A 57,671-nucleotide genomic window follows, 5' to 3' on the forward strand; every position below is an offset into this window, starting at 1 on the left:
TGTCAAATTACCCAGGGGATACTTATAAAGTGGCGAGCGGAAATGTCACCGTCTCCGAGTCCGGCGTGGTAACAACTACCACTACAACAAATGCAAGAGTTGAGATTTACGGTGGTAACGGTAAATTGAGAATGGTGTATACCGTTAAGGTAAACTAAGGTTGGAATAAGCGTTCCTGGGAATGCGGAGTCAACGATCATTATCAAAATGGTGATTTGATAGCGAGTTTCTTAGGCACTTTGTTAAGTGATTTCGAGAATATCAAAAGAAGCACTGTCCGTTTATTGGGGCAGTGCTTTTGTTTAATGCAATCGTAATTATTATTCGTACATACACCAGCAGTAGCTAGTTTAAATAATTTGTTTAAGTAAATTAGGCGTTTATCAGTATGAAATATTTTATTGTAAGGTGGTGGTTAATTTTAATGCAAGCTTTTTGGGTTTATTACTATCCTGTCGCTATGCAATTTGATGCCCGTCCCCCTCTATATCCAGAATTAATCAAACAACTTTACTTAGATAAAGAAGTAAATGTTTTTACAAACCAAGGAGTGTTGATTAAAGGAAAAATTACGATGTTTGGGATTCAACCGATGTTGCAATGGGGCGACCTTACGGATATGTATTTATAACAGATCATACGGACCCTTCAAAACCCAAATATTGCAACCTTAAATATACAGACATACAATGGATTGCATTCACCTAAATTTAGGAAGAAAAGCTACATGAACGTAATAGAAATCGAAGTATACAATATTTAACGGTTCCTAATGCCAAAAGTTTTGAGAAAAAAGGTAGATATGATATTGAGTAATGGGTTTATTTACAAAACCGCTTATATTGAAGAAGTTGATATTTCGTCTGGCGCTAATTTTGGATCTGTTAAGTTTTTCCCTCAGGGAGCACTACCAGATGCACCCCAATTTACAACAGCTGATGATATTATAGCGATTGCTGCGGCAGGGCAGCTTGTTATACCTGGCGGAAGTACATCTGGTAGTGGTATGCCTGTCGAGAGTACGCCTGGTAGTGGTATGCCCGGTACTGGTGTGCCTGGTGATGGCTATTACCCAAGAAATTGGTATCCTCAAATGTATCCTTAACAAAATTATAGTTTTTCTTCCCCTTCCCCGTTTTGGGTATGTTATTATCCCGTTGCCTTTCACCTATATTCCTAAAACTATAAATTCTGATTTGCTCCGAAATTGAATAAAACTTTGGAGATGCTTGTTCAGTCACGATATAGTTATTGTAATTATAAAATATGAACAACTACTCTACTATAGAAGAACATGGTGGCAAGACTTCGGTCCACAATAGGTATTCCTCTCAAAAAAAGAACTTTATAAATTTGTTGAGGTGGCAAAAAACAAATGACATAATAATCTTTCGATCCGATCTGTTCCCTATCCCTCGATACCAAAAACGCTGATTCTCATAATTCCCAATACCTTTAGCGACAGTATTCAAAGGCGGTCGGCTGAGAAAAAAAAGAGTATGTGCGACAGCTTTTGTTTTACAAGAGATAAAAAGAGCAGGAAAGGTACCTTCACTGCTCTCTTATTAAATTTATTTAAAACTTCAATCCTGACCAAGAACCAACTTTAGTTTTTCCTCCCGTAGTCTTAAGCCATTTACCCAATAAATTTTTGTGTTGAGATTCAACTTCGATCCATAATTCCTTGTTTACTACCCATATTGCAAATTTTATTCTTGTTACTATGCTTGTAGGGTAAGTACCTTCAACTCTATTTTTGTCTCTATTCAATACAAACTTTTGAACAGGTATTCCGGCAACTTTTGGCGTTACTTCGATTTGGCATTCATGTACCGTGTAACTTACCGACCCTATCGAGATACTAGCTTCTCCCGAATAAAGGAGATTACCTTTACCTCCAGTTATGGCACAATTTTGAGGTGTTGGTGTTGGTGTTGGTGTTGGTGTTGGTGTCCCACCGCCTAACACTTCTAAGCCACTCAATTCATCAGGAAGATAACTTAGATTTCCATAGTTTACTCCTGTTCTGTCACTAATAATATTAATCAACTGGACTCGGTTTGTATTCGAATCATAATCTCCTACTGTGGCGGTAATTGTCCCGGTTATATTTGGTACAGTCGTTCGGATTTTTTTGCCCTTTAGATTTTTTACTTCGGGTAAGGTAATAAGCTGAAGCGATCTGACAGATGAAATAAAATTTTGCTTTCCTTTTTTTCTTAATTGCTGAGCCGGACTTTTTCGGGAAGTTTTCAAACTTCCCACCTTGTTCTTCACAATCACCACTCCTTCGCTGATCAATATGATTGTTAACTACATGCTTAGCTTATAAAGTCATAGTTATAAATGTCCGGGCAATTTTTACTTTATTTATGTCATCAACTTAAAAATACTTCGACAAATGAATAAATAGGTATATAAGGACTTCTACTAATAAGATAGTATTCTTTGTGGAAACAGTGTCCCCCAAGTTATCCTTCCTTTGGAAAAAGGTTCTCATAGATGAATTATTCAATACCATTCTTCCTTTTTCAAAAAGTTTAATTAATTTAATTGATTAATAAGAGGGTCACTTTTAAGTTTCCATCTTGTAAATCACTTTCAGTAGTCCTGTGTCACTCTTTTCCTAATGCTTCTATAAACGACAAAAAAACCCTTGCTAAGCAAGGGTTTTTGAGGAAATGGGCCCTGAGGGACTCGAACCCCCGACCAATCGGTTATGAGCCGACCGCTCTAACCAACTGAGCTAAGGGCCCTCAAAAAAACATGTATATTCACGTCACATATTCATAACAGCAACGTTAATTAATATACAACATTTTCTTGTGTTTCGTCAATAGTCTTTCGAAAATTTTCTTTTTAAAAATTATTTTCGTGTACTTACGGAATAAATCGGACACCATAACGACCTTTGCGCGAGCGGTACACCTCCACTGCGCGGGGATCATTGTAGCCATACATCCAGCCGTCGTGCTCCAACCTTTTTGCCAGACATCCTGCCTGAAATTTAGTCGTGTACAGTCTGCCATAGTAAATCCAATACATCCGAGCTCCCTCTTTTCACATGATGGTAGGAGTTAGTGTAACCGGATCGAATTCGATTTACACGGTCTGGCCATAACAATCTACAATGGTTAGTAACGAGTACGAATCGCTTTAATCATTAGACCTATTGGCCCCTATAGCTCATCTTATTTCCCAAAGGAAGCGGGGTCCTGACGCCAGGAACGCAGCAATTCCATCTCTTCTTCCTGAATGGTTCCTTCTCGCAAGGCAACATTCATCAGGGCTGTATAATTGGACAGGCTTTGCAACTCCACACTTGCTTCTTCAAAGGCTTGAGTTGCTTTGTCTAGCTGGTAGCTGAAAATGGCCAGTACCGCTAGTGGCTGAGCGCCTGCTTGTGCTACGGCCTGTGCTGCTTTAATGGAGCTACCTCCTGTAGAAATAAGATCCTCGATAACCATAACCTTCTGACCTGCGCTAATACGGCCTTCGATTTGGTTCTCTTTCCCATGTCCTTTGGCTTTGTCCCTCACATAGGCCATTGGCAGATTTAGCTTTTGCGCCACCCAGGCTGCATGAGGAATCCCTGCTGTAGCTGTCCCTGCAATGACTTCAGTTTCGGGGTATTGCTCACGAATAAGGGCAGCAAATGAGTCTGCGATCAGCTCGCGCACCTCCGGGTAGGACATGGTCAGGCGATTGTCACAGTAGATTGGCGATTTAATGCCGGATGTCCATGTAAAAGGCTGTTGTGGGCGCAATGCCACCGCCTGAATACGTAACAGATGGGATGCAATTTGCTCAGGTATACTATTGAATGTGGTCATACTTGTATCATCTCCTCAATAATGTGTTCCGCTGCGGCGCGTGGGTCTGCTGCTGCGGTGATAGGACGTCCAACGACAATGTAGCTGCTGCCTTGTGCAATGGCTTGGCCAGGTGTAAGCACACGCGACTGATCTCCTGTAGCACTACCTGCCGGGCGTATGCCAGGAGTTATCGTCTTAAAGTCTGATCCACATACAGCACGAATGGCAGGCACTTCCAAAGGTGAAGCTACCACACCATCCAGTCCCGCCTCACGGGTCAGTTGTGCGTAACGAACCACTGCATCCTGTACCGTACCAGGAATACCTAATTCCTTATTCATGGTCGTCTGATCTGTGCTGGTCAGCTGTGTGACTGCAATAATAAGCGGCATGGAAAGCGAGCTGTCTGCGGAAATAGCTGCTTCTGCACCAGCTTTAGCGGCTGACATCATATTAACGCCCCCAGCAGCATGTACGTTGAACATATCTACACCTAAGCGGGTAATGCTCTCTGCCCCTCCCCGCACCGTGTTAGGGATATCATGCATTTTTACATCCAGAAATACGGAGTATCCTCTGGACTTTAGCTGTTCTACAAAAGCTGGCCCTGCACTATAAAACAGTTGCATACCTACTTTTATATAACAAGGAATCCCTTCTAGCTGCCGAATTAACTGCTCAGCCTGTTGTGCATTGGGATAATCTAACGCAACCATCAGCCGTCCTGCCATCTGCTGAAATGCTCCATTCACCGTTCTCCATCCCCTCTTTACGTCAATTCGGGTGCATTTGCCCGTGATAAAGGACATCCGTCAGCCGAAGCTGATGAATGTCCTTCCCTGTGCTACTTATTTCCTCACATCTATTCGTAACGCATTATTTGCTCAGGACCGGCATGGATTCGGATGTGAAATTGATTGTTTCCAGCATTCTTAGCAAAGCGCGTACTGTATCCAGTGAGGTCATGCAGACAATGCCATTCTCAACTGCTTCGCGGCGGATACGGAATCCATCACGCTCTGGCGTTTTGCCTTTGGTCAACGTATTGAAGACAAAGTTGGCTTCACCCGTACGGATCATATCCAGGATGTTCGGGTTCCCTTCGCTCAGCTTATTGATCGTGTTCACTGGAATGTTGGCTTGCTCCATAGCAGCCGCTGTTCCACCTGTTGCAATAATTTTATAGCCCAGTCTGTAAAAGCCCTGCATCAACTCGACAGCTTCTTCTTTGTCTTTATCTGCCACTGTGATGATTATTGCTCCAGTGGATGGAATTTTCATGCCAGCCCCCACAAGTCCTTTGTACAGTGCTTTGGCATACTGAATATCGCGTCCCATAACTTCACCTGTCGATTTCATTTCCGGGCCCAGCGTCGGCTCTACACGGCGCAGTTTGGCAAAGGAGAATACCGGAACCTTAACCGAGACATAATTACTTTCAGGCCATAGACCTTCTGAATAACCTGCATCTTTAAGCTTACCGCCCAAAATAGCCTGTGTCGCCAGATTTGCCATCGGAATATTTGTTACTTTACTCAAGAAAGGAACCGTCCGCGAGGAGCGAGGATTAACCTCGATTACGTACACCTCGTCTTGATGAATAACAAACTGGATATTTACCAGACCGATGGTCTTCAATTCCTTAGCGATGCTGATTGTAATTTCCACAATTTTTTGTTTCAACTCGGCAGACAAGTGCTGTGGTGGATACACCGCGATAGAGTCACCTGAGTGAACCCCGGCCCGTTCTACATGCTCCATAATGCCTGGTACCAATACTGTCTCGCCGTCGCAGATGGCGTCAACCTCAACTTCTTTACCCAACATATAACGGTCGATGAGCACCGGGTGCTCTGGATTGATTTTAACCGCTTCTTCCATGTACCGCAGCAATTCCGTATCTGAGTACACGATTTCCATAGCGCGTCCGCCCAGAACGTAGGATGGACGTACCAGAACCGGATAGCCCAGCGCCTGTGCGGTTCCTACTGCTTCATCAACTGATGTGACCGTGTTGCCTTTAGGCTGTGCGATAGCCAGACGAGACAAAAGTTGCTCAAACTTCTTCCGGTCTTCCGCTTCATCGATACTTTCCAGACTCGTACCCAAAATATTCACGCCTGCCGCACTCAGTGGAGCTGCGAGATTAATGGCCGTTTGACCCCCGAACTGGACGATAACCCCAATCGGTTTTTCCTGCTCGATAACATTCATTACATCTTCGAAGAAGAGCGGTTCAAAGTAGAGGCGGTCAGATGTGTTAAAGTCCGTAGATACCGTCTCCGGGTTGTTATTGATAATCACTGCTTCGTAGCCCGCTTTTTGAATAGCCCATACCGCATGTACGGTGGAGTAATCAAATTCAATCCCTTGCCCGATCCGAATCGGTCCGGAACCGAGTACGATAACTTTCTCTTTGCTAGATGGAATCACTTCATTTTCCACCTCGTAAGAGGAGTAGTAGTACGGAGTTGTGGCTTCAAACTCGGCTGCGCATGTGTCTACCATTTTGTAGACCGGACGCAGGTTTTGAGCTAGACGGAATTCACGTACCTCACGCTCGGTTGTCATACTGTCGTTTTGGCCCATACTGCGAATCTCGGCGATCGAGCGGTCGGTAAAGCCTTTACGTTTGGCCTGATAGAGTGTTTCGTTGGTCAGCTCAGATTCTCCAGCGATGATGGCTTCGAACTTGATGATTCCCTCTACCTTATCGAGGAACCACCAGTCAATTTTCGTCAAATCTTGAATCTCCTGCTGCTGCCAGCCGCGACGGAACGCCTCAGCTACCAAGAACAACCGCTCATCATCTGCTTTAATCAGACGATCCTTGAGCACGTCATCAGACAGCTGTTCGGCTCCCTTAAGATGCAGACGGTGTACACCGATTTCCAATGACCGTACCGCTTTCTGGATGGACTCTTCGAATGTGCGTCCGATGGCCATGACTTCACCCGTTGCTTTCATTTGCGTGCCCAGCTTGCGGTTGGCAGAAATGAATTTGTCAAATGGCCAGCGTGGTATTTTGCTTACGATGTAGTCCAATGTTGGCTCAAAGCAAGCATACGTCTGTCCCGTTACCGGATTCACAATTTCATCCAACGTGTAACCCAGTGCAATTTTGGCAGCCATTTTAGCAATCGGATATCCGGTTGCCTTGGAAGCGAGCGCCGAGGAGCGGCTTACGCGCGGGTTTACTTCAATGACATAGTATTGATAGCTGTGCGGATCAAGCGCAAACTGTACATTACAACCGCCTTCGATATTGAGGGCGCGGATAATTTTCAGAGAAGCAGAGCGCAGCATTTGGTATTCGCGATCTGACAGCGTCTGACTCGGAGCTACGACAATACTGTCGCCAGTATGCACGCCGACTGGATCAAAGTTCTCCATATTGCAGACAACGATACAGTTATCATTGCCGTCACGCATGACCTCATATTCGACTTCCTTCATACCTGCGATACTCTTTTCCACCAAACATTGTCCGATTGGACTGTATCTCAAGCCAGAGCTGACGGTTTCACGCAGTTCTTCTTCTGTGGAGCAGATACCACCGCCTGTTCCCCCTAGCGTATAAGCCGGGCGAACGATAATTGGATAACCGATTTCGTTAGCAAATTCTAACGATTCTTCCAAGGTTGTTACAATGACACTCTCCGGTACAGGCTGTTCCAACTCGCGCATCAAATCACGGAACAGATCACGATCTTCGGCTTTTTCTATTGAATTCAGTTGAGTTCCCAGCAGCTTGACGTTTTCACGCTCCAGCACTCCGGCGCGAGCCAGTTCCACTGCCATATTCAGACCTGTCTGTCCTCCCAGCGTAGGAAGCAGACCATCTGGACGCTCTTGACGGATAATCTGTGTTACAAAGTCAAGTGTAATCGGCTCGATGTATACTTTGTCTGCCATGTTAGTGTCTGTCATGATGGTTGCCGGATTACTGTTGATCAGTACTACCTCGACGCCTTCTTCTTTGAGCGCTTGACAAGCTTGTGTACCAGCGTAATCAAATTCTGCTGCCTGACCAATGACGATAGGACCGGAACCGATCACAAGTATTTTTTTAAGTTCTGTATTTTTCGGCATATTAGCGCTCTCCTCTCACTGCGGCGGCGATAGCAGCCTGACGCGGTTGCTTTGGATGATTTCTTTTGTGCTCACGGATCATGTCCAGAAAGCGGTCAAACAGGTAACCATTATCGTAAGGTCCTGGTGCAGCCTCTGGATGATATTGCACCGAAAACGCGGGATACTTGGTATGTTTAAGACCTTCAATCGTTTTATCGTTGTTATTAATATGCGTCACTTCAAGCTCAGTACCTTGGATCGAATCCTCATTCACCGTGTAGCCGTGATTTTGTGATGTGATAAAACAGCGTCCGCTCTCCAGTTCTTTCACCGGATGGTTACCACCGCGATGTCCGAATTTCAGCTTTTCCGTATCCGCTCCCGAAGCTAAAGCGAACAACTGGTGTCCCAAGCAAATTCCGAAAATCGGATATTCCCCTAACAATTCAGCTACCGTACGAACGGCATAGGGTACGTCTTTCGGATCCCCAGGGCCGTTAGACAGCTGAATACCGTCCGGGTCCAAGCGGCGAATTTCCTCAGCCGTCGTATCATGCGGAACGACAACCACATCGCAGTCCCGTTTGTTCAGTTCGCGCAAAATGCCGCTTTTTGCACCATAGTCAATTAATACGATCCGCTCTCCGTTGCCAGGACTGCTGTACGGATGAGGTGTAGAAGTCATAGGAACCTGATTGCGCAGTTCTTCAATGGTCAAGTCAGACATCATTTCTTTCAGTTCTTCCAGCGGCTGGGAACCAGTCGTCAAAATGCCCTTCATCGTGCCGTGATGGCGAATAATCCGGGTAAGCATGCGGGTGTCGATGTCGCTAATGCCAATGATGCCATATTCCTTCAGCAAATCGCCCACGCTGTATTGAGCACGCCAGTTACTTGGCGCTGGCTCGTAATGTCTAACAGCAAAGCCATGGACATAAGGCCGTACCGATTCAAAGTCATCACGAGTAATTCCATAGTTGCCAATCAGCGGGTAAGTCATCGTTACGATTTGTCCGCAGTAAGAGGGATCAGTAAGCACCTCTTGATAGCCTGTAATCCCTGTGTTGAAAACGACCTCACCTGTTTTATCACCTTCCGCACCAAATGATGTGCCTGTAAACAGCGTGCCGTCCTGAAGTAACAATCTTGCCTGCATCCCGTCTCACTCCTCTATATTGTTTCCTGCTATAAGGTTCTATTTTTTTAGTGGTTTCTATTTATTTTGCTTCGTCAGCAGACCATACCAGTTTGCCATCTACCCAAGTTTTCACAGGCCAGCCTTTGAGCTTCCAGCCTGTAAACGGAGTGTTGCGTCCTTTGCTGGCAAACGTTTGCGGATCAACTGCCTGCTCCTGCTCCAGATCAATCATGGTGAGGTCAGCTGGAGCCCCTTCTTCCAGGCGTCCCGTATCAAGGCGGAAGACACGCGCTGGATCAGCAGTCATACGACGCACCAGAAAGTCCAGCGTCCACTGTCCGGTAGCTACGAATTTCGTGTACAACAGCGGGAAGGCCGTCTCAAATCCAACGATCCCGAATGGCGCCAGCTCCATCCCCCTTGCCTTCTCTTCCTCACTGTGCGCTGCATGGTCGGTTACGACGATGTCAATCGTACCGTCTTCCAGTCCCTCGATGCATGCCTGCACATCACGTGGGGAGCGTAGCGGAGGATTCATTTTCCAGTTCGCATCCAGCCCAGGGATATCCTCATCTGACAATACCAAGTGGTGCGGGCATACCTCAGCCGTTACCTTGATGCCAAAAGATTTCGCATGGCGGATTAACCGCACTGACTGCTCCGTGCTGACATGGCATACATGATAGTGTGCCCCGGTTGCCTCGGATAGTAAAATGTCCCGTCCGACGTGAATCGCTTCAGATTCGTTCGGAATGCCTTTAAGCCCGTGGCGCTTGGCAAATTCGCCGTCCGTCACTGCCGCTCCTTCAACAAGTGTGTTATCCTCACAGTGTGCAATAACCGGCATATCCAGTGCTTTGGCCCGCGCCATGGCGTCCTTCATCATTTGCGCGCTTTGCACCCCGACACCATCGTCAGTAAAGCCGATGGCACCTGCTGCTTTGAGCGCTTCAAAATCTGTCAGCTCACGACCCAGTTCGTTTTTCGTAATGGCTGCGTAAGGAAGAACCTTGGCAAGCCCGGCTTCCTGTCCCTTTTTCAATACCAGCTGAACTGTGTCCACATTGTCCGTCACTGGACGGGTGTTTGGCATGCAGGCAATCGTCGTAAATCCGCCTTTCACCGCTGCGCGGCTGCCCGTTTCAATCGTTTCTTTATATTCAAAGCCGGGTTCTCTCAGATGCACATGCATGTCGATTAAACCGGGGATGACCAGCTTTCCCTGGGCGTCAACCTTCTCGACTTCGCGCTCCTGCCCAGATGCGCCTTCTTCCATAAGTAGGCTGATTCCAGCATCCGCACTTGCGATAGCCAAAATCTTTCCGTCGGCAATTAGGATAGATTTCAATTCAGCCTCGCCCTGCTCGTTCAATACGCTTGCATTCATAATTAATTGTTTCATCTGAAATATTCCTCCGCTCAGTTTTTTGCAACTTTTCCCTACGATCCTACTGACAGCTTCTACAGCTTCATTGCCCGTTCCATAACCGCCATGCGGATCGGAACCCCGTTTGCCATTTGCGGAAAAATTCGCGATTGTTCGCTTTCCACAACTGCACTATCAATTTCCACATTCCGATTCACTGGAGCTGGATGCATGATAATCGTTCCGGGCTTCAGGTTCGCTGCTCTTTTCTCTGTCAAACCGTACTGCTCTCGGTATTCATCCGCTGAGCGCAACATTCCTTCGGCATGCCGTTCCAGCTGTACCCGAAGCATCATGACCACGTCCGCCTGTAGTGCCTCTTGCATCGGAACATAAGGCGCGTAGGCCGCAAGATCAGGTGCTTGCATATTATCAGGAGCGCAGAAGCTAACCTTGGCTCCAAATTTTTGCAAGGCCCACAGATTTGAGCGGGCGACACGGCTGTGCAGAATGTCTCCTATGATGGATACTCTCAAGTCTTTAAGCTCACCGAAAGTTTTGCGCATGGTGTACAGGTCCAGCAGAGCCTGCGTTGGATGCTCATTGTTGCCGTCCCCCGCATTAACCAGTGGAACACTGACCTTCTCAGCGAGTTCTTGCAGCACTCCGGCTGGCTTTAACCGGATGACTCCTGCATCAATGCCCATGGATTCGAGCGTACGTACTGTATCGTAAATGGACTCCCCTTTTTCCACACTGGAAGCCGCAGCGGAAAAGTTCAAAACCTGAGCGCCCAGCCGCTTCTCTGCCATTTCAAAAGAAAAGCGGGTACGAGTGCTGTTTTCAAAAAACATGTTGGCCGCAAAGCGTGATTGCAGTACTGGAACCAGTTTTTCTGGTTGAGATTCCCAATAATGAGCGCGATCCAGAATGGACTCGATTTCATTTCGGCTAAGTTCCTTTAACCCGAGTAGGCTACGCTCTTTAAGTTGACTGGCTGTGGTGATCATAGCTGTTCCCCCCGGTTCTGAATGATTGTCACTTCGTCCTTACCGTCCGTCTCTTGAAGGGCTACTACGATTTCCTCAGATTTGGAGGTCGGGATGTTCTTGCCGATGTAATCCGGACGAATCGGAAGCTCACGGTGTCCGCGATCCGCTAGCACTGCCAGCTGAATCATTTGCGGTCGTCCGCAGTGCATCAATGCATCCATCGCCGCGCGGATGGTGCGGCCTGTGTACAGCACATCGTCAAAGAGAATGACTTTCTTATCATGAACCGATACGTCAGCAGGATTCATCAAAAGCTCTTTTCCATTTCCTTTAGCTTCGGCTACGCTGTTCCGGTCATCCCGGTAGGCTGTGACGTCCAGCTCTCCCCATGGAATTGGTGCGCCTTCAATCTCAGCAATTTTTTCAGCCAGGCGTTGCGCCAGATGAACTCCGCGTGTTCGAATACCTACTAGCACACAATCGTCAATACCTTTGTTTTTCTCCAAAATTTCATGTGCAATCCGTGTCAATGCCCGACGAATCGCAATTTCATCCATCAGTACATGTGTTTCATTACTCATGCTTCCAGCCTCCTCAGGTGATGTTCCCTTCAGACCTGGTCCCGTGTTCGGATACAAAAAAGACTCCTTGCCCAAGTTTGGCAAGGAGTCTCGTGTGAACAGTCTTCTACTGTTCTCCGATCTCTCGGACACACTGAAGACATACCGCCGCAGCGGATGCACTGATCAGTGATCCATTCACGTTACCTTGCCAGCCTCACGGGACTGATTTAAAGGTGCTATTCAGGATTTCCTTTGTCCTGCTTCTCATAGTGTGAGATGGTTAGCCATCTCTTGGACAAAGTTCATCGCAACTATAAGAAGTATGACAGATTGAAAATCGCGTGTCAACACCCGTTCAACCGGAACCACCGGAAGCACTCTAATAATTATACAACTTCATTGTATAATTATCCATAGTTGTTTTTACCCATACCTTGTCTCACAATAAAAAAACCGCCATTTAGGCGGTTTAACTTAATAATTTATTCAGGTTTGTGAATAGGAATGCAAATTATCATTGTTTTAACGACTACGCAAGGATGCTAACACATCCTCCATATCAGGAGGAATCGGTCTGCTGAATTCCATGTATTCTCCAGTGGATGGGTGCTTAAAGCCCAGTACCGCCGCATGCAGCGCCTGACCATCCATACGAACCCCTTTGCTGCGCCCATACATAGGGTCACCAACCAATGGGTGTCCAATAAATTTCATGTGAACACGAATTTGATGTGTTCGTCCTGTTTCCAATTGAAGTTCAAGGAGGGTATAATTCCCCAATCGTTCAATGACGAGAAAATGGGTGACGGCATGCTTGCTGTTACGTTCCGTCACTGTAAACAATTTGCGATCACCCGAATCACGGCCAATCGGAGCATCTACCGTTCCCTGATCGTGGCTCAAATGACCGTGAACTAAGGCTATATATTTCCGAGTCACACTATGATCCTTAAGCTGTGCTGCAAGTGATGCGTGAGCCTGATCATTTTTAGCCGCCATCAGCAGTCCTGATGTATCCTTATCAATACGGTGAACAATACCAGGACGTAATTCCCCGTTAATGCCCGAAAGATCGTGACAGTGGTACATCAGTGCGTTAACTAATGTTCCCGAAGAGTGTCCCGGTGCAGGATGCACGACCAGACCACGTTGCTTGTTAATAACAATAACGTCCGAGTCCTCGTAAACGACATCCAACGGAATATTCTCTGGAACAATATCTACAGTTTCTGCTTCCGGTACTGATAATACAATCCGGTCTCCTTCAGCCAGCTTGTAGTTCGCCTTAATCGTCGTACCGTTCACCAGCACACGACCATTTCCGATCCACAGCTGTATCTGAGAACGAGACACTTCCTTCATTTCTTCGGCGATATATTTGTCAATACGCGTTTTGGCATCCCCGGAAGCCGCTGTCCATTCCAGAGATTCACCCTCCAGTTCGTCCTCATAAGACAGACCTGCGGCTTCGCCATTTTCATTCACTTCGCTCATGCTATGACTTCCCTTCGATGCTATCATTGCCATTGCCATTTCCCTTTTCCCGACGCGATTCCAGCAATGTATCCAAAATAATCAATGCTACACCGATGACAATTGCCGAATCTGCCACATTAAAAATGGGGAACGTATAGCTTCCAAAATTAAATTGTGCAAAATCAACCACTTCCCCTGAAATAGCTCGATCCAGAAAGTTACCGACTGCTCCCCCCAGCACTAAACTTAGCGCAACAGGAAGTAGCTTTTGTCCAGCCTTAACTGTTTTTCGCAGATACCAGACGATACCAATCACCACTACAATTGTAATCACGATAAAAAGCCAACGTTGACCTTCCAAAATCCCAAAAGCAGCTCCACGATTACGATGGGAGGTGATTAAAAAGAAATTGCCGATGACTGGTATTTGTTCGTACAATTCCATTCGTGTAGCCACCAAATATTTGACTCCCTGATCAATCAAAAAAATTATTAGCGCAATACCAAAATAAATCACAGTCCTTCGTCACTCCGATCCGCTTATATCCGTTGTTGAACCCATTTATTGTAGCATAAGCGTTCTCAGATCGTCCACGAAACCCGCAAGCTATCAAGCACAGACCATCCATAAAATGAACTCCTTCGCATTTGATTAGAATTTCCTATGTAAAAGAGGTCTTCCCGGTGCAAACTACAAGGAGCATACTCGACACAACGCATGCGCATGAAACCTAGAACAAGGAGAGGATTCCATGTCCCCATTGACGGAGCAACAATTGCAGGGTCTGCGTAACGAACTGCTGGAACGCAAAAAGGAAATTGAGCACCGCTTGCAAAACAACGACCATTACGGACTCGGTGATTCACAGCGCGATCAAACCGGTGAGCTTTCTCCCATTGATAATCATCCAGGCGATCTGGCTACCGAAACCTACGAGCGAGCCAAAGATATTTCCTTACTGGAGCATGATGAGTTTCAATTGGAACGTATCAAATCAGCCTTGATGGCAATGGACAAGGGGACCTATGGCATTTGCGCCGCCAGCGGTAAACCTATTCCCTATGAACGCCTACTGGCTGTTCCCTATACCATTTACTGCAAAGAGTACAGTCCCGAAACAGAAGTGTCTAACCGCCGCCCAGTGGAGGAAGAATTTCTCGCTCCCTCGTTCGGCAGAACGAGTCTGGATGAGCGTGATGATCAAAACGGCTTCGACGGTGAAGATGCCTGGCAGATCGTCGAAAATTGGGGTACCTCTAACACCCCAGCCATGGCCGAAAGCGGAGAAATCCACAGTTATGATGATATGGAAATTGAAGCAGACGACGATAATATGGGCTTCGTAGAACCATACGAAAGCTTTGTTGCTACTGACATTTATGGACAAAATGTATCCGTTATTCGCAGTTCCATTTATCAGCGTTATATCGAAGATGGCGAGGGCGAAGGTCTACTGGAGCCGGATACGCACGAAGACGAATCGTGAACTTCAAAGTGGAGATCGCTGCCTAATAGGTAGTAAGCTCCAGCTGTCGTTGTACGATCCGTACAATATCAGCGATATAATCACCGATAATCGGTAAATTTAGCGCACCGAGCACTTGCAGCACATAAATAATGGTAGCGGCAAAAAAAGTAAAACCTAACGCGATGCCGATTCCCCGGGAAACACCTGATATTAGATTTAGCCAGAGTAATCGCCAAGGCTTATTTAGCAGCAAAGCGTAATCTGCAATACGTGTCCGTTCCATCTGCTCTGACACAGCACGTATCAGCTTTTCAACACGACTTAATCGCTCTGTCTGATTACCTATTTTGCTTTTATCTGTGGCTATGGCAGCTCCTTCTCCGTTCATCCCTCGGAGACTCCTCCTCTGTCTACGCCTTGATCGTGCCGTCATATGCACAATCCCCCTTTTCCCATGGCTGCCCTGAACGCAGCAAACGAGCCGAAGCACGTAACGGAGAATACCCGTTTCCGATGCTTAGGCTCGTTTTTATATGCTGCCTGTTATTGTATTATGGGACAGGGGGCTTGTAATTATTCCCCAATATGAACGCCGATGGTTTTACCGTTCACTTCCACATGTTCTGCCGGTTCGGCTTGACCAAATGTCACAGTCGTAACCAATACGTTCTCACGCAATACAGAGTCGAAGCTTTCGATGGCCTGACGCAGCTCTTTATCTACATTCAACGTCAACGCCACATACTTTTCAATCGGCAGATCCAGTTTTTTACGGTAATCCTGTACCGCACGAACCACTTCACGTACCCAGCCCTCTTGCTCCAGCTCCGGTGTAATGTCCGTGTTCAACGCTACCGTTAAGCCATAACCGGAAGCAGAAGCGAAGCCTTCTTTCGCTTTTTTCTCCACCAGCAATTCTTCGGCTGTAACTTGCAGCTCTTCACCTTCTGGAGAAGCGACATTTAACATTCCCTGTTCTACAACAGAACGGGTATCCTCAGCAGACATTCCTTTGAAAAAGTTTTGTAGGAAACCGACATTTTTGCCGTATTTCTTGCCTGCTACTTTCAAATTCAGTTTCAGTGTAAAATCTACAAAGCCACTATCGTCCGTCTCAACATGAATATGCTTCACGTTAATCTCATCTTTGATGATTTCCTCATAGCCACTCAGTTCAAAATCCTGATCCATGGATAGAATCAACTCGGACAACGGTTGACGCGTTTTCAAACCCGTTTCGTTGCGGACGTTACGCGCCAATTCAACGACACGACGTGCCGTTTCCATATCTCGTTCCAATTCCAGATCGATCAAGGATTCATTGGCAGTCGGATAATCATCCAGATGAACACTTTCCCCGTTGCTCAGGTTGAGGTAAATATCCTCTGCAAGCAGTGGTGTAAACGGCGCAAGTAGTTTGGCAGTCGTTAACAGCACTTCAGTCAGTGTACGGTATGCATCCAGCTTATCTTCTGTAAGACCATTGCCCCAGAATCGGTCGCGTGAACGACGGATATACCAGTTGCTCAGCTCATCCACAAACGACTCAATTGCTTTGGATGAGTTCAGGAAGTCATTTACAGCCAGCGCTTTGTCCACTACCAAAATCAGGCTGTTCAGACGGGACAAAATCCAGCGATCCAACTTATGAGCCGATGGTTTGAACGGGTGCTGTGCCGGATCAAATCCGTCGATATCCGCATATAAGGTCAGAAAAGCATGTGTATTCACAAGCGTATCTACCAGCTTCGATTTAGCCTCACCTACGATGCCTTTGGAAAAACGTTTGCTATTCCATGGTGCACTATCGGACAGCAATGCCCAGCGGAAAGCATCTGTACCGTACTCGTCAATCACTTCCCACGGATCAATAACATTACCCTTTGATTTGGACATTTTCTGCCCTTGCTCATCCAGTACATGGCCTGTCGCCATGACAGCTTTATAAGGAGCTTTGCCAGTCAGCATAGTCGAAACCGCAAGCAAGCTATAGAACCAGCCACGAGTCTGGTCAATCCCTTCACAGATCATATCTGCCGGAAATTGCTGTTCGAACGTTTCATTATTTTCAAAAGGATAATGATGCTGTGCAAACGGCATGGAGCCGCTATCAAACCATACGTCGATCACTTCCGGTGTACGAGTCATTTCGTATTTACCGCATTGGCTACGAACCTTAATATCATCTACATATGGTTTGTGCAGCTCGATGTCCGCTGGTACGTCGCCAATCGCACGTTCCCTCAATTCAGCAATACTATGCGGAGCAAACTGTTCTCCAGTTTCCTCACAAACCCAGATGTTTAGCGGTGTACCCCAATAGCGATCACGACTGATGTTCCAATCCACCAGTTCCTCCAAAAACTTGCCAAAACGTCCTTCACGTACATGACCCGGATACCATTCGACTTCGCTGTTGTTGGCAATCAGTTGATCCTTGATCGCAGTTGTTTTGATAAACCAACTGTCCATAGCATAGTACAATAATGGAGTATCGCAACGCCAGCAGAACGGATAGCTATGCTCGTATTTTTCCTTGCTGTACAGCAGGCCTTTTTCGGACAGCATTTTTACAATATCTACATCACAGTCTTTCACAAAACGACCTGCAAAATCAGTGATTTCCTCTACATAGTTACCTTGAAGATCCACCACGTTGATGAATTCAACACCATTTTCACGACATACCCGGTAATCATCCTCACCATGCGCCGGAGCCATATGAACGATACCTGTACCGCTGGAATCTGTTACGAACTTCGCACCCAAAATCTGATTACCCTTCTCAACCTGAAAATACGTAAATGGCGGGGTATACGTTTGGCCAACCAGTTCTGAACCAGATAGCGTGCCAATCACTTCATGCTCGCCTTTAATGACGTCTTCAACCAGATTTTTAGCAACGATGTATACACCATCTTCCTGCTTCACACGTGCGTATTCCAGGTCAGGGTTGACAGCGAGCGCCACGTGACTCGGCAAGGTCCAAGGTGTTGTCGTCCAAGCCAGTACATATTCACCACTGCTATGCAGCTTGAATTTGGCCGTGGCACTCAGATCCTTTACATCTTTGTAGCCCTGCGCTACTTCATGAGAACTTAGCGTTGTCTGACAATCCGGGCAATACGGACTCACACGATGACCACGATACAGCAGATCTTTTTCATGAATGGTCGCCAAAATGTTCCATACGCTCTCGATATAATTATTATCCAATGTAATGTACGGGTTATCGAGGTCTGTCCAGTATCCGATCGCTTCGGTTAGATCACGCCATTGTTGCTCGTACTCAAACACACTCGCCTTACATTTTTTAATAAACTTTTCAACGCCGTATTCTTCAATTTCAGGTTTATGGGAGATCCCCAGTTGCTTCTGTACACCTAGTTCTACCGGCAAGCCATGCGTGTCCCAGCCTGCCTTACGTACGACGCGGTATCCCTTCATTGTCTGATAGCGGCCCACAAAATCCTTAATTACACGGCCCAGCACGTGACCGATATGCGGTTTACCGTTAGCTGTTGGTGGGCCCTCATAAAACACAAAATTCGGCTTTCCTTCACGATTTGTGATAGATTTACGGAATGTGTCCTCCTGCTTCCATTTGCTCAGGATGCGCAGGTCACGGGACCGTGCTTTTTCTTTAACATCCACTCTGTTCATACTGTCATACTCCCTCTCTGCTCATCATTGATTTCCCTAGCATTTCCTAAAAAAAGCAACAAAAAAAGCCCCATCCCTGTAAAGGGACGAGACTGTGCTCGCGTTACCACCCTGATTCCGTAAAAACAGACCATTCTAAAAATACAGTCTCATCACGGCTCTCTGAGCCCCACTCAACTACAGCAGGGCGCCATTATAACGCATGGCAAACGGTGATTGCTTACACACGCCATACATCTTAAGCGCTTCAGCTCACTTCTCCGGGAGGATCTTCGGTCATGTTCTGAACGTTGGCTTGCACCGGAAGGCCAACTCTCTGAGGGACAAATCATGACGTACTCGTTCCCATCAACGAATTAAACATGTTAAATTCATCGAAATTAAATCAGCAACATCGTTGCTTGAATAACAACCATCAGCCGACGAACGGATAATCATTGAATTCAGTATAGTATTTACAGTTATAGCCTGTTTAAAGATAAAAGTCAACCCTAACAACGCCTAATAAAAGCTTGTCAGAAATGAAATTAGTAAATTTCTTTCATCTCACGCTCGCGCTCCAGTACTTCGCGTTCCCGGTTTTCAAGAGCTTCCCAGCCGTCTTGGCTTAACAAGTCAAGCTGTGCTTCCACCAGTGTACGAAACCGTGCTCGGTAAATCGATGCCTGCTTCTTCAGCTCTTCAACCTCCAACGCGATCTTGCGGGATTTGGACAATGCTTCGTTCACAATACGGTCCGCATTTTTTTCCGCTTCCTTCACGATCAGTTGGGATTCTTTCTTGGCGTTGTTACGAACTTCATCTGCGGCTTCCTGCGCTACGATAATCGTCTTACTCAGCGTATCCTCAATGGTCGCGAAATGATCGAGCTTCTCCTGTACGTTCAACAACTCGGTGCTCAGTTCTTTATTTTCACGAATAACGCCCTCGTAATCTTTGATCACCTGATCCAAAAATTCATTAACCTGATCCTCATCATAACCGCGAAGCCGGCGGGCAAATTCCTTGTTATGTATATCCAATGGCGTTAATGGCATGCCGTCCACCTCCTATAAGATTGACAAAAAATACATTTTCCGCGTCACGACGCTCACTATCATCTATCGGTCATCATACCCCGTTTTGTGAATACTGTACAGAGCAAAATCGTTCCAGTTCTTCGCTATAGCTTAATTCTTTCGACAGAAAGCTCGTGATTCCTGCCTACAGCTATACAAACTTACCAATTTTGACACGGAATCTTCCCTTTTTTGTCATCCCGTCTGTTTCAAGCACTTTGAAACGCCCAAAACCCTGCATGGAAATAACGTCTCCAGCTTTAAGTGGAGTGGATGGATTCTCCTCCACCTTCCAATTTACCCTGCACCGTCCCGCCCGAATCGGTGTTAATATTTTACTGCGGCTTAGCTTGTACACATCGCTGGCAATACCGTCCAGACGCAAAGAAGCGACCGTCAGGTCTAGCGTCTCTAATGCAACTTCCTTCGTTCGCAGACTCGCTACAGGTAACAGTTCTGTCCATACATGAACACGGTGTACCTGCTGCAAATGCATCGTCATAAAATCACCGATCTCTGAAGCTACCAATACATGACACCCATCATCCAGTACATGAATATCTCCAATTTTCCCACGTTTGATTCCAAGTCCCAGTAGGGCACCTAGATAATCACCGTGCTCAAGGGTACCTATTTTAAGATCGTCAGATGTGATGGAAAGGACCTGAATCCCCATCTCCTCACCGTCCAAATACGAATAATCGGGCGCAATCAGCGCCCGCTTTCGTTCCGAAGCCATGTATCCGCCATCTACCCTAATCGTGACCTTGTCTTCCTTCGAAGCAAGTGTCTCCAATATGTACTGTTGGCGCGGGTCCAAAAAATCAGTCAGCTTCTGCTCATGATAAGCCCCCGCATGACTGATCCATTCGGAAGCACGATCCACATAATCCCGTTCATCCGGGTGAAAATGCTCATAAATCTCAGTTCGCATAACTCCTCCTAGACGAGCTTACCAATTAAAGAAATCAAACCGTACGACGCAAAACGCAGAGCAATCAGCGCAACGATAGGTGAAATATCAATCATCCCGAAGATTGGCGGTATAAACCTGCGAAAAGGAGACAAATACGGCTCCACAAACTTGGCTAGTAAATCACCAATCACACTCTCTCTGGCATTAGGAAGCCATGACAGTAGAACATATGCAATGATCATGTACGAATAAATCTGAAATAGCCAGTAAATTACCTCGATCAAGAAAAGTTCACCTCATTCTGTTAAGTTCTTGTTCAGTGTCAGCCAGTATTTCCGTAATAGAGCCTTGAATCTCAACCGTATCTGGTGTACACAGAAAAATATTATTCCCGACCTTGGAAATACCACCACCCAGTGCATACACAGTACCACTCAAAAAATCAATAATGCGTAGCGCCTGATCCTTGCGAATTCGTTGCAAATTGACAACGACGGTGCGATGGGAACGGATATGGTCGGCAATTTCCTGTGCTTCATCATAAGAACGCGGCTCATACAGGACAACTTTCACATTTTTCTGTGAATGGATGCTGACAACATTAGTGCCCTTTTGGTTCTTACGTTTATCAAAGCTTGGGGTTTCAATTTCTTGATCTTCCTGCGTATTCATAACCTCTCGCTCTATAACTTCCTCTTCTTCCTGAAGCCCCAGAAAGTTCATGAACTTATTCATTACGCCCAATGGAAATCCTCCTCTCGTCCGACCAGTACGGAACCAAGCCGCAGCCAGGTCGCTCCTTCTTCAACCGCCACTTCAAAATCATTGGACATCCCCATAGACAAGTGAACGATGGGTTCCCTGGTCAAGGCTTGTCCATTTAACCTATCCCGTAATTCACGCAATCCCCGAAACACAGGCCGAGTTTTTTCCGGGTCTTCCTCATGAGGAGCCATCGTCATCAAGCCAATCACGTCCACATGTTCCAGCTCGCGAATTTGTTCCAAAAAGGGGACAACCGCCTCAGAGGACAAGCCATATTTGGACATTTCCCCAGAAATATTGACTTGCACAAAAGCTTTAACTCGCAGTCCCAGAGCAGCTGCCTTCTTATCCAATTCCTGAGCGAGCGATAAGCGGTCAAGCGAATGTATAAATTTAAATTTTCCAATCACATCTTTAACCTTATTCGTTTGGAGATGACCAATAAAATGCCACGTTCCCCGGTCACCAAACTTACTCCATTTATCCGCAGCATCCTGCCAGCGATTTTCGCCCACATGCTCTAAGTCGCTATCCAATACCGATGTCATTGTCGCCGCCGAAACATATTTCGTGACAGCGATCACATTAACTTCATCACGCGAACGTCCGCTTCGGGCACATGCCGCTTCTACACGGGCATTCACTTCTTTAATTCGTTCCTCCAAAGACACGGGAGGACTCACCTCTCTTCCAGACCAATCCAACTCGCCATTCTTCCTGTGACGCCGCCTTCTTTGCGATATGAAAAAAACAAATCGCTACGGCTACTCGTGCATAAGGTAGTACATTCGATATGGCTCGGCAATATTCCTGCTTTCATCATAATGTGTCGATTGCATTGTTTCAAGTCAAGTAGTGTTTTACCGTCGGCTAAGGGGAAGTAAACCGAACCTTCCCATTTATCATTACCCGGGCAATCATGCTCCAAAACCCGAATTTGGTTCATCACGTGCTCATCCACCTCATAGGATTCAGAACCAATGGAAGGACCAATAGCTGCTAGTATATCAGACGGCTGAGATCCATATTCGTTTTGCATGGTCTGTACCATTTTCAATGCGATTTCCGCAACGGTTCCCTTCCAGCCTGCATGCGCCAGCCCAATCACACGGCGCACTGGATCACAAAAATATAAGGGTACACAGTCTGCATAAAAAGACGTCAGCAAAATGCCAGGTACATTCGTCAACAGTCCATCTGTGTCCTGAAAAGCGGATGCACGATCTATAAAGCCCCGCCCGCGGTCAGTAGCCTTGACCACAGCAACATGATGACCATGAACCTGCTCACCGCACGTCCATGCTTCAGCAGCAAAACCAAGTTGCTCTGCAATGAGCCGCCGGTTACGAATGACTTTCTCGGGGTCATCTCCTACATGAAACGCACAGTTCAGACTAGCGTAGGGAACATCACTGACACCTCCATGACGACCTGTAAAACCCGCTGTTAATCCCTGAACCTGTCGTTCCCAGGATTGAATATATAACAACTCCGGTACGGGACGTCCGCCATCTTGCATTGGCATAGCCCCCGTAGCCTCGGTATTCACTACAAATGGTTCCATTCATTCTCACCTCTACTGCCCAGTGTACCAAAAAGCCGCCGCTGTGTCTTCACAACATACTAAATTACGTGTCCCTCTTGTTCAAAAGACCCGTCGATCATTCCGCTCCTGACGTTCGATATACGGCTTTTCCTCCCTTTCATCCGGTGGCTCATGCAATCCCTCCAATCGAACAAGCACAACATCCGAACCAATTTTCACAATGTTGCGCCACGGAATAACCAATTCGCTTCCCCCTCCAAACCAGCCCATGAATCGACTGCTGCCCGGAACCACAATAGCTTCAATTTTCCCTTGTCGTACGTCAATCTCCAGATCACTGATTTGTCCCAGACGTCGTCCATCTACAATGTTAATGACATCCTTGGTTTGAAACTCGGAAATTTTCATGGCTCTTACTGACGTTTCCGGTGCATTCACACGCATCACATCCTTTATTTCACTATATGAGTGGAAGAGCCAAAAAAATGTCCTACAAACGCAAAAACGATCCGCACGGGATCGTTTTTGTCACTGAATCATTCCAGCATTCATTTCATTAGGACTTTACATGTTTTTGCATTTGCTGTATAGCCGACTTCTCTAATCTTGAAACCTGGGCTTGAGAGATACCGATTTCGTCGGCAACCTCCATTTGCGTCTTTCCTTCATAAAAACGCATAGACAATATCATCTTTTCACGCTGGCCCAGGCGATGCATCGCTTCTCGCAGAGCGATTTCCTCAATCCATGAGACGTCTTTATTTCTGTCATCACTGATCTGATCCATCACATAGATTGGGTCGCCCCCGTCGTGATATATCGGCTCGAACAGCGAAACCGGATCCTGAATTGCATCCAACGCGAACACAACATCTTCTTTAGGCACATTCAGTGCCTCTGAAATTTCAAAAATCGTTGGTTCCCGCGAGTTCAGATTCGTCAGACTGTCCCGCACCTGAAGCGCCTTATATGCAATATCCCGTAACGAACGGGATACACGGATCGGATTGTTATCCCGCAAATAACGGCGGATCTCTCCGATAATCATCGGCACCGCGTAAGTGGAGAACTTTACGTTTTGCGAAAGGTCAAAATTATCAATCGCCTTCATTAGGCCGATACATCCTACCTGAAACAAATCGTCCACAAACTCTCCCCGATTGTTAAATCGTTGAATCACACTCAGGACGAGTCGGAGATTGCCGTTGACCAATTTTTCTCTGGCTGATCGTTCATTATTTTGCTGAAGTGATGTGAACAACTCGCGCATTTCTGCATTGGTTAATACCGGCAGTTTGGCGGTATCCACACCGCAAATTTCCACTTTGTTTCGGGTCATCGTGTCTTACCTCCCAAGGAGCAACATTAATGTACATTATCTCCTGAGGGCATTTTTTTATTCGCCGTTTCCATCGCTTCCGGATATACCCATGCATTATACCATTTTATTAAATTCTTTTCGTAAGCGCTTTATTATTCGTTTTTCCAGACGCGAAATATACGATTGCGAGATACCCAACAGGTCAGCAACATCCTTCTGTGTCTTCTCTTCTCCGTCTTGTAAGCCGAAGCGCAGCTCCATAATCAAACGCTCTCGATCCGTCAACTTATCCAGTGCTTTATGCAATAATTTACGGTCTACCTGCTCTTCAATATTACGGTAAATGGTATCATTTTCCGTCCCCATCACATCGGAAAGCAACAACTCGTTACCGTCCCAATCAATATTCAGAGGCTCATCAAAAGAAACTTCCGTTCTTGTTTTACTATTGCGACGCAAATACATCAAAATCTCATTCTCAATGCATCGGGACGCATAGGTGGCAAGTTTGATTTTCTTCTCCGGATCAAAAGTGTTAACCGCTTTGATTAGTCCAATAGCACCGATGGATACGAGATCCTCAATGTTGATTCCCGTATTCTCAAATTTACGGGCAATATATACGACTAACCGCAAATTTCTTTCGATTAGCATCGACCGTACTGCTGCATCTCCAGAAGAAAGCTTTCCCAGCAAATATTCTTCTTCGTCTCTCGTCAGCGGTGGGGGGAGCGCCTCGCTGCCACCAATATAATAAATTTCTTCACTTTTCAGCCCAAGTAAAAATAAAATACGATAATATTGCAGTTGCAACGCTAGCCTAATTTTCATCTTCAATTTCATCTGTTCCCGCATATCATTCTCCCCCTTTTGAAAATAGTGCAATTCCTGCTGTGCTCCGTGCATTTCACCATTGGATATTTCTTGTCGCCTTCAAACATCATTTTGTGTTATGCTCCATCATCCTGATTTTGTAAAATGTTCACTCAAATGTGCATCTCGTTTCTGGTTGGTATCAGCACTGCCCCCTTCTTGTGCCGTCACATCCGGGTGGATGATGGCGCGATACTTCCCCTCTGCCGACAATGTTCCCCCGTCCAAGCCAATCAACACTCGATGATGTACAAAATGTACCCCATTCATCACCACCTCTACCCGGTCTGGTTTAAGGGCAAGCATAAAGGAATGACTGCGGTTAATTCCACGATAGGGGACGAGACGAACACGATCCTGCCAGCTAAACGATTCGTCTCCCAGTTCCATCACCAGTTGGTCAGCATTACCCTCAGAACATTTTTGGAGCCAGGAAGCGGGCAAATACGACTCCCACAATGCTGCCTCCATGACCATCACCGGGGTTCGGGTCAAAGGATCATGGAGCTGATTACCTGTATCCAACAAGCCTGTACACTCAATATGATCCTGCCCAATCCACACCTGCACTTGTCCCAGAAACCCACTCATCCTTTCTGTGCGCTGCTTTGAGGACTGCACAATTCGAAAGAAAAGCATCACTCCGCCAAATGCGCATAAAATAAACCAGAATGCAATTTTCAGTTCAAAAGACATTCCTCCTGAAGCGGTGTACCAGATGCCATTAAACAATTCCCCCGTATTTTGGAGAAAATAATGCATCCCCAAAATGCCACCTGCAGCCACAAAATTAATCATGTAAAAGGCACCCATTGTACGAAGATACTTTTGCATGCTGCCAAATCCAAAAGCCACCAGCAGCATTATGACCGCTAATGCCAGTTTGATCAGGAACGTAAATAAAAAGGACAGTTCCGGCACAAACATCATGACCACGTACATTGCGCCGATTCCAGCTGAAGCCATCAACCTCCACCACACCGGACGGATTTTTCTCATCCAAGCGGTGACCATCAGCAGCACAGCATCAATGAACAAATTGGCCAAAAAAATCAAGTCGATATAAACAACCAAGGCTTCACCCGCCCAGCGTTTGCAGGATAGGCTTAAGTATAGTAGTCATGCTGTTCAAAGTCTGTCTAACGGTGGGGACGGTGACCGACTAATTTTGTCGGAAAGAGGAGAAGCACCTGAACTGCAGGATACGTAAAACAGAAAGAAGCCCGCATCTCCAGGGAGAATGCGGGCAGTCTGAATTGAAACTAGTTATCGTTATTATTATTGCGCGAACGGTTACGTAAAAATGTAGGAATGTCTAATTGATCACTGCTTTGAGTGTTACCAAATGGACGCAAGTTAGGAGAGCCTTTTTCCGCCGATTCGGAAGTAGCCGGGTTAGCTGCCGGTTTACGTCCCGGTGCCGGTTGACTTGGCTTGCCTTCAAAGCCAGTGGCAATGACGGTAACCTTGATCTCTTCTTTCAACTCTTCGTCAATGATAGCACCAAAAATCATGTTTACTTCCGGATCGGAAGCCGATGTTACAATTTCAGCTGCCTCATTAACCTCATACAGAGACAGGTTGTTGCCGCCAGTGATGTTCATAATCACACCACGAGCACCTTCAATGGATGTCTCCAACAACGGGCTCATGATCGCCTTGCGTGCTGCTTCAGCCGCACGATTTTCACCAGTTGCTTCGCCAATCCCCATCAAAGCGGAGCCACGCTCCGTCATGATCGTCTTAACGTCAGCAAAGTCAAGGTTGATTAGACCCGGTACAGCGATCAAATCTGAAATACCTTGTACCGCCTGACGCAGAACATTGTCCGCTTCACGGAATGCTTCCAACATCGGGGTTTTCTTGTCCACAATTTCAAGCAAGCGGTCATTCGGGATTACAATCAAAGTGTCTACTTTTTCTTTTAATCCCTCAATACCAAGTTCAGCTTGATTGGAGCGCTTACGCCCTTCAAACGTGAACGGTCGGGTTACCACGCCTACAGTCAGCGCGCCGCATTCCTTGGCAATTTCAGCAATGACAGGAGCCGCTCCGGTTCCTGTACCGCCACCCATTCCCGCCGTTACGAATACCATATCCGCACCTTTGAGCGTATTCATAATGAGCTCACGCGACTCTTCAGCCGCTTTTTTACCCACATCTGGGTTAGCGCCGGCACCCAGACCGCGGGTCAGCTTATCGCCAATTTGAAGCTTATGCTCAGACTTCGCTAAATGAAGTGCTTGGGCATCTGTATTGACTGTAATGAACTCCACACCCTGAACACCATTTTCGATCATTCGGTTAACCGCATTGCTGCCGCCGCCTCCGACGCCGATCACTTTAATTTGAGCCAAGCTCTCCATTTCAAAATCAAATTCCAACATACTATTCCATCTCCCCCTCAATGTGCATGGATGGCCCGTCCATGATTGGCATAATTAGCAATGAACGTTATATAAATTCACTGAACATATTTTTTAATCGTTCAATCAACCCCTGCTTTTGCTCGCCTTCCGCAACGGGACTACTGCTTTTGGTTCGGTTAGTCGGCTTCTTGGCACTTCCGCCACTGTTGCTAACGCTAGTCGATCTTCCGCGATAGTAACGAATAGCATTATGCAAGATTCCAACCCCGCTCGTGTAGCCCGGATCCCTTACACCGATAAAATCAGGTACGGCGATCCTTACGGAAGCGGCCAGTTCGCTTTGTGCCACCTGAAGTACACCAGGCATGGAGACGGTACCTCCGGTAAGTATATAACCTCCCGGAAGCTCTGTGTAACCCAAGCGCTTAACTTCCGCCTGAATGAGTTGAAAAATTTCCTGCACTCTCGGCTCAATAATAGCAGCCAAATCCTGCTGGTTAAACTCCTTATCCACATTACTGCCGATACGTGTCACTTTAAAGACGACATCGACTGCCGCATCATCATACCATGCGCAGCCGTATTTAAGCTTTACTTTTTCGGCTTGATCGGTAAGGGTTCTCAGTCCGTAGGCAATATCATTGGTTACAAACTCTCCACCAATCGGAAGTGTTGATGTGGCAACAATCGTTCCTTCCTGGAAAATGGCAACATTCGTAGAACCTGCACCAATATCCACCAGAACTGAACCCATCACCTTTTCATCCTTCGAAAGAGACAATTGTCCGGCTCCAAGAGGCAGCAAGACCAGATCTTTAATCCTCAAGCCAGCTTTCTCAACGCAGCGCAACAGATTATGTATCGGGGTCTTGCCTCCAGTAACAATCGTAGCCTCTACTTCGAGACGAACTCCGATCATACCGCGAGGGTCCTGAATGCCTTCAAGGCCATCTACGACGTACTGCTTGGCTACCACGTCAATAATTTCTCTCTCCGGTGGTACGGCAATAACTTCAGCTGCCTTCAGTACACGCTCAATGTCCTCCTCACCGATTTCACGGTCCTCGTTGGACACGGCTACTACGCCATGACTATTTTGCAGGCCAATATGATTGCCTGAAATCCCCACATACACTTCTGTTATTTGAATACCAACCATGCGTTCTGCGTGATCCACGGCGTTACGGATTGATTGCACGGTTTGATCAATGTCTACAATTGCACCTTTGCGAATCCCTTCCGAGTCGGCAGATCCAACTCCAATAATATTAAAGGTTCCATTATTCATTTCCCCAATAATAGCCCGAACTTTGGATGTACCGATGTCCAAACTAACAATGATGTCATTGTTGCTCAAGTCTGTGGCACCTCCTGACTCCAAAATGAATTTCGTTCTTTAAACACACTCTGTACATATTCAACAAACTCCATGCTTTCCCTCTTTTTTCTACAAATTTTTTAGAAGCCAATTTATGGTTGCAGTCACATAAAAATTTGAAGAAAAAAGAAGGAGGCAAGTCTATTACCCATAAAATCAATTCTAGCATTTTTTCACATCACTGAGTAGTATCTTTTTCTTGGCTCTCTTCACTCGTATCTGGTTTGAACGGAACGTAGGAATCCGCCTCCAACATGGTGATCAAACCTGGATCTTCTGTTTCTAGCACCTGATTCAAATAGCTGATTTTAGAATTCAGTAGAGAAACGGTTGTTATAACCTCAAACTGGGAACGTGTGTACATTTTGATGCGGTCCGGAAAAGAAGGAATCGGCGCAGGAATGATTTCCGAAATATCGGCAGTCCATTCCCCCGGAATGCGTGATAAAGCATCACACAGCTTTGCTTTGTACGGATCATCAGATTTCCATTTGGTCAAAATAGGCTTCTCAACGGCTATTCCGCTACTCCCCACGCCCACGCTTGTCCCATTCGCTAGAATAGCACGAAGGCTCCCGTCACTCTGCAACTCGTAAGCGACCGTAGCAAACTCTTTAATGTGAATAGCAATAATACCCGGAAACTGCTTGTCCACTGTGACTTGCTGTATCGATTGAATTTCCCGCAACTTCTCAGAGATGTCAGATGAACTGACTCCGAAATACTGATCTCCAACAGCCAGACCGCTTCGGTTAAGAAGCTGGTCTCGGGTCGAAAATACATTACCATCAAAACGAATTTCAGAAACCCGACTCAACGAAGAACGGAAAAAGAGAACAGCGAGCAATACGATAAACAACAAAATGAGAAGAATAGCAATCTTCCGGCTTGTTCTTTTTTTCGTTCTGTTCTTTTTAAGAACAGGTATTTGAGCATTTGGCATAGCTTCTCTCCACAAAAGCCTTTTGTCCCCCCGTTAATGGAGGGACATTACAGGCATTAATTTACGAAATCCAGTTGCTCCGGCACCGGAGACTGACGGCTCATTCGGGCACCCAGTCCCTGAAAAAGACGCTCGATCCGGTCATACCCCCTGTCAATATGATGAACCTGCTCGACAACGGTACGTCCTTGAGCCGCTAGACCCGCTATGACCAGCGCAGCCCCTGCCCGCAGATCGGTAGCCTCTACCGTAGCCCCGTACAGACGTGAAACTCCTCTTATAAAGGCAGCATTTGCATCAACCGTAATATCAGCACCCATTACATTTAGTTCATCCACATGTTTGAATCGGCTTTCGAAGACGGTCTCTTTCATGACACTGAATCCGTCCGCCAAAGAAAGCAGAACCATGACCTGAGATTGCAAATCCGTCGGAAAAGACGGGTAAGGGGAGGTAACGATCCTCTCCACTGCTTTGGGACGGCTCATACAACTTACGGTCATTATATCATTCAAGATGCCGACTTGAACACCAGCTCGCCTGAGGACATGAATCAGAGCAGACAAGTGGGATGGATTGCAGTGTGTCAACGACACACTTCCTCGTGTAGCTGCAGCTGCGATCATAACCGTTCCAGCAACTATGCGGTCAGGAATGACCTCATACGTACACGGATTGAGGCAACTGACCCCCGTAATTGTAATCGTGTCGGTTCCAGCACCGATAATGCGGGCTCCCATGGCATTCAAGAAGTTTTGTAAATCCTGAATCTCCGGTTCCCTCGCTGCATTGGTGATCGTTGTTCGTCCTTCAGCCAACGCAGCGGCCATCATAATATTTTCCGTTGCACCTACACTCGGGAAATCCATGTGGATGTCCGAGCCGATCAGCTTGTGGGCTCGAAACGTAATTTGCTCGTCTTTTTCCTCTATCTCTGCGCCAAGAGCTTTTAAGCCCTCTAGGTGAAGATCAATTTTGCGCTCGCCTATGGCACAGCCTCCGGGCTGGTAAATAGAAACTTCTCCATATCTGGCGAGCAGCGGTCCCATCAGAAAGATAGATGAGCGCATTTGCTTCATCAAATCTTCCGGAATTTGGAACGTTCGGACGGACGACGTATCCACGTATACCGTTTCCTCTTCATGTCGGCATGTACAGCCGAGTCTTTCAAGGATGTGCAGCATGACCTTAATGTCTAAAAGATGGGGCACATTCCGAATTTCTACCTTACCTTGTGCAAGTAAGCTCGCTGCAAGAATAGGTAGTGCCGCATTTTTTGCCCCATGGATACGTATGGTGCCTGACAGGGGACGGCCTCCCTCAATCACCAATTTGTCCAATGTATCACCTCCGAGTTTACCGCTCACCCACTACGAAAACCTCCGGAACTAGCTTGATGCCGGTTTGAGATGATATTGTACTTTGAATATGCTTCATTAGGGTAAGCACGTCCTCTGCTGTCGCTTGACCGGTATTTACAATGAAATTGGCATGCTGTACAGATACCTCTGCGCCTCCCGCCTTCAAGCCCTTGAGACCTGCGCTCTCAATAAGACGGGCAGCATAGTCTCCTGGAGGATTGCGGAACACGCTTCCTGCACAAGCTAACTGTAGCGGCTGAGTCAGCCGACGGCGGTCTTTAAAAGCCGCAAGCGCTGCTGAAATTTCCTCGCGGTCGCCCCGCTTCATCCGAAACACTGCCTCTGTCACCATTCCACGTTGCTCATGCAACACGGAGTGACGATAGCTGAAATGCATATTCTCGGCATCATACACAGCCAATTCCCCTGTATCCAGCACAATCTCAGCGGACTGGAATATTTGTGACACATCAGACCCATGGGCGCCGGCGTTCATGTAGACAGCCCCACCGACCGATCCTGGGATACCGCCAGCAAATTCAAGACCGGATAGGCCCTGTTTACTGGCCATAACGCACAGTTTGACCAGTGAAACGCCTCCTCCAGCAACGATCTGTTCATCTTCAAAATGAACATAATCAAATCCTGGTCCCAGCTTGATCACAAGTCCCCGTATCCCTTTGTCAGAGACGAGCATGTTGGAGCCCCGCCCCAACTGCATCCAGGGAATTCCGTGCTCGCTAGCCAGCTTCAAAACTCTTGCCAGCTGCTCTTTGGTATCCGGGATGACAAGTGCATCCGCAGGGCCTCCAATCTTCCATGTCGTATATTTGGACAGCGGCTCATGCTCCAGCACTTTTCCGATATCATGCTCCGCTAATAATGGCATCCATTGCTGCATTGTACTGAAACCTCCTTGTTGCTTGCCCCGCATGGTTATAAGGCTCTCACCTGACAACCGGCAGCCTGAGTGATGGTCACAATCTATAGGGTATCCTATGTAAATACCATCCGGTGTGTGACAACCGCCCAACTCTACGCTGCAAACTACCTTTTACGGGCAAGACGTTCCATTTCTTTTACTAAAATATCCGCTGAGTCAGGCTTGCCAAGCGCAGACGCCGACTCCGCCATGCGACTCCGCCATGCCGTATCCTTCATAATTCCCGCTATAGATTGAAACAGGGCCGGGCCACTCAGTTCCTTTTCTACAATCATGACGGATGCGCCTGCCTTTTCAAGGGTACGAGCATTAGCCTCCTGATGGTTATTCGTCACATTAGGTGATGGGATCAGAATGGACGGAATGCCGAGCGATGTAATCTCTGCCAAGAAGGACGCACCTGCGCGATTAACAATTAAAGAAGTACAGGCCAGCACCTCTGGCATATTGTGAATATAGGGAAGCACATGTAGATGATTGGGCAATGAGCCGATCTGATTCCGTATGCTATCCAGCGTTTGCTCATAATAAGATTCACCGGTTACATATACAAAATGGACGTCTTTCAGTTGCGAAAGTTGCGGAGCCATTGCAATCATGGCGTCATTAATGGCCTTCGCTCCCCTGCTGCCACCGACCACAAGGACAACTGAGCTGTCCATCGGAACCCCAATCGTAGCAAATCCCCGATCCCGGTTAGCCAAACGAACTGTTGTAGCACGCGGGTTCCCGGTGTAAAGTACATTTTTAGCTTTGGGAAAAGCTCCTTCTGAGCCTTCAAAGCTAACAGCCACTGTATCCACATAGCGACTCAGAAATGTATTAGTCAGCCCTGGAATTGCATTTTGCTCATGAATAATGCTGGGAATTCCCAACTTGGAAGCTGCATAAACGACGGGGCCACAAACATATCCCCCAGTTCCAATAACGACATCTGGCTTAAATTTCTTTAATAATGCTTTGGATCTGCGAACCCCTTTGAAAAAACGCATGATCGTTTTTATATTTTCCACAGACAAGCTGCGACGAAATCCTGTGATATCAATAGCCTCAAATGGAATTTTTTCCTGAGGGACCAACTTACTTTCGAGTCCTCGTTGACCGCCAATGTATAAAAATTCAGCGTCTGGATCACTCTCTTCGCACTGTCTGGCTACGGCCAACGCCGGATAAATATGCCCTCCGGTGCCGCCGCCGCTCAACACGACGCGCATAAACGTTCACCTCGCATAACGTGATAAATTTAGTAAAATGCCCAGAGCAGTTAGCATTAAGGTCAGAGAAGAACCTCCATAGCTGATTAAGGGCAGTGTTATTCCTGTCACCGGCATTAAACCGATAACGACACCAATATTAATGACGACCTGTACGGCGACCATTGCGACAATACCCACCGCAAGCAAACTACCATAGGTATCCGGAATGGTTATAGCGACACGCATTCCTCTCCACACGAGAACCAAAAAGAGCCCCAGCACCGTCATTCCACCGATAAAGCCAAGCTCCTCCGCCAAAATGGAAAAAATAAAATCAGTCTGCGGCTCAGGAACGTAGCTATATTTTTGTCGACTCATTCCGAGTCCCAAGCCCGCCAGCCCGCCAGGACCAATCGCATATAGCGATTGAATAATTTGATAGCCTGCGCCAAGCGGATCGGACCAAGGGTCCAGAAAAGCTGTGATGCGCTGGAGTCGATAAGGCGCAGCTGCAATCAGTGCAGCAAACCCCGCTGCTCCCGACAGAGCCAGCAGACCGAGATGCTTCATACGCGCGCCTGCCGTAAATACGATGAGCATGGACGCTCCCATCATTACCGTACCTGTGCCCAAATCGGGCTGGAGCATAATAAGCCCAAAAGCCAGTCCCATGAGTCCAAGCGGCGGCAACAGGCCGCGCGTAAAAGAGCTAATATCATAATCAGGACGACTGAGCCAACGAGCGAGAAAAAGAATCATACCCAGCTTCATAAACTCGGAAGGCTGAATGCCGAAAGAGCTAATACCGAGCCAGCTTCGTGCCCCGCCTCTTACTACACCAATGCCGGGAATTAATACGGCAACCAGCAGCGCTAGACAGATCAACAATACGACCTTGGCATATTTCTGCCAGACCCGGTAGTCCGTTCTGGCAGTAAAGTACATCGCTACTAGGCCGAGCCCCGCAAACAGCAATTGTCGCTTAACAAAATAGTAGGAGTCCCCGTACTCGTGAAAAGCGAGGACGGCGCCCGCACTATATACCATAACCATGCCGATGGCTAATAAGCTTACAATACAAACGAAAAGCCATAGATCCGGCGCTGGACGAGACTGCTTCATCAGGAGGCCACCCCTTGCATAAAAGTAGGGGCTTATCCAACCCCCCTACTTACAATTTATGCGCCGCCTCTTTAAAAATACGTCCACGCTCTTCATAGGATCGGAACATATCCCAGCTTGCACAAGCGGGTGAGAGTAATACCACATCTCCCGTCTCAGCAAATTCAGCTGCCTTGTTTACAGCCTCCACGAGCGTAGCGGCGGCATCCTCCCCATTATCGACGACCTTGACATGCTCTATTCCGGCCTGCTTGGCCCGCTCAGCCAGCTTATGCCGTGTCTCACCCAGGAGCACAACGGCTTTCACACCTTCCTGCAAGGAAGGTACGAGCTCTGTATAATCAGAGCCACGATCCAATCCTCCGGCAATGAGTACAATAGGCTGCTTAAAGGAAGATAAGGCCATCATTGTTGCTTTCGAATTGGTTGCTTTCGAATTATTGTAATAAGCTACACCAGCGTGTTCTAAAACATATTCAAGCCGATGTTCTACGCCGCGAAAAGTACTTAATGGTTCCGCCAAATTTGCTGGTTCTGCGCCTGCAGCAATGGCGATTGCGCAGGCAGCAAGAGCATTTTCTACGTTAAAACGACCCGGAAGTCCAATCTCAGCTATGCCTATAATGGGATGCAGCACACCATTTCCATCACGGTATACGATGCTACGTTCAATATCGTCCGTCACATCCGGTATGTATGGCGGATCAGCGAACAACCCTTCCTGCAAACGTTCTGTCATAGAGAACGGAAGCAGCTTCGCTTTTATATAGGGTACGAGCTCCCGGCAGACGGGGTCGTCCCAGTTCACCACCGCAGTATCCGCCGCCGTTTGATTGGCAAATAGACGCGCCTTGGATGCAACGTAGTCCTCCATGCCTCCGTGGTAGTCCAAATGGGTCTCTGCTACATTGAGCAGGCAGGCCACAGCGGGCTTGAAATCCTTTGTTCCTTTTAACTGAAAGCTGCTCAGCTCCACAACCATCCACTCATCCGACTTGGCGTCCACAGCCGCCTCACATAAGGGCGTACCGATATTACCAGCCACGATTGGATTCATGCCGGATGCCTCCAACAGCTTGCCTACCCAAGTGGTCGTGGTCGTCTTTCCGTTGGAGCCAGTAATTCCGATGATCGGAGCTTTACATAGATGGTAGGCGACCTCAACCTCGGTCACAACCTCAATGCCGAGCTCGACAGCTTTCTGTACGGGAGGGGCCGTATAAGGAATGCCTGGATTTTTGACAACCAGCTTCACTCCAGGATGAATCAACCCCTCTGGGTGACCCCCGCATAAAACGGAAATTCCCAAAGCCTCTAATTCAGAAGCTTCGGGACATTGTTCCCTATCTTTTTTATCATTGACTGTCAGCTTCGCTCCGGCCTGGTGCAGCACCTTGGCAACTTGCACGCCGCTTTTGGCCAGACCGATAATGACGACTTCCTGATCTCTATATGCGTCTGGATGGTTCATTGGTCTACAACCCCTTGTTGAGATAAAGTCCGAGTCCTGCCAACAGCAGTCCTACAGCCCAGAATGTAATAACTACGCGCCATTCGGACCAGCCGGACAGCTCGAAATGATGATGAATCGGGCTCATTTTGAAAATACGCTTGCCACGTGTTTTAAAGGAAGCTACCTGCAAGACCACGGACAGCATTTCAATTACGAATACACCGCCGATAATGAGAAACAAAATTTCGCTTTTCGTAACGATGGCAATGGCACCTATGGCGCCGCCGATTCCCAGCGAGCCTGTGTCACCCATAAACACCTTGGCAGGATGAGCATTATATACGAGAAATCCTAGTACAGCGCCAATCATAGCTGCTGAGCATACTGCTGCCGGAAGCGAGGTTGCCTGAATCGCGACAATGGCATAAGCAGCAAAGGCAATGGCACTTGTACCGGACAGCAGCCCGTCCAGCCCATCCGTGAAATTGACAGCGTTGCTAATTGCCAGCATCATGATAATAATGAACGGATAATAGAACCAGCCGCCCCAATCAAATGACCATGACGTTCCAGGGATGCCGATCGCAGTACTATGATCATTGCTAAGCAGAAGCCAGCACATGATCGCGCCAAACAATAATTGTCCAAACAGCTTTTGACGCGCCGTCAGGCCTAACGAGCGTTTGAATACAATTTTGATATAGTCGTCCAAAAAGCCGATCAGCCCAAAGCCGAGTGTAGCAACCAGCAGAACGTAAAAGTCCGTATTTTTGATAGCTGAAAACTTAAGAAAGGTCAGCGTAAAAGCCACCAGAATCACGATACCGCCCATTGTAGGCGTACCTATCTTTTTAAGATGGCTTTGTGGCCCGTCATCCCGGACCTGCTGGCCAAATTTCATTCGCCGCAGCAGCGGAATGAGCAGTGGAGCGGCAATGACCGCCAGTATAAACGATACGACGATCGTCAGCAGTAATAATTGAATATCCATGGGAGTCTCCCTCTCGTCAACATCAGTTCTGTAGCGGACCGTTTTTCAGCGCATCCACAATTTCTTCTAGTCGCATCCCCCTGGATGCCTTAACCAGCACAATATCATTGGCGTGGAGATGAACCCGCAAATGCTGGATCAACTCTTGCTTATCTGTATAAGCGTGCACGTTAACAGCTGGCATCAACCCTTGCGTGCCCTGTGCAATCGAAGTGCCTAACGCACCGTAGGTAAACAGTACCTCTACGTCGTGCTTTGCCGCGAAAATTCCAATTTCCTCATGGAATTGCTTTTCCTCAGGTCCCAGCTCCAGCATGTCACCAAGTACGGCGACTTTACGTCCGTCCGTTTTATACGCAGACAACGTCTGAATTGCAGCCTTCATTGAAGCCGGACTGGCATTATAAGCATCGTTTAGCACAGTAAGTCCATTAGGACAGTTCACGACCTCAATGCGCATGCCCGTCAGTTTTAAAGACGACAACCCTTTACGTATATGGTCTGCATCGACATTGAAATGACGCGCTACCGCCAGTGCTGCCAAACCATTTACAACATTGTGCTGTCCAAGCAAGGGAAGTCGGAAAGCCTCTTTGCCAGATTGGGCTGTTATGAATAAGCTACCTTCTCCATCCGAAGTGATTTCAGTTGGATAGTCATCGTTGCCTGCAGCTAGCCCGAACGTAAATAATTTTAAACCTTCAGGCTTGACCGTTTCAGACTCCGCCAACACTTGTGAAAGCAGTGGTTCATCCCCGTTGTAGATCAGCAAACCACCGGGCTTAAGGCCACTTGTGATTTCCAACTTTGCACGAGCGATTTCCGCACGAGAACCAAGCTGCAGCAAGTGCGATTCGCCTATGTTCGTTATGATAGCTACATCTGGTTGGGCAATATTAGCCAGCAGACGAATCTCTCCACGTCCACTCATGCCCATCTCCAGAATGAGAATATCTGTATCCCGCGGCATGGACAGTACCGTTAAAGGCAAACCGATATGATTGTTATAATTCCCTTCGGTTTTGTGTACTTTAAAAGTCGTGCCCAGCAGAGCGTTTACGATGTCTTTCGTTGTCGTCTTGCCGTTGCTTCCCGTGATCCCAACGACAGAAACGCCAGTTTCGCGTAAGTATGCAGCTGCTAGATGCTGAAGGGCTTCTAACGTATCCTCTACCTCAATAGCGTTCTCAGCCGGAGGTACGCCATGATCCTTTTGCCATAAAAATGCAGCTGCACCTGCCTCACTTACGATCTGCTGCACATAATTATGCCCATCAAATCGTTCGCCCACGAGTGGAACAAACAACCCTTGGCTCTGCGGCCTGCGAGAATCTGTAAAAACGCCTTCGACTATCTGTTCGGCGTCCGCTTCTCCGTGAAGTGTTCCTTCACACATAGATGCAATCTGACCGATTGTTCTTTTCATCACTTGGATAAACCCCTTATCGCTTCTTTGGCTACGATGCGGTCATCGAATTCATGCACCGTTTTTCCGATCAACTGGTAAGTCTCATGACCTTTTCCCGCAATCAATACTACATCGTCAGGGCTTGCCATTTCAACAGCTTTATGAATTGCAGTTCTGCGATCCACGATCAATTCGTATCGTTCTGCGGGTATACCTTCGTCAATCAGCCCTTGTTCGATGTCTTTCAAAATCACTTTCGGGTCCTCTGTTCGCGGATTGTCGGAAGTAATAAACGAATGATCACTGTAACGCGCAGCAATTTTCCCCATCAACGGACGTTTCGTACGATCCCGGTCACCGCCGCATCCAAATACACACCATACTTTACCGACCGCAAATTCCTTTACGGTGCGAAGGACATTTTCCAATCCGTCCGGTGTATGGGCATAGTCTACAATAACAGCAAAGGGCTGACCCGCATCTACAGGCTCTACCCGCCCATCTACGCCTGCGATAGACTCTAGACTCCTCTTGATATCCGCCAGCGAAATTCCCTCCAGCAGAGCTGCGGTAATGGCCGCCAGTGCGTTGTACACATTGAACTTGCCCACCATTCGAAGCTCAATATCGGTATCTCCTTTAAAAGTGGACACATGGAAGAAGGTTCCCTTGGCACCAATAGTGATACGAGATGCCTGCACATCAGATTCCTTTTCCACGCCGTATGTAATCACTTGGGCCGCAGTTTGAGCCTGCAAATAGGAAGAAGCCGGATCGTCTACATTCAGAACAGCATATTTGCTATCTGATGCATCGCGCGAGAAAGCATTTCCCAACCTAGAGAACAAAAGTCCTTTTGCAGCACGGTACTCCTCCATTGTGTTGTGGTAGTCCAGGTGGTCCTGCGTCAGGTTTGTAAATATAGCTGTGCGAAAATCAGTTCCCTTGACGCGACCCTGCTCCAACGCATGTGAGGATACTTCCATGACACAGCATTGAACCCCCTGCTCTGCCATATTTCCCAGATAACGTTGAAGTTCCACCGCTTCGGGCGTAGTGCCAGACATTGGATAAGACTGACCACCGTAACGCATTTGAATCGTACCAATCAGTCCGGTGTTCACCCCGGCGTCCTTCATGATCTTTTCAATCAGATAAGTTATCGTTGTTTTACCGTTGGTTCCGGTTATGCCGATCATGCGCATGCGTCGGCTCGGTGAATCAAACATATAATCCGCCAAAACCGCCATGGCATGTCGTGCATCCTTAACTACAAGCTGCGGAACAGGTACATCCAGTTCCCGTTCAACGACCAAAGCTGCCGCTCCGGACGCAATTGCCTGCTCAGCATAGTCATGTCCGTCCACTGTAAAACCTGGCAGACACAGAAATAAATCTCCCGGTTGCACTCGACGTGAATCCGCCCCGATTCCTCGGCAATCCACTGTACCGTCACCCACGACACGGGAGACGGCCAGCAGTGAAGCCAATTGTTGAAGCTGCATCTTTCATTCCTCCATTGCTCTCTCGTTATTCATAGTATGGTATAAAATGAACCTATCAATCCCCCATGTAAATACGGATCGTTGATCCCCGCTCCAATCTGGAGCCCGGCTTCGGCGCCTGACTCACGACCGTCTTGCCTGACCCAGATTTTACGAGCATAAAGTTCATATTCATATCTTCGTACAAATCAGCTGCAGTAGCACCTACCAGATCAGGTACCGTTTCGATCGGATTTTCTCCATACTTGTACTCTTTGGCAATTTGATTGGTGCGAGGTGGTATTTTTAAGGCAATCAGCGCGTCCTTTAAAATATTTTGCACGATTGGCGCAGCAACAACCCCGCCGAATTGAATGCCCTTCGGGTTATCGACAGCGGTATAGACGACGATTTGCGGATCATCTGCCGGTGCAAAACCAATAAAGGATACAATATGCTCCGAGGAAGAATAACGCCCGTTAATCACCTTTTGTGCTGTCCCCGTTTTACCTCCCACCCGGTAGCCTTCAATAAAAGCAGGACGACCTGTACCTTTAGCAACGACACTTTCCAGCGCTTCCCTTACCTGTCGGGAGGTGTCCTCTGAAATGACCCTACGTACCAGTTCTGGTTCTACTTTTTCCAGCACTTTTCCGGTTCCCGGCTGAACCCAACCTTTTGTAATGTGAGGCTTATAAAGATTACCGCCATTGATTGCCGCTGATACAGCCGTAACCTGCTGGATCGGGGTGACAGACACCCCTTGACCAAAAGCGGTCGTCGCCAGTTCTACAGGACCGACCTGAGGTAGCTTGAACAAAATGCCATTGCCCTCACCAATCATGTCGATCCCCGTTTTGCTGCCGAAGCCGAAATTGCGAATGTACTTGAACAGTGTTTCTTTGCCTAACCGCTGCCCCAATGTTACAAAACCAGGGTTGCAAGAATTCTCCACCACTTGAAGGAAAGTTTGGCTCCCATGTCCGCCTTTCTTCCAGCAACGCAGGCGTGCTCCACCGACTTCAATATATCCCGGATCAAAAAAACGGTCATTTTTGAGATTGACCTTCTTTTCTTCCAAGGCAGCCGCCAATGTAATAATTTTAAAAGTAGACCCAGGTTCATATGTCATCCAGATAGGCAGATTTCGATTGTAGATTTCAGGCGCATATTGCTTGTATAGCGCTGGCTCATAGCTTGGTCGTCCAGCCATGCCTAATATTTCACCCGTCTTGGGGTTCATAGCTATAGACAACGCGGACTTCGCCTGAAATTTGACCATGGCTTGGTCAAGCTCCCGCTCCATAATGGACTGCACAGACTTATCAATGGTTAATTGTAAATTCAGTCCATCCTTCGGTTCAATGTATTTTTCGGAAGAACCTGGCATCAGACGACCACCTGCATCTGATAAATATGCAATACTTCCGTCAATTCCCCGAAGCTTACTGTTTTGCTGCTTCTCTACGCCTGTCAGCCCTTGATTATCAATTCCTGTAAACCCAAGAATATGAGCGGCTAGATCACCATAAGGGTAATAACGTTTGTTGTCTTCAGCAACAACGATACCCGGCAGCTTCAAATCACGAATTTGCTGCGCTTTCTCCATCGTAATTTTTCGTCCGCCGGGCTGAAGTTTTTGGCTTGCTGTTCGTTTGGTAATCAGCTTGAGCACTTTATCCTCACTCATATCCAGCAAGGGCGCCAGCCTGCGTGCCGTTTCTTCCGGCTTCTTAATCTGTACTGGTATCGCCATGACTGTGGGCGAACTGACATTGTAGGTCAGTGCCGTACCCTGCCGATCCAAAATTTCGCCACGCTTGGCGGCAAATGGAATATTGCGGCGCCACGAATCCTCAGCCTTGGCCGAGAGCTCGCCTCCTTTACCCAATTGAACATAGGCGAGCCGGATCGACAAGGCCGCAAACAGTACAAATAATCCCATTAGCCCCCATACCAGCCTTCGCCGCATGGTCACGTTAGATTTTTTCAAACGCGCTCCCTCCGTTCCTCAAATACTCATGACATGTCTTACCTCATGAATATTCAAAAGAACGAACATTAGAACAAGCTATCAGTTATCCTCGCCTTTAATCTCAGCAGCACTTTTCTCATCTGCAACAGCCGATATTCCTCTCTTAGGAGCTCCCGCGTCTGTTCCAGCTTCGGCAGTAGTACCGGATTCGTTTTTATTATCGGCCTCCGTTTTTGTTGCGCTCCCAATCTGGTTAGCTGCAACTCCATTGGTCGAGTCCTGTGTTTCCTCCGGTTTCACTCCGGTCACCGTTTCTTTGGCCGGCTGAAGCATCACACTGACGATTCGCTTTCCATTTACCATTTGCGCCTTTTGAGAGACGACATAACCTTCGCCGCTTACCTGCACACCAACCCTCATAAGGGTTAGAACTTGAAGTGTGTCACGCAACGAAACACCTGTAAAATCAGGAATAGTCATGTTAGCACTATCCTCAGTCAGCAAGTAAATGCGTTGTCCGGGTTTCATTTTGACGCCTGCTTCAGGATACTGGCGAACAATTTTGGAGCCTTTGCCTACCGTTTCATAGGCAATCCCCTGTTTGAGCAATGCGTTTTGCGCATCCTTCTTCACCTGACCCGTTAATTGTGGTACCGTTGGTAAATTCACTGTTTTTACAACAGCGCCACCTGATTTATTCGTTTTAGTTCCCGTTTTTGGAACACCCATATATTGCAACGATTGGGATACGATTTTTTTAAATACAGGCGCTGCTGCTGTACCGCCGCCTACCGATTTGTTAGGTTCGTCCATAACAACCAAAACAGCCATTTTCGGATCATTTACCGGTGCAAAACCTATAAAGGACACGACATCCTTCGAATGGTCATATACTTTTCCAACGACCTTCGTCGCTGTACCTGTTTTACCAGCTACACGATATCCGTCGATATAAGCAAGGCGTCCCGTACCAATTTCCTGGTCAGACACAACCTGCTCCAGATAGCTACTTGTCTGAGCTGCAGATTCCTGAGTAATCACTTGGCGGATTTCCTTTGGCTGAATCGTCTGCACTTCGCCTGTATCTGGGTTTATAATTTCCTTTACCAGATGAGGCTGCATCAGCTTCCCCCCGTTAGCAATTGCCGAGATGGCAGCTACCTGCTGGATTGGCGTCACCTGGACACGTCCGTGTCCATATGAAGCCGTTGCGACCTCGGATTTGTACTGGGTATGGAATGTGATAGCTCCGGTAGACTCACTCGGAAGATCAATACCCGTTTTCACCCCGAAACCAAAGTTATTAATATATTTCTTCAGCCTTTCGCCACCCAACTTATCCAGCCCCAGATGGACAAAGCCGACGTTACTTGAACGCTTGACCCCCTGAAGATAAGTTAACGTTCCCCAGTTACGGCTTACGTCACGAATATCCCAACCTCCGACCCGAATCATACCAGATTGGTAGGATTCATTCGGATTGAATACCTTTTCTTGAACCGCGGCAGCCAAGGTCACAATCTTAAACGTGGAGCCCGGCTCGTAGATGGACTGAGTAGCATTATTACGGAAATATTCCAAAGGTGTACTCCCATATGTATTGGGATTAAAATTCGGGTAGGTCGCCATACCGAGGACATCCATCGTTTTGGGATCAGCCGCTACCACAGTCATCGTTTTCGGATTGTATTTTGCAATAGCTTCCTGCATGGCGTCCTCTATATAATACTGAATCGTATCGTCAATCGTCAGCTTTAAATTTTTACCATTTTGTGCCGGCTCATAGACACTTCCCGATCCTTGAAGAGGAACTCCCTTCCGATCCCGCTGATACAGAAGCTTTCCAGCCGTCCCCGAGAGCTCTTTATTATAATAAGCTTCCAACCCCATACCTGCTGTGCCATCTTTTCTTTGATAGCCAAGAACATGGGAAGCCAGCTTATTTTCTGGATAATAGCGTTTGGATTCTTGAACAGTGTCCACAGCTCCAATTACTTGATACTTATCCTTCAAATACTCTTTGAACGTATCCACTTGTGCCTTGACCTCAGGATCTACCTTCCAGCCTCCATTGCGGATCTCGCGGTTTTTTAAGTAGTTCCCCGCTTTATCCTTTGCAGAAAGATGCCTTCTCAGCTCATCCTCAGGTGTTTTGAGTAATTGGTGTAGCTTAGCTACAACCTCATTCTCCAAATCATACTCCTGAATGATGGTAGGATTGACAACTACCGTATAAGCCGGTGCATCCGTAGCCAATACGTTTCCTTTACGATCCGTAATGGTTCCACGCTTGGGCTGAATCACCTGATCTTTTTCCACTTGAGTAACTACCAGGTTATGCCAGTACTCCCCGCTCACAACTTGAATCCAAAATACCTTAAGTAGCAGAACAAGAAAAAAGAGGGTAATACATCCCCCTATCAGCAGTGTACGAAGCTTTATTCTTTTGACCATAGCTCAAACCTCTCTGCAAAAAAATGTACGTCAGAGCATAGCTTGATGCTATGCCCTTAACTATTTGGCAGCCTGCTTTTCCACACGAATGGGCTCTCTTGTTGGTTCGATATATCCCTGTTCCTTTGCAGTCGGCACGATCTGATTTTCCAGACGCTCCTTTTGAATCTTCAGTTGGGCGATATTGGTCTGTAATTTGGAAATGTCCTTGCTTGCCGTATTAATCGAATAATTGATTTGATAAATGTGAGCGTACCTGCCAATCAACATACCAGCAATGACAATGCACGCTACAAGTGTCAATAGATACAGCAGCTTTTCTCGAATCGGCAGCTCTCTGCGGCGTGTAACGACTTTGGTGGTCTCACGATACCGTTGTTGCTGAACCTGTTCCTGACGGGCTCTTTCTTTTACAGCCAAATTACCGCGTGTATAAGCCATGTCGCCTCTCCTTCTCCATTAAATTTACAATTTTTCGGCAACTCTCAGCTTCGCTGACCGGGACCGTGGATTAAGCTCCAATTCCTGCTCTGACGCCACAATCGGCTTACGATTCACCAGCTTCAGATCGCCTATCATTTTGTCCTCCAAAATAGGCAAATCAGATGGATAGATGCTTTTCGCCAAATACTCCTTGAAAATATGCTTGCATATCCGATCCTCCAGAGAATGGAATGTAATGACCGAAATTCTGCCTCCTGGAGCCAGACATCTTATTGCCTGATGCAAAGTATCTTCTAGTGCACCCAACTCATCATTTACAGCGATCCGCAAAGCCTGGAAACTGCGTTTAGCCGGATGTCCCCCGGTTCTGCGTGCCGCAGCCGGAATTCCTTCTTTGATAATATCGACAAGTTCCCCTGTTGTGTGAATAGGCTTGTTCAATCGACGTTCAATCATGATCTTTGCGATCCGCCGTGAAAACTTCTCTTCTCCGTAATGAAACAAAATACGTGCAATCTCTGCTTCCGACCATTCATTGACAATTTCGTAAGCCGTAAGCGAGCTACTCTGATCCATCCGCATATCAAGCGGCGCATCATGATTGTAACTAAATCCCCGTTCCCCCTCATCGAACTGGGGCGAGGACACACCCAGATCGAACAAAATACCCTGGACCTGCGGGACGCCGTCTTTTTCGGGCAATCCCAATTCAGTCAGCTTGTCCTGCAAGTGGCGGAAGTTAGATTTCACTAATGAAATCTTTCCTTCATAGGCTGACAGCTTCTCTCGCGCATTGTTCAATGCCCAGTCGTCCTGATCAAAGGCAATGAGCCTTCCCTCAGGGCCAAGCTGTGATGCAATGACGGAACTGTGTCCTGCCCCTCCCAACGTGCAGTCCACATAAATCCCGTCCTGCCTGATGTTTAGTGCCTGTGTTGCTTCTTCTTTGAGTACGGTAATGTGGTGAAACAAACGGCTGACCTCCTAAATTACAATTCAAAGTTGAAATCAACCAATTTCTCAGCAATGTCGTTAAATGCTTCCTCTGATTGGTTGAAATATTGCTCCCAAGTGTGCTTGCTCCAAATCTCTACACGGGTGGACACTCCCAATACGACGCACTCTTTAGTAAGCTTGGCGTATTCGCACAAATTCCCCGGTAAATTTACCCTGCCCTGTTTGTCCAATTCGCATTCAGTCGCCCCCGAGAAAAAAAAACGGGTAAACGCCCGCGCATCGGCCTTCATCAGAGGCAGTGCTTTAAGTTTTTTCTCCATGACAGCCCACTCATCCATAGGATACACGAAGAGGCATTGGTCCAGCCCGCGGGTAACCACGAACGAGGCACCGAGAAGTTCACGAAACTTGGCCGGTACAGTAAGCCGACCCTTCTCATCAATGCTATGTTGGAACTCCCCCATAAACATTGGTTTCGTCACCCCTTACCCCATTCTCCCACTTTGGCCCACTTTCCACCACCTAAGCATAATAGATTCGCTTTAAAAAATCAAAGACCTCTTTTTCATTACCAAAAAGTGATAGAAGCTGGATCCATAGCATTATGTCTGTTATTGTAGCCCTGCGTCATAAGATACAAAAAAGCCCCTTATCCCATGAAGCCGGCACCCGACAATATGCATCAGGTTTCGAAACCACACGGAATAAAGGGCTTACTCTCTGTCCATTATGTCAACCTAAACAAACACTTGCATTAAAAACACAACACTTTTGCAGCGAAAATCGTGACGAAAAATCCGCTTACGCGTTCCAGCTGTCCAAATAGATCTTTTGGTCTTCAGTTAACGTGTCAATTTGAATTCCCAGACTATCAAGCTTGAATCGAGCTACCTGCTCATCAATTTCATAAGGTACATTAATAACGGCTTTGCCAAGCTCATTGTAACGATCATTCACGTATTTCAAGCCAAGCGCCTGAAGCGCAAATGTCGTATCCATAATTTCTGCTGGATGACCATCGGCGGCAGCTAGATTCACGAGGCGTCCTTCTGCCAGCAAATACATTTTACGTCCATCTTTAAAGCGATATTCCTCAATATTACGACGCACCGTACGAATGGATTCGGAACGTTTAGCAAGCTCAGGCTTACTAACCTCCACATCAAAATGCCCTGCGTTACACAGCACAGCCCCATCCTTCATCACATCAAAGTGTTCCCCTGTAATTACAGCCTTGTTACCAGTTACTGTAATAAAGAAATCACCCAGTTTGGCAGCCTCTACCATTGGTAACACATGGAAACCATCCATATGGGCTTCTACAGCCTTGATTGGATCAACCTCGGTTACAACAACGTTGGCTCCCAACCCTTTCGCACGCATTGCAACCCCTTTGCCACACCAGCCATAACCTACCACAACCACTGTACTTCCGGCTACAACCAGATTAGTCGTACGAATAATGCCGTCAAAAGCTGACTGTCCTGTACCATAGCGGTTGTCAAACAAATATTTGCAGTAAGCATCATTAACAGCCACCATCGGAAAGTGAAGTTGCCCTTCTTTTTCCAATGCCTTCAAACGAATAATGCCAGTAGTTGTCTCCTCTGCTCCCCCACGGATCGTAGAAATCAGATCAGGCCGTTCGGATTGCAACAGAGTAACCAAGTCACCACCATCATCTATAATGAGATCCGGCTTTGTTTCCAGTGCCTTGATTTGCAAATTTTTGAATTCTTCTGGGTCCGGATTGTATTTAGCTAATACTGTAACGCCATCTTCAACTAATGCGGCGCAAACATCATCTTGTGTGGACAATGGATTACTACCCGTAATAGTTACCTGCGCTCCACCTGCTTGTACCACTTTAGCCAAATAAGCCGTTTTGGCCTCCAGATGTAGACAGATGGTTACCTTCAAACCAGCAAAAGGCTGCTCTTGCTCGAATTGTTGACGTATACGGTTCAATACCGGCATATGTGCTTCTACCCAATCAATTTTCAAATGACCTTCAGGAGCCAATTTAAGATCGTGAACTATGCTATTTTGCAGAGAATGGGAAGTCATACTTTGTTTCCTCCTTCAAATTGGTTAAATTTTATTCCATGATAAATCCTATATAAAACAACAAATTATACATAAATAACACGATGCGTCCCCGTCAAATCCAATGGTACATTCATAATCGTATCCATCAGACTGAGACCATAACGATTCAGAAAATGATAGATCGTATACGCCCGCTCCTGCGGCTGTCCAAATGGGAAAAGCGACCATTCAATACGATCCCACTGGCGAAGTGCTGTTTCATTTTGTCGAAGCAACGCTTCCTGAACTTTTGCCTCCAGATAGGCGATCTGTGACAGAATCTTATCGCGGTTGGTTTCTCCAAGCCGTAGCAAACCTTTTTCAATCAAACCTGTCTGCTGCACAAGCGGTTCGTACATGCGGACAAAAGCTTCCTTTGCCCCGGAAAACTGATCCTGCATTCCAAGCTGATCTTGAGTGGCAATCCATTGCTTTTTCCGTTCCTCAAGTCCGTCTCGAACTTGACCAAAACTTAATTCATACTTAAGCATATGCTTCTCCACACCTGACTCTACCAACGTAAAAGACATTCGTGGCAGCAGTATCGGCATCTGCATCTCCAACACTCCAAAAGCATCCCGTGTAATCGCCCAGTAAGCAATCTCTCCTAGACCCAGCACAGATGCCAGCACCGGAAACAGTGAATCCTGCATTAGAGGACGAGTTAGCACATTGTTACTAAAACGTTCGGGATGTCTATCTATCTCTTCAAGCAGTTCATCCACAGTAAACGCCACCAAACCGTGTCGATCCGTGAATAGACCGGCTTTTTTGAAAAGCAACAAACGTTCATCTTCATGGATATAAAAGAGATTCGCGCCACCTTCATGCACGTCGGCTTGTAAATGATAGCCATAATCTACGATCCGCGTGGCAGTCGTCCGGTAAGCCTGCTCCAACTCATCATTGTGCTGAACCAGCCGCTTAAAAACGGATGCTTCCAGCTTGCGTAGCAAAGGATCTGCTGAATCCAAGAGTACTAATCCATAGCTGCCGAACAAAAGGCCCAGCAACTTGGCAAAGGCTTCACTTAGTCCATATGAATCCGTTAGTCCGTTCTCAATCATGCGCATTATATCAGCCTTATGTTCTGAATCTGGCAAGCTTTGCTCTATATCCGCTATCGCTTGCTTCCACTCAACAGTATCAACTTTAATCGCACTAACCGAAGAACGGCGTTCTAGTTGCTTATTCAGCTTGATTTTGACGGCTTGTGGGTCATTTGCCATTACGTATGTATGATTGACCTCATCCCAGTCATGATCTTCGCCAGCAATCCAGAAGACGGGGATAACCGGACGTCCAAGCCGTTCCTCAGCTTCTCTCGCTGCCTTAATAATTGTAGCGGCTTTGTAAATGACCAGCATCGGACCTGTGAACAGTCCGCTTTGCTGTCCGCCAGCTACTACTAAGGCATCTGGACTATCCAGACGGTCCAATGAAGCACGAACCGCCTCATACGAATTGTATTTCTCATTGTATATACGAAGACATGCTACGACATCCTTACGGTTTAATCGCAGATGCCCCGTCTTATCCAGCCACTTCGCCCGTTGGGCATAAGCATCGGCGTGCAGCACATTATATTCATACAAATCGCTTGCGCGTCCCGTACCCTGTATATAATCTTCTGCCAAAGCCGACCCTCCGCGAAGCGTTTCCGGAATTATTTTCATGGGTCTGCCTCCTGTCTCCACCAAAACCTTACTGCTTGATTGTACCGAAAGCCCATGTCCACGTCAAAGCTTCCTACAAAAAAAACCGCCGAATAACTCGGCGGTTGTTGCATAAAACAAGATCAGGCGTAAGGCTCAGCTACAAAATGTCCTTTGGACACTTCGATGAGCGTGGCATTTTCCAGGTTATAAGCCCCTGTCTTATTGCCAGATGCATCATGAATCGGGCCTGCTTGGTCGCCTGGCATAATAATCCGTTTTTTGTTAGCTTCTACTTCTGGATCAGGAAGTGGGATCGCCGACAAAAGCATTTTCGTATAAGGATGGATCGGATTTGCATACAACTCTGCGCTTTCTGCAAGCTCGACCATTCTACCCATATACATTACAGCTACCCGATCACTGATGTGCTTAACCATCGACAGATCATGCGCAATGAACAGATATGTCAGACCCAAACGTTCTTGAAGCTCTTTTAGCAGGTTGACAACCTGAGCCTGGATAGATACGTCAAGAGCTGAAATCGGCTCATCACAAATGATGAATTTAGGATTAACCGCTAGTGCGCGTGCAATACCGATCCGCTGACGTTGACCACCAGAAAACTCATGCGGATAGCGTGTTGCATGGTCAGGGTTCAAACCAACCAGATCAAGTAACTCTTCAATCCGTTTCTTACGTTCTGCACGGCTACCCGCCATATTGTGAATATCCAGCGCCTCACCAATAATATCAGAAACAGTAAAACGCGGGTTCAATGATGCATACGGATCTTGAAAGATCATCTGCATATCACGGCGCATGGCTTTCATTTTACTCGGTGATAATTTATAAATATCCGTCCCGTTAAAACGTACGCTTCCTGCTGTAGGTTCATACAAGCGCAAAATCGTACGACCCGCTGTAGACTTACCACAGCCGGATTCGCCAACCATACCCAGCGTTTCACCCTCACGAATATAGAAATTCAGGTTGTCCACCGCTTTGAGCACACGGTTTTTGCCAACATTAAAATACTTTTTAAGACCTTCAACCTCAATTAAATTGTTGCTACTCACCATGATCTCACCTCCTATTTCTTCAACTTCGGATCAAGCGCATCACGCAAGCCGTCGCCAAAAAGGTTGAACGCAAGCATAATCAAACTGATCAAACCTGCCGGGAAAAGCATCCGCCACGGGTAATACATCCACCCGGTCAGAGCTGATTCAATCATTGAACCCAGCGATGCCTCCGGATTCGGTACCCCTAAACCGAGGAAGCTCAGGAAAGCTTCGGAAAAAATAGCGGTCGGAACGCTCAACGTCAATGTAACGATGATCGGACCTACTGCATTAGGCAAGAGGTGGCGGAAAAGCAAACGACCTGCTCCAGCACCCATGGAACGGGAAGCAAGTACAAACTCTCTGTTTTTGAGTTGCATCATTTCACCACGTACAATCCACGACATGTTAATCCACCCGGTCACACAAAGCGCAATAATGATTGTAGTGATACTTGGCTCCAGTACAACCAGCAACAGGATCGTAACAAGCAAGTAAGGAATGGAGTACAAGATTTCAGAAAATTTATTCATGATTTCATCAACGCGGCCACCAAAGTAACCCATAATTCCACCATAAATAACACCAATCAGCAAATCAATCAAAGCTGCAGCCAGACCTATCGTCAAGGAAATCCGTGCTCCCATCCATGTACGGACAAACATATCACGTCCAAGATCATCCGTACCGAACCAATGCTCCGCGGAAGGTGGCAGATTCGTGCTGAGTAAATCATTAGAGTAATAATTATAGGGTGACAATATCGGGCCGATTAAAGAAAAAAGCACAATCAGAACTAAAACAATCAAGCTAGTCATTGCAACCTTGTTTTTACGAAGTCGTTCCCAGGCATCGCGCCAAGCAGATAAGCTTTCTCGCTGAATAACTTCAGACTGCTTTTCATCGACACCTATTTTTTGGAAATCTTCCGGTTTCACCTGAAGTTTATCCAAATTCACAGCATTGTCTTTCACAGACATAAAGTTACCCCTCCTTCCCGCCGGACAGCTTAATCCGAGGATCAATAAACCCATACGCGACATCTGTAATAAAACGCGCTAACATAAGCAAAACACCGTAAAAAATCGTTATCCCCATAATCATAGTGTAATCACGGCTTGTGATACTTTCCACAAACACTTTACCAATACCGCCAATCCCGAAAATCCGTTCAATAACCACAGATCCGGTAATAATATTCGCTGTCATTGGACCTACGTAGGTAACAACTGGCAAAATAGCATTCCGCACAACGTGCTTGAACATGATCGTAATGGATTTCAAGCCTTTAGCTTTGGCCGTTTTGATATAATCTGCATGCAGTACTTCTATCATACTGGAACGCGTCAATCGTGCAATAAACGCAATTGGTTGAGCGGACAAAGCCGCAACAGGCAGAACGTAGTCCATTGGGCCCTCAAAACCCATAACATTAAACAATTCCAACTTTTGGGCAAAAAAGAACTGGATTAATGATGCCAAAACGAAGCTGGGAACCGCAATACCTAGAATTGCCAATATCATCGCTACGGTATCAATGAGTCTACGATGGTACAAAGCCGCCAGCATGCCTAGTAAAATACCGACAATAATGGAGACAATAATTGCTACCAGACCTAATTTTAATGATACCATAAAGGTCTGTCCAATAATGTCGCTCACATCTTGATTCAATTTTTTCATAGAAATACCAAAATCACCCGTAACAATATCACCTAAGTATTTAAAATATTGTACATATACAGGCTTATCCAACCCATACTGTTCCATTAATCGGGCTTGAATCTCAGGAGACGTCGCTCTTTCGCTCATAAAAGGGTTACCTGGAATTGCCTTCATCAGAAAGAACGTCGCAGAGATCAGAATGAGCAAAGAAATAAGCATAAATATAAATTTACTGATCAAATAACGCGCCATCGCCCGTTTACACCCCCCATATTTTTTCGACACCATTCGATTCTATAGAAATAGAGTTGGGTTGTCCAATCTACTTATATGCATGGTTAATTTAATCATATTAAGAAGAACCCTCACACACAAAAAAAACGGGATATATATGGCAGTACCCACATATATATCCCGAAGTAACTCTTCAACTTCAGAATCAAGTATCAGCTACTTACTGTGTTATATAAGCTCTTGTAAAATCAATTGCACCACTAAAATCCAAGGCAACGCCTTTTACATTTGGTTTCGTCAAAGAAGTATTAGAGTAGTAATAAATCGGCAGTAAAACCATATCATCCTGAACAAGAAGCTTCTCTGCTTTCGCAAATATTTCCATGCGTTTTCCTGGATCAGTTTCTGTTTTAGCCGCTTTAATCAAACCATCATATTCAGGATTAGAATATCCAGAATTATTGTTGCCATTACCAGTTGTCCAGATATCCAAGAATGTCATCGGATCATTAAAGTCAGCAGACCATCCACCACGAGCAATTTGGAAATTCAACTTGTTACGTGTTTGGATAAATACGCCCCACTCCTGGTTTTGCGTTTTCACATCGATTCCCAGGCTTTTCTTCCACATATCTGCAACTGCCAAAGCAATTTTTTGGTGTCCTTCAGTAGAATTGTAGAGTAGAGTGATTGGAGGGAGTGAAGTTACTCCTTCTTCCTTCATACCTTCTTGAAGCAATTTCTTCGCTTCAGCTACATCTTCTTTGAAATAATCATCTTTATGCTCATTACGGTATTCCTGAGATAAACCTTTAATACCCGGAGGTACAAAGCCGTAAGCAGGAATCTCTCCACCCATCGTTACTCTATCAACAATCGGCTGACGTTGAATCGACATTGCAAATGCTTTACGAATTTTAAGATTATTGAACGGTTTTTCGGTGACGTTAAACAAATAGTAATAGGTGCTTGCTATACCTTTAGCCTGGAATTCATTAGGCATTTCATTTTTCACAGCCATCATTTGGTCTGCAGGAATTTCACCATTAGGTTTACCTGCATAATCAAGTTGTCCACTTCTGTAAGAAGCGAGTTCTGTTGCACCGCTGTTTACAAGGGACATTGTAATTTTCTTCAGTTTAATTTCGTCCTTACCCCAATAATTCTCGCTTTTGGAAACCTCAATCTTTTGACCTGTCTCCCAAGTCGACAATGTGAAAGGCCCGTTAGTGATCATGCTTTCTTTTTTAGTCGCCCATTTATCATTACCTTTAACAGACGGATGCACCGGATAATAGGTGTAGAAAGAAGTCAATCCCAGGAAGTAAGGTGTTGCATGTTCCAGTTCTACCTGTAATGTATGGTCGTCAACTGCTTTGACACCTACATCTTTGAAGTCCGTAACTTTAGTACCTTTAAAAGATTTGGAAGTGCTCAGGTTGTAACCCTCAGCATTTTTGATATAGTACAATTGGTAAGCATATGGAGGTGCAGGAGCCGTGGAAGGATCCAATACCCGTTGCCAAGCAAATACGAAGTCGCTTGCTTTGACTGGGTCGCCATTACTCCATTTTGCAGTATCGCGAAGCTTAAACGTATAGGTTTTGCCGTCATCGGAAATTTTCCAAGATTCAGCTACGCCAGGAATTTCTTTACCATCAGGGCCCATGCGAACAAGACCTTCATACATTGTTTTTAAAACAGTGTTTGCTTGAGTATCTTGAGCCTGTGCCGGATCGAACGTTGGCGGCTCGGATGCAAGGTTAATGCGCAAAATTTGCTTGTCGGCCGGAGCCGGCGTAGTCGAGGTGTTTTCTTGTGCGCCCTTACCATTGGTATCGTTCTTGCTGGAGCCGCAACCTGCGAGCAATGCGCCAACTGCAAGAATGAGTGTCAAAAGGACTAAAAAGCTTTTCCTTTTCATCTAGCGTTTTCCCCCTAGTTCTAAAGTGGTATATGTTTATAGATTATACAACCAGCGGTCAAAAAAATCTACATTACATTTCTTCAAATTGAGCTTTTTTTTCAAAAAAACATGATTAATTCATATTTTTTCACCATTCCATGTCATCTTATATCACATGATGTTGAATATATTCTTAAATATACCAACAACAGTCAACAAAATATACGCCAATGTCATTGCTATAAAAGTTAATCTCCAGACCGCTCTACATAATCTTTTACCATCAACCTTTCCTTTTATTCGATTTTGAGCTCCTCCAATTAAACCCAAGGCCAGTAATAGGAGCAGTAGAATCAAATAAAAACCGAATCGAGATGTAAAAATGACGTTAAAGAGTGCTGCGACGGAAAATATCAGAAAAAGCGTGGTAATATCCATAGAAGTAAGTAACGATTTCTTTTTTTCCATTTTAAGAATGTAGCGACAAACCGCAAACACGATCAAAAACGGAAAAAAGGGAAGAATACTGAAAGTGATAATAGTACCTTGTATAAGACTCAACTGATCACCCCTCTTTTAGCCGCATACCTTCAATTAATTGCCACAATACCTCATGAGTTGGTGCAGTAACCCCAGCCTGATCTGCCATCTGCACCAGTTGTCCGTTAATCGAAGCAACTTCCGTCATGGACTGTGCAAGTACATCAGCTAGCATGGACGAGTGATTTTCTGCCGTTGACCGGCATACATTCATAATTTGCTCCCACCATGCGTTTTCCCAGTGGATACCATGAGCTTCATACACTTGAATGCCTTCATCGTACAACCTGCGCATCATATGTATTCGAATAGGGTGCGAAAGCAGCTCGCCATTACGAACTCGCCATACCGCCGTCAGCGGATTGATTACAGCATTGATCAACAACTTGCGATACATACCGTTCTCGATTTCTTTCGACAAGCAAGCGTCAAATCCTGCTGCAAGCAGCCGATTTAGCACACATTGGTTAAAATTATTGTTCTTCGACTCCTCCCCTTCCTCCGAACAACCTATTTCAGTAACACCCGATCCTGCAAGTACAATAGATGCGACTCCCTGCCTCTTGGCTCCTTCAGTCGTCACAGCAGGGTATACCACAGCTTTAGGCCAAGCCTTTCTAATGCGTTCTATATGACCGATTCCATTCTGCAAGCAAACGATTCCTATATCTCTGTCCATTTGAGCTGCAGGCTGGATCTGTTCTAATACTTCCTCAATCGCCCCCTGTTTGGTCATAAGCATGATCCATCGTGCCGGAGCCTGTGAATTTAACCGTTGCCAATCTGCCAATGGCGCTACCTTCAATTTATCTCCGGACACATGTATTGCCACCTGTCCCTCCTTATCAAACACAGTAATTCCTTCATGAGTAATGACGCGTGCCTGCTCAAGTGTACGTGTCCACAGCCTTACTTTTGTACCCGAGGCAGATAACCTCCCGGCAAACAACAATCCCAGCGAACCCGCTCCAATAATATCAATCACCTTTGTATCGTCTCGCTTCCATCTTTTTTTCTACTATATCATATGCACTCTAAAGAAATACAAAAAACGCCAACTACGGCAAAGCGCTAGTTGACGTTTTATTTCAGAATTGCAGAAGTAATCTTGTTACTCAATGCGCTCCAGATTCCCATTGGCATCCATTTTGAATCTGGATTTAAGCTCTTCCTCACCTTCAGTAATTAGAGCCAAGCGCCGAGCCCGGTCCATAATCTGAATCAGAGCTTTATAATCATCATTCACAACACGATAGTCGGTTTGCACCTCATTCACTTCCTTGGACAGCCGGTCATTAATGGAGCGAAGCTGAGTCAATTCTTCTTCCTTTTCCCGTAAATCTTTCTCCAGCATCTTAATCTGCCGATTCGTTTCCTGGACGGATCCCTTCCATTGACGCAAGAAACGAATTACTGCATCGATAGATAATGTATCCTCACTCGTACCATCCGTTCTGTACCCACCTTCGACTGTATCAAGCGAGGCAAAAGCCGCAACCTGTGATACACCTACCGGGTTCTGCTTGCGGATATAACTGCGCTTCTGGCGCTGTGCTTTGGCAATGCTAATCGCTTCATCATAACGTTTGCGCACGCAACTGTTCCAACGAAAGCCGCATGCTGCAGAGGTTCTTCCTATCTTTTGTCCAACCTCCTCAAACGCAGCAAGCTGCGTTCCACCTTCACGGATATGCCGCAATGTCACCTCCGCCAATATCAAGTCATCTTCCACACTCCATGCATCTTGTCTTATTGCAGTCATGCCTCTAGCCCTCCTAACAACATCCTGAAATAACCGTCTTCATGAACCGATCCTGCCGGTATTTGAATAGGGTATAAAAGCTGTTTATTCATTCCTATGCCTCTCGTAGAGTTCATAGAATCTATTTGATACTAAATTGTATTTCCATTTCTGCAAGAACTCATACGTGAATGTAAACAGTTTCGGGTTTCAAGCATGCTCAGACTGCTGTACAATAAAATGAATGGTTAAAGAAACAGAAAGGATCATATACATTACCATGAGTTTTTTTCGGGAATACATAAAAGGGGAAACCAAATGAACAAACGAATAAAAATCACAATCAGCACCCTGCTGAGCACCATTATGTTGCTAACTTTCATATATGTACGTCCTACTCTAGCCGCTCCCTCCCAAGAAGAAAGTCAGATTTTACAAGATAGCCTGTCGATTGTAGAGATAGACCATGAAATTGAGCGAATCAGTCAGGAGCAACAGACTCTTTTGCAGCGCCAGCAGGAACTGCGAAGTAATCTCACCGTTCAGAAAGAGCAAATGACCATACAACGGAAGCGTGCAGGCTCTGTGCTGCGATCTTATTATATGGGGGAAAGGGACAAGCTGTTAAGTGTGGTGCTAGGGGCAAAAAGTATAAGGCAACTTCTCTCTCTGTACGATTACTACTTGTTATTGATTAGTCACGATCAGGATGTGCTTCAAGAATACGAATCCAATTATCAATCTATGCGAAAAACAGAACAACAAGTCATCCAAGCGTCAATGGAATTGGAGACAGTCAAAACAAACTTACTGGCTCAACGCAAACGCATTGTCCTGCTTCAGTCGCGTGTAAATGACGGCGTTAGCGCCAGTAATGACCCGGATACCCTACGCAAGCTAATTGGCGAAATGACAGCTTATTGGGAGAATGTAGGTGTCTACGAGGTAAATAAACACTTTAAAGCTTTAGCTCAAGCTATGCAGGATTTACCGCAATTCATTCAACAACAACAAGGTGCCATGGTTACAAATGGAAAAGTCATTACGATAAGCATTCGTGAAGAGGACTTTAACCGTTTTTTAAAGTCAGAAAATGAATTGTTTAATCACTTCAACTTTACATTTGCGCAGGATCAAATTATGGTAGAAGGCCAACAAGGAACGATGAAATTAAGGGTAGAAGGTCACTACACGGTAGAGAATGAACCGAAAAATGCAATTTTATTTCATGTGGATCGATTAGTATTTAATGGTCTGGAACTACC

53 protein-coding genes, 1 tRNA gene and 1 other annotated feature (2 of these 55 only partly in view) are annotated in these 57,671 nt (G+C 46.4%); of the genes, 5 read left to right on the forward strand and 49 right to left on the reverse strand.

The genetic code is table 11. The features are described from left to right. The 3 genes from MKY35_RS16690 to MKY35_RS16700 all read left to right on the forward strand — a co-directional run. Positions 1-158 carry the end of a hypothetical protein gene (locus tag MKY35_RS16690; RefSeq protein ID WP_342444285.1) on the forward strand. The gene continues 175 nt to the left of window position 1, outside the view, so the window shows 158 of its 333 coding nt (coding positions 176-333); its start codon lies beyond the left edge, outside the window; the stop codon is at positions 156-158. A gap of 230 nt (positions 159-388) precedes the next feature. Then, positions 389-631, forward strand: a complete 243-nt coding sequence (locus MKY35_RS16695; protein ID WP_342444286.1) for a hypothetical protein — start codon at positions 389-391, stop codon at positions 629-631. 141 nt (positions 632-772) lie between these two features. Next, positions 773-1,105, forward strand: coding sequence for a hypothetical protein (locus tag MKY35_RS16700; RefSeq protein ID WP_342444287.1), 333 nt, complete (start codon positions 773-775; stop codon positions 1,103-1,105). Between the two features lie 470 nt (positions 1,106-1,575). Here the strand turns inward: MKY35_RS16700 and MKY35_RS16705 are convergent, their stop codons facing one another. The 12 genes from MKY35_RS16705 to lspA form a co-directional block, all read right to left on the reverse strand. Beyond that, positions 1,576-2,277, reverse strand: coding sequence for a hypothetical protein (locus MKY35_RS16705; protein ID WP_342444288.1), 702 nt, complete (start codon positions 2,275-2,277; stop codon positions 1,576-1,578). 405 nt (positions 2,278-2,682) lie between these two features. Further along, positions 2,683-2,756, reverse strand: a tRNA-Ile gene (locus MKY35_RS16710). A gap of 124 nt (positions 2,757-2,880) precedes the next feature. After that, positions 2,881-3,045, reverse strand: a complete 165-nt coding sequence (locus tag MKY35_RS16715) for a hypothetical protein (RefSeq protein WP_014282411.1) — start codon at positions 3,043-3,045, stop codon at positions 2,881-2,883. Between the two features lie 146 nt (positions 3,046-3,191). Then, positions 3,192-3,833 carry an orotate phosphoribosyltransferase gene (pyrE, locus tag MKY35_RS16720; RefSeq protein WP_342444289.1) on the reverse strand — a complete coding sequence of 214 codons (642 nt, stop codon included), beginning with the start codon at positions 3,831-3,833 and terminating at the stop codon, positions 3,192-3,194. Beyond that, complete coding sequence (pyrF, locus tag MKY35_RS16725) at positions 3,830-4,624, reverse strand: orotidine-5'-phosphate decarboxylase (protein WP_342444290.1); 795 nt, start codon at positions 4,622-4,624, stop codon at positions 3,830-3,832. The genes pyrE and pyrF overlap by 4 nt, the downstream gene beginning before the upstream one ends. A gap of 67 nt (positions 4,625-4,691) precedes the next feature. Continuing rightward, positions 4,692-7,907 (reverse strand): carbamoyl-phosphate synthase large subunit, encoded by a 3,216-nt coding sequence (carB, locus tag MKY35_RS16730; protein ID WP_342444291.1) that lies wholly within the window; start codon positions 7,905-7,907, stop codon positions 4,692-4,694. Position 7,908: 1 nt separating this feature from the next. Further along, entirely contained in the window at positions 7,909-9,045 is a 1,137-nt protein-coding gene (gene carA / locus MKY35_RS16735) for a glutamine-hydrolyzing carbamoyl-phosphate synthase small subunit (protein WP_069010289.1), read from the reverse strand. A gap of 61 nt (positions 9,046-9,106) precedes the next feature. Continuing rightward, positions 9,107-10,429: a dihydroorotase gene (locus MKY35_RS16740; protein ID WP_165149116.1), complete on the reverse strand. Its 1,323-nt coding sequence runs from the start codon at positions 10,427-10,429 to the stop codon at positions 9,107-9,109. A gap of 59 nt (positions 10,430-10,488) precedes the next feature. Further along, positions 10,489-11,403, reverse strand: coding sequence for an aspartate carbamoyltransferase catalytic subunit (locus tag MKY35_RS16745; RefSeq protein WP_165149113.1), 915 nt, complete (start codon positions 11,401-11,403; stop codon positions 10,489-10,491). Next, positions 11,400-11,966, reverse strand: a complete 567-nt coding sequence (gene pyrR, locus MKY35_RS16750; RefSeq protein ID WP_029517736.1) for a bifunctional pyr operon transcriptional regulator/uracil phosphoribosyltransferase PyrR — start codon at positions 11,964-11,966, stop codon at positions 11,400-11,402. The genes MKY35_RS16745 and pyrR overlap by 4 nt, the downstream gene beginning before the upstream one ends. A 504-nt stretch (positions 11,967-12,470) precedes the next feature. Further along, a complete protein-coding gene (locus tag MKY35_RS16755; protein WP_342444292.1) occupies positions 12,471-13,442 on the reverse strand; it encodes an RluA family pseudouridine synthase in 972 nt (323 codons plus the stop codon). 1 nt (position 13,443) lies between these two features. Then, positions 13,444-13,941 carry a signal peptidase II gene (gene lspA / locus MKY35_RS16760; RefSeq protein ID WP_029517738.1) on the reverse strand — a complete coding sequence of 166 codons (498 nt, stop codon included), beginning with the start codon at positions 13,939-13,941 and terminating at the stop codon, positions 13,444-13,446. A 235-nt stretch (positions 13,942-14,176) separates the two neighbouring features. Here lspA and MKY35_RS16765 point away from each other — a divergent pair, with 235 nt between their 5' ends. Continuing rightward, positions 14,177-14,911, forward strand: coding sequence for a TraR/DksA C4-type zinc finger protein (locus MKY35_RS16765; RefSeq protein ID WP_342444293.1), 735 nt, complete (start codon positions 14,177-14,179; stop codon positions 14,909-14,911). A gap of 22 nt (positions 14,912-14,933) precedes the next feature. Here MKY35_RS16765 and MKY35_RS16770 read toward each other — a convergent pair whose 3' ends face one another. From MKY35_RS16770 to MKY35_RS16950, 37 genes are all read right to left on the reverse strand, one after another. Then, complete coding sequence (locus tag MKY35_RS16770; RefSeq protein WP_029517740.1) at positions 14,934-15,281, reverse strand: DUF5665 domain-containing protein; 348 nt, start codon at positions 15,279-15,281, stop codon at positions 14,934-14,936. Positions 15,282-15,466: 185 nt separating this feature from the next. Continuing rightward, the gene (ileS, locus tag MKY35_RS16775; protein WP_342444294.1) at positions 15,467-18,556 is read right to left on the reverse strand and encodes an isoleucine--tRNA ligase; all 3,090 of its coding nucleotides are present in this window, start codon (positions 18,554-18,556) and stop codon (positions 15,467-15,469) included. Positions 18,557-18,635: 79 nt separating this feature from the next. Next, positions 18,636-18,917 (reverse strand) — a binding site (T-box leader). Positions 18,918-19,083: 166 nt separating this feature from the next. Beyond that, entirely contained in the window at positions 19,084-19,593 is a 510-nt protein-coding gene (locus MKY35_RS16780) for a DivIVA domain-containing protein (RefSeq protein WP_023989434.1), read from the reverse strand. A gap of 172 nt (positions 19,594-19,765) precedes the next feature. Continuing rightward, positions 19,766-20,548, reverse strand: a complete 783-nt coding sequence (locus MKY35_RS16785; protein WP_340956075.1) for a YlmH/Sll1252 family protein — start codon at positions 20,546-20,548, stop codon at positions 19,766-19,768. Positions 20,549-20,556: 8 nt separating this feature from the next. Continuing rightward, the gene (locus MKY35_RS16790) at positions 20,557-20,814 is read right to left on the reverse strand and encodes a YggT family protein (protein WP_029517743.1); all 258 of its coding nucleotides are present in this window, start codon (positions 20,812-20,814) and stop codon (positions 20,557-20,559) included. Positions 20,815-20,821: 7 nt separating this feature from the next. After that, entirely contained in the window at positions 20,822-21,274 is a 453-nt protein-coding gene (locus MKY35_RS16795) for a cell division protein SepF (RefSeq protein ID WP_069010286.1), read from the reverse strand. Beyond that, a complete protein-coding gene (locus MKY35_RS16800) occupies positions 21,265-21,966 on the reverse strand; it encodes a YggS family pyridoxal phosphate-dependent enzyme (RefSeq protein ID WP_342444295.1) in 702 nt (233 codons plus the stop codon). The genes MKY35_RS16795 and MKY35_RS16800 overlap by 10 nt, the downstream gene beginning before the upstream one ends. Positions 21,967-21,974: 8 nt before the next feature. Beyond that, positions 21,975-22,859: a peptidoglycan editing factor PgeF gene (gene pgeF, locus MKY35_RS16805; RefSeq protein WP_342444296.1), complete on the reverse strand. Its 885-nt coding sequence runs from the start codon at positions 22,857-22,859 to the stop codon at positions 21,975-21,977. An 81-nt stretch (positions 22,860-22,940) separates the two neighbouring features. Beyond that, entirely contained in the window at positions 22,941-23,285 is a 345-nt protein-coding gene (locus MKY35_RS16810; RefSeq protein ID WP_196245358.1) for a YlmC/YmxH family sporulation protein, read from the reverse strand. Positions 23,286-23,397: 112 nt separating this feature from the next. Continuing rightward, entirely contained in the window at positions 23,398-24,180 is a 783-nt protein-coding gene (gene sigG, locus MKY35_RS16815; RefSeq protein ID WP_007431182.1) for an RNA polymerase sporulation sigma factor SigG, read from the reverse strand. Positions 24,181-24,276: 96 nt separating this feature from the next. Then, positions 24,277-25,017: an RNA polymerase sporulation sigma factor SigE gene (sigE, locus tag MKY35_RS16820; protein WP_176715674.1), complete on the reverse strand. Its 741-nt coding sequence runs from the start codon at positions 25,015-25,017 to the stop codon at positions 24,277-24,279. 105 nt (positions 25,018-25,122) lie between these two features. After that, positions 25,123-26,109 carry a sigma-E processing peptidase SpoIIGA gene (gene spoIIGA / locus MKY35_RS16825; protein ID WP_342444297.1) on the reverse strand — a complete coding sequence of 329 codons (987 nt, stop codon included), beginning with the start codon at positions 26,107-26,109 and terminating at the stop codon, positions 25,123-25,125. Positions 26,110-26,297: 188 nt separating this feature from the next. After that, positions 26,298-27,422 carry a cell division protein FtsZ gene (gene ftsZ, locus MKY35_RS16830; protein WP_013311084.1) on the reverse strand — a complete coding sequence of 375 codons (1,125 nt, stop codon included), beginning with the start codon at positions 27,420-27,422 and terminating at the stop codon, positions 26,298-26,300. 67 nt (positions 27,423-27,489) lie between these two features. After that, a complete protein-coding gene (gene ftsA, locus MKY35_RS16835; RefSeq protein WP_039272246.1) occupies positions 27,490-28,761 on the reverse strand; it encodes a cell division protein FtsA in 1,272 nt (423 codons plus the stop codon). A 199-nt stretch (positions 28,762-28,960) separates the two neighbouring features. Continuing rightward, on the reverse strand, positions 28,961-29,725 hold the full coding sequence (locus tag MKY35_RS16840) for an FtsQ-type POTRA domain-containing protein (protein WP_069010282.1): 765 nt from the start codon (positions 29,723-29,725) through the stop codon (positions 28,961-28,963). A 56-nt stretch (positions 29,726-29,781) separates the two neighbouring features. Then, positions 29,782-31,092, reverse strand: a complete 1,311-nt coding sequence (murA, locus tag MKY35_RS16845) for a UDP-N-acetylglucosamine 1-carboxyvinyltransferase (protein ID WP_176715673.1) — start codon at positions 31,090-31,092, stop codon at positions 29,782-29,784. Next, positions 31,082-31,987, reverse strand: a complete 906-nt coding sequence (gene murB / locus MKY35_RS16850; RefSeq protein WP_029517752.1) for a UDP-N-acetylmuramate dehydrogenase — start codon at positions 31,985-31,987, stop codon at positions 31,082-31,084. Before murB ends, murA begins: the two co-directional genes overlap by 11 nt. Positions 31,988-32,133: 146 nt before the next feature. After that, a complete protein-coding gene (gene murG / locus MKY35_RS16855) occupies positions 32,134-33,243 on the reverse strand; it encodes an undecaprenyldiphospho-muramoylpentapeptide beta-N-acetylglucosaminyltransferase (RefSeq protein ID WP_342444298.1) in 1,110 nt (369 codons plus the stop codon). 6 nt (positions 33,244-33,249) lie between these two features. Next, a complete protein-coding gene (gene spoVE / locus MKY35_RS16860) occupies positions 33,250-34,347 on the reverse strand; it encodes a stage V sporulation protein E (RefSeq protein WP_029517754.1) in 1,098 nt (365 codons plus the stop codon). 49 nt (positions 34,348-34,396) lie between these two features. Then, positions 34,397-35,818 (reverse strand): UDP-N-acetylmuramoyl-L-alanine--D-glutamate ligase, encoded by a 1,422-nt coding sequence (murD, locus tag MKY35_RS16865; RefSeq protein ID WP_039272249.1) that lies wholly within the window; start codon positions 35,816-35,818, stop codon positions 34,397-34,399. Positions 35,819-35,822: 4 nt separating this feature from the next. Further along, positions 35,823-36,791 carry a phospho-N-acetylmuramoyl-pentapeptide-transferase gene (gene mraY / locus MKY35_RS16870; protein WP_013311092.1) on the reverse strand — a complete coding sequence of 323 codons (969 nt, stop codon included), beginning with the start codon at positions 36,789-36,791 and terminating at the stop codon, positions 35,823-35,825. Positions 36,792-36,813: 22 nt separating this feature from the next. Then, positions 36,814-38,217, reverse strand: a complete 1,404-nt coding sequence (gene murF, locus MKY35_RS16875) for a UDP-N-acetylmuramoyl-tripeptide--D-alanyl-D-alanine ligase (protein WP_342446662.1) — start codon at positions 38,215-38,217, stop codon at positions 36,814-36,816. Next, positions 38,217-39,704, reverse strand: coding sequence for a UDP-N-acetylmuramoyl-L-alanyl-D-glutamate--2,6-diaminopimelate ligase (locus MKY35_RS16880; protein ID WP_342444299.1), 1,488 nt, complete (start codon positions 39,702-39,704; stop codon positions 38,217-38,219). Before MKY35_RS16880 ends, murF begins: the two co-directional genes overlap by 1 nt. 55 nt (positions 39,705-39,759) lie before the next feature. Continuing rightward, a complete protein-coding gene (locus MKY35_RS16885; RefSeq protein WP_025721601.1) occupies positions 39,760-41,676 on the reverse strand; it encodes a stage V sporulation protein D in 1,917 nt (638 codons plus the stop codon). An 81-nt stretch (positions 41,677-41,757) separates the two neighbouring features. Further along, a complete protein-coding gene (locus MKY35_RS16890; RefSeq protein WP_342444300.1) occupies positions 41,758-44,112 on the reverse strand; it encodes a penicillin-binding transpeptidase domain-containing protein in 2,355 nt (784 codons plus the stop codon). 60 nt (positions 44,113-44,172) lie between these two features. Beyond that, a complete protein-coding gene (locus MKY35_RS16895; RefSeq protein ID WP_029517759.1) occupies positions 44,173-44,553 on the reverse strand; it encodes a hypothetical protein in 381 nt (126 codons plus the stop codon). Between the two features lie 24 nt (positions 44,554-44,577). Beyond that, positions 44,578-45,528, reverse strand: a complete 951-nt coding sequence (gene rsmH / locus MKY35_RS16900) for a 16S rRNA (cytosine(1402)-N(4))-methyltransferase RsmH (protein ID WP_023989455.1) — start codon at positions 45,526-45,528, stop codon at positions 44,578-44,580. A 17-nt stretch (positions 45,529-45,545) separates the two neighbouring features. Beyond that, positions 45,546-45,983, reverse strand: coding sequence for a division/cell wall cluster transcriptional repressor MraZ (gene mraZ / locus MKY35_RS16905; RefSeq protein ID WP_013311099.1), 438 nt, complete (start codon positions 45,981-45,983; stop codon positions 45,546-45,548). Between the two features lie 331 nt (positions 45,984-46,314). Next, on the reverse strand, positions 46,315-47,580 hold the full coding sequence (locus MKY35_RS16910; protein ID WP_013311100.1) for an adenosylhomocysteinase: 1,266 nt from the start codon (positions 47,578-47,580) through the stop codon (positions 46,315-46,317). A 65-nt stretch (positions 47,581-47,645) separates the two neighbouring features. Next, positions 47,646-49,277 carry a bacillithiol biosynthesis cysteine-adding enzyme BshC gene (bshC, locus tag MKY35_RS16915; protein ID WP_342444301.1) on the reverse strand — a complete coding sequence of 544 codons (1,632 nt, stop codon included), beginning with the start codon at positions 49,275-49,277 and terminating at the stop codon, positions 47,646-47,648. A gap of 122 nt (positions 49,278-49,399) precedes the next feature. Continuing rightward, the gene (locus MKY35_RS16920) at positions 49,400-50,338 is read right to left on the reverse strand and encodes an ATP-binding cassette domain-containing protein (protein WP_029517761.1); all 939 of its coding nucleotides are present in this window, start codon (positions 50,336-50,338) and stop codon (positions 49,400-49,402) included. An 11-nt stretch (positions 50,339-50,349) separates the two neighbouring features. Further along, a complete protein-coding gene (locus MKY35_RS16925) occupies positions 50,350-51,300 on the reverse strand; it encodes an ABC transporter permease (protein ID WP_029517762.1) in 951 nt (316 codons plus the stop codon). Between the two features lie 4 nt (positions 51,301-51,304). Then, the gene (locus MKY35_RS16930) at positions 51,305-52,237 is read right to left on the reverse strand and encodes an ABC transporter permease (protein ID WP_029517763.1); all 933 of its coding nucleotides are present in this window, start codon (positions 52,235-52,237) and stop codon (positions 51,305-51,307) included. 202 nt (positions 52,238-52,439) lie between these two features. Then, positions 52,440-54,143, reverse strand: coding sequence for a peptide ABC transporter substrate-binding protein (locus MKY35_RS16935; protein WP_029517764.1), 1,704 nt, complete (start codon positions 54,141-54,143; stop codon positions 52,440-52,442). Positions 54,144-54,296: 153 nt separating this feature from the next. Continuing rightward, positions 54,297-54,686: a DUF3397 domain-containing protein gene (locus MKY35_RS16940; RefSeq protein ID WP_342444302.1), complete on the reverse strand. Its 390-nt coding sequence runs from the start codon at positions 54,684-54,686 to the stop codon at positions 54,297-54,299. Positions 54,687-54,690: 4 nt separating this feature from the next. Further along, positions 54,691-55,650 (reverse strand): 2-dehydropantoate 2-reductase, encoded by a 960-nt coding sequence (locus MKY35_RS16945; RefSeq protein ID WP_342444303.1) that lies wholly within the window; start codon positions 55,648-55,650, stop codon positions 54,691-54,693. Positions 55,651-55,776: 126 nt separating this feature from the next. Next, on the reverse strand, positions 55,777-56,427 hold the full coding sequence (locus MKY35_RS16950; protein WP_342444304.1) for an RsfA family transcriptional regulator: 651 nt from the start codon (positions 56,425-56,427) through the stop codon (positions 55,777-55,779). Between the two features lie 297 nt (positions 56,428-56,724). On the opposite strand from MKY35_RS16950, the gene MKY35_RS16955 reads away from it, so the two are divergent. Then, positions 56,725-57,671, forward strand: partial view of a hypothetical protein gene (locus MKY35_RS16955; RefSeq protein ID WP_342444305.1) — the 5' portion only. 139 nt of this gene lie beyond the right edge of the window; 947 of the gene's 1,086 nt are visible here — the first part of the coding sequence; the start codon lies at positions 56,725-56,727; its stop codon lies beyond the right edge, outside the window.

Origin of the sequence: Paenibacillus sp. FSL L8-0638, from assembly GCF_038593075.1 — a bacterium.
Taxonomy (GTDB): Bacteria; Bacillota; Bacilli; order Paenibacillales; family Paenibacillaceae; genus Paenibacillus; species Paenibacillus polymyxa_D.

Coding starts and splice junctions, on each gene's coding strand:
- MKY35_RS16910 (WP_013311100.1), bottom strand. CDS start 47,580: ATGACTTCCCATTCTCTGCAAAATAGCATAGTTCACGATCTTAAATTG.
- MKY35_RS16755 (WP_342444292.1), bottom strand. CDS start 13,442: ATGAGCGAAGTGAATGAAAATGGCGAAGCCGCAGGTCTGTCTTATGAG.
- MKY35_RS16840 (WP_069010282.1), bottom strand. CDS start 29,725: ATGCCAAATGCTCAAATACCTGTTCTTAAAAAGAACAGAACGAAAAAA.
- MKY35_RS16810 (WP_196245358.1), bottom strand. CDS start 23,285: ATGCGTGTGAATGCACCGGAAACGTCAGTAAGAGCCATGAAAATTTCC.
- MKY35_RS16935 (WP_029517764.1), bottom strand. CDS start 54,143: ATGAAAAGGAAAAGCTTTTTAGTCCTTTTGACACTCATTCTTGCAGTT.
- pgeF (WP_342444296.1), bottom strand. CDS start 22,859: ATGGAACCATTTGTAGTGAATACCGAGGCTACGGGGGCTATGCCAATG.
- MKY35_RS16950 (WP_342444304.1), bottom strand. CDS start 56,427: ATGACTGCAATAAGACAAGATGCATGGAGTGTGGAAGATGACTTGATA.
- MKY35_RS16740 (WP_165149116.1), bottom strand. CDS start 10,429: ATGAAACAATTAATTATGAATGCAAGCGTATTGAACGAGCAGGGCGAG.
- ftsZ (WP_013311084.1), bottom strand. CDS start 27,422: ATGTTGGAATTTGATTTTGAAATGGAGAGCTTGGCTCAAATTAAAGTG.
- spoVE (WP_029517754.1), bottom strand. CDS start 34,347: ATGAAGCAGTCTCGTCCAGCGCCGGATCTATGGCTTTTCGTTTGTATT.
- murD (WP_039272249.1), bottom strand. CDS start 35,818: ATGAACCATCCAGACGCATATAGAGATCAGGAAGTCGTCATTATCGGT.
- pyrF (WP_342444290.1), bottom strand. CDS start 4,624: ATGTCCTTTATCACGGGCAAATGCACCCGAATTGACGTAAAGAGGGGA.
- mraY (WP_013311092.1), bottom strand. CDS start 36,791: ATGGATATTCAATTATTACTGCTGACGATCGTCGTATCGTTTATACTG.
- murB (WP_029517752.1), bottom strand. CDS start 31,987: ATGCAGCAATGGATGCCATTATTAGCGGAGCATGATATCGGAAAAGTG.
- MKY35_RS16895 (WP_029517759.1), bottom strand. CDS start 44,553: ATGGCTTATACACGCGGTAATTTGGCTGTAAAAGAAAGAGCCCGTCAG.
- MKY35_RS16780 (WP_023989434.1), bottom strand. CDS start 19,593: ATGCCATTAACGCCATTGGATATACATAACAAGGAATTTGCCCGCCGG.
- MKY35_RS16890 (WP_342444300.1), bottom strand. CDS start 44,112: ATGGTCAAAAGAATAAAGCTTCGTACACTGCTGATAGGGGGATGTATT.
- mraZ (WP_013311099.1), bottom strand. CDS start 45,983: ATGTTTATGGGGGAGTTCCAACATAGCATTGATGAGAAGGGTCGGCTT.
- MKY35_RS16695 (WP_342444286.1), top strand. CDS start 389: ATGAAATATTTTATTGTAAGGTGGTGGTTAATTTTAATGCAAGCTTTT.
- MKY35_RS16880 (WP_342444299.1), bottom strand. CDS start 39,704: ATGCAGCTTCAACAATTGGCTTCACTGCTGGCCGTCTCCCGTGTCGTG.
- pyrE (WP_342444289.1), bottom strand. CDS start 3,833: ATGACCACATTCAATAGTATACCTGAGCAAATTGCATCCCATCTGTTA.
- MKY35_RS16925 (WP_029517762.1), bottom strand. CDS start 51,300: ATGTCTGTGAAAGACAATGCTGTGAATTTGGATAAACTTCAGGTGAAA.
- murG (WP_342444298.1), bottom strand. CDS start 33,243: ATGCGCGTCGTGTTGAGCGGCGGCGGCACCGGAGGGCATATTTATCCG.
- MKY35_RS16715 (WP_014282411.1), bottom strand. CDS start 3,045: ATGTATTGGATTTACTATGGCAGACTGTACACGACTAAATTTCAGGCA.
- MKY35_RS16785 (WP_340956075.1), bottom strand. CDS start 20,548: ATGCGAACTGAGATTTATGAGCATTTTCACCCGGATGAACGGGATTAT.
- carA (WP_069010289.1), bottom strand. CDS start 9,045: ATGCAGGCAAGATTGTTACTTCAGGACGGCACGCTGTTTACAGGCACA.
- MKY35_RS16920 (WP_029517761.1), bottom strand. CDS start 50,338: ATGGTGAGTAGCAACAATTTAATTGAGGTTGAAGGTCTTAAAAAGTAT.
- MKY35_RS16770 (WP_029517740.1), bottom strand. CDS start 15,281: ATGAACGGAGAAGGAGCTGCCATAGCCACAGATAAAAGCAAAATAGGT.
- MKY35_RS16745 (WP_165149113.1), bottom strand. CDS start 11,403: ATGATCACCACAGCCAGTCAACTTAAAGAGCGTAGCCTACTCGGGTTA.
- MKY35_RS16700 (WP_342444287.1), top strand. CDS start 773: ATGCCAAAAGTTTTGAGAAAAAAGGTAGATATGATATTGAGTAATGGG.
- pyrR (WP_029517736.1), bottom strand. CDS start 11,966: ATGAGTAATGAAACACATGTACTGATGGATGAAATTGCGATTCGTCGG.
- MKY35_RS16930 (WP_029517763.1), bottom strand. CDS start 52,237: ATGGCGCGTTATTTGATCAGTAAATTTATATTTATGCTTATTTCTTTG.
- murF (WP_342446662.1), bottom strand. CDS start 38,217: ATGAAAAGAACAATCGGTCAGATTGCATCTATGTGTGAAGGAACACTT.
- carB (WP_342444291.1), bottom strand. CDS start 7,907: ATGCCGAAAAATACAGAACTTAAAAAAATACTTGTGATCGGTTCCGGT.
- MKY35_RS16765 (WP_342444293.1), top strand. CDS start 14,177: ATGTCCCCATTGACGGAGCAACAATTGCAGGGTCTGCGTAACGAACTG.
- bshC (WP_342444301.1), bottom strand. CDS start 49,277: ATGAAAATAATTCCGGAAACGCTTCGCGGAGGGTCGGCTTTGGCAGAA.
- sigG (WP_007431182.1), bottom strand. CDS start 24,180: ATGACCCGAAACAAAGTGGAAATTTGCGGTGTGGATACCGCCAAACTG.
- sigE (WP_176715674.1), bottom strand. CDS start 25,017: ATGCGGGAACAGATGAAATTGAAGATGAAAATTAGGCTAGCGTTGCAA.
- ileS (WP_342444294.1), bottom strand. CDS start 18,556: ATGAACAGAGTGGATGTTAAAGAAAAAGCACGGTCCCGTGACCTGCGC.